Origin of the sequence: Limosilactobacillus sp. (genome assembly GCF_051873075.1) — a bacterium.
Classification (GTDB): domain Bacteria; phylum Bacillota; class Bacilli; order Lactobacillales; family Lactobacillaceae; genus Limosilactobacillus.
This window is the reverse complement of record NZ_JBJEEM010000019.1, coordinates 1-57,671: the sequence shown is the minus strand read 5'-3', so window position 1 is coordinate 57,671 and position 57,671 is coordinate 1. Positions and strand designations below refer to the sequence as shown.

58 protein-coding genes and 1 riboswitch (1 of these 59 running past the window's edge) are annotated in these 57,671 nt (G+C 51.4%); of the genes, 50 read left to right on the top strand and 8 right to left on the bottom strand.

Features of this window, described 5'->3' with window-relative positions:
* A protein-coding gene (locus tag ACI31J_RS02905; RefSeq protein ID WP_439772950.1) for a DsbA family protein crosses the window boundary here: on the bottom strand, positions 1-192 show its start. 441 nt of this gene lie to the left of the window's left edge; only the first 192 of its 633 coding nucleotides appear in the window; the start codon lies at positions 190-192; its stop codon lies off the left edge, out of view.
* 154 nt (positions 193-346) lie between these two features.
* Between ACI31J_RS02905 and ACI31J_RS02900 the strand changes: the two genes are divergently transcribed.
* From ACI31J_RS02900 to ACI31J_RS02890, 3 genes are read left to right on the top strand one after another with little or no spacing between them, the layout of a single operon-like run.
* Positions 347-1,033: a GTP pyrophosphokinase gene (locus tag ACI31J_RS02900; RefSeq protein WP_439772949.1), complete on the top strand. Its 687-nt coding sequence runs from the start codon at positions 347-349 to the stop codon at positions 1,031-1,033.
* The gene (locus ACI31J_RS02895; RefSeq protein ID WP_439772948.1) at positions 1,014-1,829 is read left to right on the top strand and encodes an NAD kinase; all 816 of its coding nucleotides are present in this window, start codon (positions 1,014-1,016) and stop codon (positions 1,827-1,829) included. The genes ACI31J_RS02900 and ACI31J_RS02895 overlap by 20 nt, the downstream gene beginning before the upstream one ends.
* Positions 1,829-2,728: an RluA family pseudouridine synthase gene (locus tag ACI31J_RS02890; protein WP_439772947.1), complete on the top strand. Its 900-nt coding sequence runs from the start codon at positions 1,829-1,831 to the stop codon at positions 2,726-2,728. The genes ACI31J_RS02895 and ACI31J_RS02890 overlap by 1 nt, the downstream gene beginning before the upstream one ends.
* Before the next feature lie 52 nt (positions 2,729-2,780).
* On the opposite strand, the gene ACI31J_RS02885 is transcribed toward ACI31J_RS02890, so the two are convergent.
* Positions 2,781-3,809 (bottom strand): lactonase family protein, encoded by a 1,029-nt coding sequence (locus ACI31J_RS02885; RefSeq protein WP_439772946.1) that lies wholly within the window; start codon positions 3,807-3,809, stop codon positions 2,781-2,783.
* Between the two features lie 98 nt (positions 3,810-3,907).
* Between ACI31J_RS02885 and ACI31J_RS02880 the strand changes: the two genes are divergently transcribed.
* The 3 genes from ACI31J_RS02880 to ACI31J_RS02870 all read left to right on the top strand — a co-directional run bounded on the left by ACI31J_RS02880 (position 3,908) and on the right by ACI31J_RS02870 (position 7,776).
* Positions 3,908-4,762 (top strand): methyltransferase domain-containing protein, encoded by an 855-nt coding sequence (locus ACI31J_RS02880; protein WP_439772945.1) that lies wholly within the window; start codon positions 3,908-3,910, stop codon positions 4,760-4,762.
* Positions 4,763-4,933: 171 nt separating this feature from the next.
* A complete protein-coding gene (trmL, locus tag ACI31J_RS02875) occupies positions 4,934-5,443 on the top strand; it encodes a tRNA (uridine(34)/cytosine(34)/5-carboxymethylaminomethyluridine(34)-2'-O)-methyltransferase TrmL (RefSeq protein ID WP_439772944.1) in 510 nt (169 codons plus the stop codon).
* 14 nt (positions 5,444-5,457) lie between these two features.
* The gene (locus ACI31J_RS02870) at positions 5,458-7,776 is read left to right on the top strand and encodes a DNA translocase FtsK (RefSeq protein WP_439772943.1); all 2,319 of its coding nucleotides are present in this window, start codon (positions 5,458-5,460) and stop codon (positions 7,774-7,776) included.
* A 142-nt stretch (positions 7,777-7,918) separates the two neighbouring features.
* Here ACI31J_RS02870 and ACI31J_RS02865 read toward each other — a convergent pair whose 3' ends face one another.
* Complete coding sequence (locus ACI31J_RS02865) at positions 7,919-8,038, bottom strand: DUF4044 domain-containing protein (RefSeq protein ID WP_083479927.1); 120 nt, start codon at positions 8,036-8,038, stop codon at positions 7,919-7,921.
* 123 nt (positions 8,039-8,161) lie between these two features.
* On the opposite strand from ACI31J_RS02865, the gene ACI31J_RS02860 reads away from it, so the two are divergent.
* The 27 genes from ACI31J_RS02860 to ACI31J_RS02730 all read left to right on the top strand — a co-directional run bounded on the left by ACI31J_RS02860 (position 8,162) and on the right by ACI31J_RS02730 (position 34,806).
* Positions 8,162-8,512 carry a hypothetical protein gene (locus ACI31J_RS02860; protein ID WP_439772942.1) on the top strand — a complete coding sequence of 117 codons (351 nt, stop codon included), beginning with the start codon at positions 8,162-8,164 and terminating at the stop codon, positions 8,510-8,512.
* 141 nt (positions 8,513-8,653) lie between these two features.
* Positions 8,654-9,082: a division/cell wall cluster transcriptional repressor MraZ gene (gene mraZ, locus ACI31J_RS02855; RefSeq protein ID WP_439772941.1), complete on the top strand. Its 429-nt coding sequence runs from the start codon at positions 8,654-8,656 to the stop codon at positions 9,080-9,082.
* 15 nt (positions 9,083-9,097) lie between these two features.
* A complete protein-coding gene (gene rsmH / locus ACI31J_RS02850; RefSeq protein WP_439772940.1) occupies positions 9,098-10,045 on the top strand; it encodes a 16S rRNA (cytosine(1402)-N(4))-methyltransferase RsmH in 948 nt (315 codons plus the stop codon).
* An 8-nt stretch (positions 10,046-10,053) separates the two neighbouring features.
* Complete coding sequence (locus ACI31J_RS02845) at positions 10,054-10,422, top strand: cell division protein FtsL (RefSeq protein ID WP_439772939.1); 369 nt, start codon at positions 10,054-10,056, stop codon at positions 10,420-10,422.
* On the top strand, positions 10,422-12,575 hold the full coding sequence (locus ACI31J_RS02840; RefSeq protein WP_439772938.1) for a penicillin-binding transpeptidase domain-containing protein: 2,154 nt from the start codon (positions 10,422-10,424) through the stop codon (positions 12,573-12,575). The genes ACI31J_RS02845 and ACI31J_RS02840 overlap by 1 nt, the downstream gene beginning before the upstream one ends.
* Before the next feature lie 12 nt (positions 12,576-12,587).
* Positions 12,588-13,559, top strand: coding sequence for a phospho-N-acetylmuramoyl-pentapeptide-transferase (mraY, locus tag ACI31J_RS02835; protein ID WP_439772937.1), 972 nt, complete (start codon positions 12,588-12,590; stop codon positions 13,557-13,559).
* 27 nt (positions 13,560-13,586) lie between these two features.
* Complete coding sequence (murD, locus tag ACI31J_RS02830; RefSeq protein WP_439772936.1) at positions 13,587-14,960, top strand: UDP-N-acetylmuramoyl-L-alanine--D-glutamate ligase; 1,374 nt, start codon at positions 13,587-13,589, stop codon at positions 14,958-14,960.
* Between the two features lies 1 nt (position 14,961).
* Complete coding sequence (murG, locus tag ACI31J_RS02825) at positions 14,962-16,065, top strand: undecaprenyldiphospho-muramoylpentapeptide beta-N-acetylglucosaminyltransferase (RefSeq protein WP_439772935.1); 1,104 nt, start codon at positions 14,962-14,964, stop codon at positions 16,063-16,065.
* 22 nt (positions 16,066-16,087) lie between these two features.
* Entirely contained in the window at positions 16,088-16,933 is an 846-nt protein-coding gene (locus tag ACI31J_RS02820; protein ID WP_439772934.1) for a cell division protein FtsQ/DivIB, read from the top strand.
* A gap of 127 nt (positions 16,934-17,060) precedes the next feature.
* Positions 17,061-18,437, top strand: coding sequence for a cell division protein FtsA (ftsA, locus tag ACI31J_RS02815; protein ID WP_439772933.1), 1,377 nt, complete (start codon positions 17,061-17,063; stop codon positions 18,435-18,437).
* A gap of 21 nt (positions 18,438-18,458) precedes the next feature.
* Positions 18,459-19,727 carry a cell division protein FtsZ gene (ftsZ, locus tag ACI31J_RS02810; protein ID WP_439772932.1) on the top strand — a complete coding sequence of 423 codons (1,269 nt, stop codon included), beginning with the start codon at positions 18,459-18,461 and terminating at the stop codon, positions 19,725-19,727.
* A 65-nt stretch (positions 19,728-19,792) separates the two neighbouring features.
* A complete protein-coding gene (locus tag ACI31J_RS02805; RefSeq protein ID WP_439772931.1) occupies positions 19,793-20,224 on the top strand; it encodes a cell division protein SepF in 432 nt (143 codons plus the stop codon).
* Between the two features lie 12 nt (positions 20,225-20,236).
* The gene (locus tag ACI31J_RS02800) at positions 20,237-20,497 is read left to right on the top strand and encodes a YggT family protein (protein WP_439772930.1); all 261 of its coding nucleotides are present in this window, start codon (positions 20,237-20,239) and stop codon (positions 20,495-20,497) included.
* Positions 20,498-20,512: 15 nt separating this feature from the next.
* Positions 20,513-21,298 (top strand): RNA-binding protein, encoded by a 786-nt coding sequence (locus tag ACI31J_RS02795; protein WP_439772929.1) that lies wholly within the window; start codon positions 20,513-20,515, stop codon positions 21,296-21,298.
* Between the two features lie 22 nt (positions 21,299-21,320).
* On the top strand, positions 21,321-22,055 hold the full coding sequence (locus tag ACI31J_RS02790; RefSeq protein ID WP_439772928.1) for a DivIVA domain-containing protein: 735 nt from the start codon (positions 21,321-21,323) through the stop codon (positions 22,053-22,055).
* A gap of 297 nt (positions 22,056-22,352) precedes the next feature.
* Complete coding sequence (gene ileS, locus ACI31J_RS02785; protein ID WP_439772927.1) at positions 22,353-25,148, top strand: isoleucine--tRNA ligase; 2,796 nt, start codon at positions 22,353-22,355, stop codon at positions 25,146-25,148.
* Positions 25,149-25,267: 119 nt separating this feature from the next.
* Positions 25,268-25,483 carry a cold-shock protein gene (locus tag ACI31J_RS02780; protein ID WP_439772926.1) on the top strand — a complete coding sequence of 72 codons (216 nt, stop codon included), beginning with the start codon at positions 25,268-25,270 and terminating at the stop codon, positions 25,481-25,483.
* 1 nt (position 25,484) lies between these two features.
* Positions 25,485-26,036, top strand: a complete 552-nt coding sequence (locus ACI31J_RS02775; protein ID WP_439772925.1) for an NUDIX hydrolase — start codon at positions 25,485-25,487, stop codon at positions 26,034-26,036.
* Positions 26,029-26,322, top strand: coding sequence for a hypothetical protein (locus ACI31J_RS02770; protein ID WP_439772924.1), 294 nt, complete (start codon positions 26,029-26,031; stop codon positions 26,320-26,322). Before ACI31J_RS02775 ends, ACI31J_RS02770 begins: the two co-directional genes overlap by 8 nt.
* Before the next feature lie 13 nt (positions 26,323-26,335).
* Complete coding sequence (locus ACI31J_RS02765; protein WP_439772923.1) at positions 26,336-27,031, top strand: 5'-methylthioadenosine/adenosylhomocysteine nucleosidase; 696 nt, start codon at positions 26,336-26,338, stop codon at positions 27,029-27,031.
* A 19-nt stretch (positions 27,032-27,050) separates the two neighbouring features.
* Complete coding sequence (locus ACI31J_RS02760) at positions 27,051-28,220, top strand: cysteine desulfurase family protein (RefSeq protein WP_439772922.1); 1,170 nt, start codon at positions 27,051-27,053, stop codon at positions 28,218-28,220.
* A complete protein-coding gene (locus tag ACI31J_RS02755; protein ID WP_439772921.1) occupies positions 28,220-28,561 on the top strand; it encodes a DUF1831 domain-containing protein in 342 nt (113 codons plus the stop codon). The genes ACI31J_RS02760 and ACI31J_RS02755 overlap by 1 nt, the downstream gene beginning before the upstream one ends.
* A gap of 107 nt (positions 28,562-28,668) precedes the next feature.
* Positions 28,669-29,802, top strand: a complete 1,134-nt coding sequence (mnmA, locus tag ACI31J_RS02750) for a tRNA 2-thiouridine(34) synthase MnmA (protein ID WP_439772920.1) — start codon at positions 28,669-28,671, stop codon at positions 29,800-29,802.
* 109 nt (positions 29,803-29,911) lie between these two features.
* A complete protein-coding gene (locus ACI31J_RS02745) occupies positions 29,912-30,568 on the top strand; it encodes a histidine phosphatase family protein (RefSeq protein WP_439772919.1) in 657 nt (218 codons plus the stop codon).
* 9 nt (positions 30,569-30,577) lie between these two features.
* The gene (locus ACI31J_RS02740) at positions 30,578-31,264 is read left to right on the top strand and encodes a tetratricopeptide repeat protein (RefSeq protein WP_439772956.1); all 687 of its coding nucleotides are present in this window, start codon (positions 30,578-30,580) and stop codon (positions 31,262-31,264) included.
* Positions 31,265-31,288: 24 nt separating this feature from the next.
* Complete coding sequence (gene recD2 / locus ACI31J_RS02735) at positions 31,289-33,745, top strand: SF1B family DNA helicase RecD2 (RefSeq protein ID WP_439772918.1); 2,457 nt, start codon at positions 31,289-31,291, stop codon at positions 33,743-33,745.
* 83 nt (positions 33,746-33,828) lie between these two features.
* Complete coding sequence (locus ACI31J_RS02730) at positions 33,829-34,806, top strand: ribose-phosphate diphosphokinase (protein ID WP_439772917.1); 978 nt, start codon at positions 33,829-33,831, stop codon at positions 34,804-34,806.
* 66 nt (positions 34,807-34,872) lie between these two features.
* On the opposite strand, the gene dapF is transcribed toward ACI31J_RS02730, so the two are convergent.
* On the bottom strand, positions 34,873-35,874 hold the full coding sequence (gene dapF / locus ACI31J_RS02725; RefSeq protein WP_439772916.1) for a diaminopimelate epimerase: 1,002 nt from the start codon (positions 35,872-35,874) through the stop codon (positions 34,873-34,875).
* Between the two features lie 12 nt (positions 35,875-35,886).
* On the bottom strand, positions 35,887-37,245 hold the full coding sequence (locus tag ACI31J_RS02720; RefSeq protein ID WP_439772915.1) for an aspartate kinase: 1,359 nt from the start codon (positions 37,243-37,245) through the stop codon (positions 35,887-35,889).
* A gap of 209 nt (positions 37,246-37,454) precedes the next feature.
* Positions 37,455-37,637, top strand: a riboswitch (Lysine riboswitch).
* A 98-nt stretch (positions 37,638-37,735) separates the two neighbouring features.
* Between ACI31J_RS02720 and lysA the strand changes: the two genes are divergently transcribed.
* The 8 genes from lysA (at position 37,736) to ACI31J_RS02680 (ending at position 45,928) form a co-directional block, all read left to right on the top strand.
* Positions 37,736-39,049, top strand: a complete 1,314-nt coding sequence (gene lysA, locus ACI31J_RS02715) for a diaminopimelate decarboxylase (RefSeq protein ID WP_439772914.1) — start codon at positions 37,736-37,738, stop codon at positions 39,047-39,049.
* A 40-nt stretch (positions 39,050-39,089) separates the two neighbouring features.
* Positions 39,090-39,800, top strand: coding sequence for a 2,3,4,5-tetrahydropyridine-2,6-dicarboxylate N-acetyltransferase (gene dapD, locus ACI31J_RS02710; protein ID WP_439772913.1), 711 nt, complete (start codon positions 39,090-39,092; stop codon positions 39,798-39,800).
* 9 nt (positions 39,801-39,809) lie between these two features.
* A complete protein-coding gene (locus tag ACI31J_RS02705; RefSeq protein ID WP_439772912.1) occupies positions 39,810-40,958 on the top strand; it encodes an N-acetyldiaminopimelate deacetylase in 1,149 nt (382 codons plus the stop codon).
* 15 nt (positions 40,959-40,973) lie between these two features.
* Positions 40,974-41,891, top strand: a complete 918-nt coding sequence (gene dapA, locus ACI31J_RS02700) for a 4-hydroxy-tetrahydrodipicolinate synthase (protein ID WP_439772911.1) — start codon at positions 40,974-40,976, stop codon at positions 41,889-41,891.
* 16 nt (positions 41,892-41,907) lie between these two features.
* Positions 41,908-42,687: a 4-hydroxy-tetrahydrodipicolinate reductase gene (dapB, locus tag ACI31J_RS02695; protein ID WP_439772910.1), complete on the top strand. Its 780-nt coding sequence runs from the start codon at positions 41,908-41,910 to the stop codon at positions 42,685-42,687.
* 25 nt (positions 42,688-42,712) lie between these two features.
* Complete coding sequence (locus ACI31J_RS02690) at positions 42,713-43,771, top strand: aspartate-semialdehyde dehydrogenase (RefSeq protein ID WP_439772909.1); 1,059 nt, start codon at positions 42,713-42,715, stop codon at positions 43,769-43,771.
* Between the two features lie 287 nt (positions 43,772-44,058).
* A complete protein-coding gene (locus ACI31J_RS02685) occupies positions 44,059-45,582 on the top strand; it encodes a LysM peptidoglycan-binding domain-containing protein (RefSeq protein WP_439772908.1) in 1,524 nt (507 codons plus the stop codon).
* A 139-nt stretch (positions 45,583-45,721) separates the two neighbouring features.
* A complete protein-coding gene (locus tag ACI31J_RS02680; RefSeq protein WP_439772907.1) occupies positions 45,722-45,928 on the top strand; it encodes a hypothetical protein in 207 nt (68 codons plus the stop codon).
* Positions 45,929-46,012: 84 nt separating this feature from the next.
* Here ACI31J_RS02680 and ACI31J_RS02675 read toward each other — a convergent pair whose 3' ends face one another.
* Both ACI31J_RS02675 and ACI31J_RS02670 read right to left on the bottom strand, forming a co-directional pair.
* Positions 46,013-46,951 (bottom strand): diacylglycerol/lipid kinase family protein, encoded by a 939-nt coding sequence (locus ACI31J_RS02675; protein ID WP_439772906.1) that lies wholly within the window; start codon positions 46,949-46,951, stop codon positions 46,013-46,015.
* An 80-nt stretch (positions 46,952-47,031) separates the two neighbouring features.
* Positions 47,032-47,247 (bottom strand): DNA-directed RNA polymerase subunit epsilon, encoded by a 216-nt coding sequence (locus ACI31J_RS02670; protein ID WP_439772905.1) that lies wholly within the window; start codon positions 47,245-47,247, stop codon positions 47,032-47,034.
* Positions 47,248-47,382: 135 nt separating this feature from the next.
* Here ACI31J_RS02670 and ACI31J_RS02665 point away from each other — a divergent pair, with 135 nt between their 5' ends.
* Positions 47,383-47,853: a hypothetical protein gene (locus ACI31J_RS02665; protein ID WP_439772904.1), complete on the top strand. Its 471-nt coding sequence runs from the start codon at positions 47,383-47,385 to the stop codon at positions 47,851-47,853.
* A 151-nt stretch (positions 47,854-48,004) separates the two neighbouring features.
* Positions 48,005-49,006: a DNA-methyltransferase gene (locus ACI31J_RS02660; RefSeq protein WP_439772903.1), complete on the top strand. Its 1,002-nt coding sequence runs from the start codon at positions 48,005-48,007 to the stop codon at positions 49,004-49,006.
* Positions 49,007-49,110: 104 nt separating this feature from the next.
* Here ACI31J_RS02660 and def read toward each other — a convergent pair whose 3' ends face one another.
* Positions 49,111-49,680, bottom strand: coding sequence for a peptide deformylase (gene def / locus ACI31J_RS02655; protein WP_439772902.1), 570 nt, complete (start codon positions 49,678-49,680; stop codon positions 49,111-49,113).
* 256 nt (positions 49,681-49,936) lie between these two features.
* Here def and pdhA point away from each other — a divergent pair, with 256 nt between their 5' ends.
* The 7 genes from pdhA to typA form a co-directional block, all read left to right on the top strand.
* A complete protein-coding gene (pdhA, locus tag ACI31J_RS02650) occupies positions 49,937-51,037 on the top strand; it encodes a pyruvate dehydrogenase (acetyl-transferring) E1 component subunit alpha (RefSeq protein WP_439772901.1) in 1,101 nt (366 codons plus the stop codon).
* A gap of 2 nt (positions 51,038-51,039) precedes the next feature.
* Positions 51,040-52,017 carry an alpha-ketoacid dehydrogenase subunit beta gene (locus tag ACI31J_RS02645; protein WP_439772900.1) on the top strand — a complete coding sequence of 326 codons (978 nt, stop codon included), beginning with the start codon at positions 51,040-51,042 and terminating at the stop codon, positions 52,015-52,017.
* 45 nt (positions 52,018-52,062) lie between these two features.
* Entirely contained in the window at positions 52,063-53,385 is a 1,323-nt protein-coding gene (locus ACI31J_RS02640; protein ID WP_439772899.1) for a 2-oxo acid dehydrogenase subunit E2, read from the top strand.
* Positions 53,386-53,391: 6 nt separating this feature from the next.
* Positions 53,392-54,834, top strand: a complete 1,443-nt coding sequence (gene lpdA, locus ACI31J_RS02635) for a dihydrolipoyl dehydrogenase (RefSeq protein ID WP_439772898.1) — start codon at positions 53,392-53,394, stop codon at positions 54,832-54,834.
* 134 nt (positions 54,835-54,968) lie between these two features.
* On the top strand, positions 54,969-55,256 hold the full coding sequence (locus tag ACI31J_RS02630) for a UPF0223 family protein (protein WP_439772897.1): 288 nt from the start codon (positions 54,969-54,971) through the stop codon (positions 55,254-55,256).
* Entirely contained in the window at positions 55,256-56,026 is a 771-nt protein-coding gene (locus ACI31J_RS02625) for an inositol monophosphatase family protein (protein ID WP_439772896.1), read from the top strand. The genes ACI31J_RS02630 and ACI31J_RS02625 overlap by 1 nt, the downstream gene beginning before the upstream one ends.
* Positions 56,027-56,132: 106 nt before the next feature.
* Positions 56,133-57,671: translational GTPase TypA (gene typA / locus ACI31J_RS02620; protein WP_439772895.1), on the top strand; the 1,539-nt coding region annotated here is incomplete at its 3' end.

Sequence of the window (57,671 nt, the reverse complement as noted above, 5' to 3'; positions counted from 1 at the left end):
CTGACGAACCTTCAGATCACAGCTGCTGAGCCCATGCAGCCGCAATGTGTCCGTAATGGTCTGCATGTTAAACAGTGGGATAAACTGATAATTAATTTTGGTATTCAATTCCTGATCTACCCGTAAAACGTCATTTTCACAGCGGAAACAACGCATCCCCAAAGGGTTGACAAACAAATGAATCTCAAGCATCCCTGCTCCTCCGATCGCTAATAGCTTTAATTTCTTTTGTAAACATTTTCAATTGTGGCAAAAAAAGTGCTTCTTGTAAAGTAAACTGCATTGGACCCACCAGCTTATTAAAATATGCTAAAATAATACTCAGATTTAACAGGGGGCTTTGAGAATGATTGAAAATTGGCAGCACTTCCTCTTGCCATATCAACAGGCCGTTAATGAATTAAAGGTAAAACTGCGGGGGATGCGCAAGCAGTATCAAGAACGGGGAGAACACTCGCCGATCGAGTTCGTCACCGGACGCGTCAAGCCCGTCGACAGCATCAAAGAAAAGATGGTTCGCCGTCACGTTCAAGAGGACCGGCTTGAACAGGATATGCAAGATATCGCGGGACTGCGGATCATGTGCCAGTTTGTCGAGGACATCTACGTGGTGGTTGACCAGTTGCGGCAGCGCAGTGACATGACCATCCTGGAAGAACGGGATTACGTCACCAACGTTAAGCCCAGCGGTTATCGGTCTTACCACATCGTTATTGAGTACCCCGTGCAACTCGTGACCGGGGAAAAGAAGATCTTGGCCGAGATCCAGGTGCGGACCCTGGCGATGAACTTCTGGGCAACGATCGAACATTCCCTAAACTACAAGTACCAAGGAGCATTTCCAAAGGAACTATCGGCACGGCTTCAGCGGGCGGCTGAGGCGGCTTTCCGACTCGACAACGAGATGTCGGAGATTCGCGAAGAAATCAAAGAGGCCCAGACCCTCTTCTCACAACGGACTGCCCAGCCACTGGAAAAAGATGATGGATCGGATAAGGAGGATGGTACAAACAATGAAAGTAGCGATTTATAACAATGAAACTGCTGAATCCCAGCGGGTTACTAAGCTCCTGCGCGCGGAAATGGAGAAGGCAGGCCTGATTTACGACCAGGATAAGCCCGAGGTGGTCATTACAATCGGCGGGGACGGCACCCTGCTATCGGCCTTCCACCACTACCAGAAGCAGCTTGATCGGGTGCGCTTCGTGGGAATTCATACCGGTCACCTGGGTTTCTACACCGATTGGCGCAACTTTGAAATTGACGACCTGGTTGATAGCCTAGTCAAGGACAGCGGCCAATCGGTTTCCTACCCCTTGCTCGACATGAAGGCCGTCTATTCGGACGGGGTGGTGGACAGCTTTGTGGCCCTAAATGAGTCCACTATCCGCAATATCACTAAGACGATGGTGTGTGATGTCTACATCAATAATCAGCTGTTTGAAAACTTCCGGGGCGATGGCCTGTGCATCTCGACGCCGACCGGGTCCACGGCCTACAACAAGTCCGTAGGGGGCGCAATCATGGATCCGCATAGCGTCGGCTTCCAGCTTGCCGAAATGGCATCCTTGAATAACCGGGTTTTCCGGACCCTGGGTTCACCGATCATTTTCGGCGCCGACACCAAGTTGATGCTGCGCCTGCGGGACGTCAACGGACACGTGATGACTTGCGACCGTGACCAAATCATGCTGAAGAATAAGAAGGGACAGCGCTACCTGATGGAGCTTGACTACCAAGTTTCAGACCAGAAGATCAACTTTGCCCGTTACCGGCACAATAACTTCTGGAACCGGGTCAAGGATTCCTTCATCGGTGGGCTCCGCTAATGGAGTTTACGTGGAAATACCAGCAGCCGGTTCCCCGGCGACTACGCTCGGCCCTCAAAATGATGGGGGTAACCAGTTCGTTGATGAAGGTGGCGATTTACCACGGCGGCAAGATGCTGATCAATGGGGAAGAAAAATGGGCGGTTGACGTGGTCAAACCTGGTGATACTTTCACCCTGGTGTTGCCGGCCGAATCTGGCAACGAGCATGTCCCGGCTTATCCGGCCCCCATTCAGATTATCTATGAGGATCGCGACTTCTTGGTGCTGAACAAACCCGCGGGGGTGGCGACCGTTCCAGCCCATAATGTGGCGGTGCCGGACAGCCTGGTCAACCGGGTTAAGTACTACTACCAGCAGCAGGGCTATGAGAATCAGGTGATTCACGTGGCCACCCGGCTGGACAAGGACACGAGCGGCCTAGTGATCTTTCCCAAGCACCGCTTTGCCCACGCGGTCCTGGACCGGCAATTAAAGCGCCACCTGGTCAAGAAAAACTACCTGGCCCTGGTTACCGGTCAGCTGGCCGCTGGTCACGGCTACATCGACGCCCCAATCTTGCGGGACCCGGAATCGTTTGTTCAGCGTATGGTCGGCCGGGGCGGCAAGCCTTCGGTGACTGAGTATTGGACTAAGGATCGTAACGAGCAGGGATCCCTGGTGAAGATTCGCCTGCATACGGGGCGGACCCACCAGATCAGGGTGCACTTCAGCTACCTGGGCCACCCCCTGTTTGGGGATGCAATGTACGGGCAAAGCTCGGCATTAGTTGCTCGTCAGGCGCTGCACTGCTACTGGCTGCAGTTTTACAGCCCCTTTAAAGAGGACTACATTACAATAACGGCTCCGGTGCCGGCAGATATGAGGGCAGCCATCACTGCGGTCGGATTAAAGGAATAAAAAAGTGGCGTTGAATGAAATTTCATTCAACGCCACTAATGTTTTTAAAAGCTTACTTCCACTTCATAACACAAACCGGTTCTGGGCAGGTAACGTCCTTTTGCAGGAGGGTCAGCTTACCAGTGTTGGCGTCCCGCTTGTAAAGGGTCAGGTTATCGGAGTTTTGGTTGGAGGCCAGCAGGTAGGACTCGTCCTTGCTGAGGTTGAAGTCCCGTGGGAAGTCACCTTCAGTGGAGATCGACTGGATATGCTTGACCGTGTAGTCCGGTTGAACGGCGAAGACCGCGATCGTGTTTTCACCCCGGTTGGAGGTGTAAATGAACTTGCCATCACTAGAGAAGCGAATGGCAGCAGCCCCGTTGTGGGCAGTCCAGTCATCAGGAATGGTCTTGATCGTCTGGACGTGGGTGAAGCTGGCATCGTTAGCATTGTACTTCAGGACTTCCAGTTTGCTGCTCAGTTCGCCGAGGACGTAGGCATACTTGCCATTCGGGTGGAAGGCGATGTGACGGGTACCGAAGCCGTCTTCGCACTTGTAGCGGGAAACGGCGGTCAGCTTGCCGTCTTCTGAGACATCGTAGACCACGATCAGGTCCATTCCCAGGTCACAAACAACCAGGCGCTTGTCAGGTGTCAGGTCGGCGAAGTGAACGTGTGGTGCTTCCTGTTCTGGCTGTGGACCGGTAGCACCTTGGTGGGTGACGGAGTCGGTTTGGGTCAGGGTCCCGTCTTCGTTGATCTTAAAGACGTCGACCTTGGCGGTGTGGTAGTTGGCGCTGTAGAGCAAGTGACGTTCTTCATCTAGGCCGACGTATGCAGGTGGTGCCCCCGCGGCCAGCACCTTGCTGAGCATCTTAGCGTTGTCGTCCTTTAGGGAGTAGGATGCGACCCCGCCCTGATCATCGATCTGCTTGATTGCGTAGACCATGTCGTTGCTGCCGACTTGCAGGTAGGCTGGCTTCTGTGATGGGATAGCCAGCCGGACGTTAGTGAGCTTGCCGGCATCGTCGTCGAGGGTGACGGCATAGATTCCCTTGCTATCCTTCTTAGTATATGTTCCAATTAAAAAATTCTCTTCCACTGTGGGAGCCTCCTTTGAAAATGCTTACTTATATAATAGCAAAATTATGACTATGGTAAACTATTAATGTTAAGAAAAAATAAAAAGGACGGATCAATGTGAAAAAGATAGAAAAGCAGCAACGGTTCGTGAGTCAGCACCTGGAGCTTTTCCGGTGTCCGGTTTGTCATGAACCCTTTACCGCCTTGCAGGGGAATAGCATCATCTGCAGTCGGGGCCACCAGATTGACTTCAATAAGCATGGCTACCTTCATTTCCTAAATGGGGCGGCTGATACAGAATATGGCCGGGAAATGTTCTTAGCCCGACGTCAGCTCCTGAGTGCCGGTTTGTTTTTGCCAATCGTTCAAGCAATTGCTAAAATCTTGCCTAAACGGCCCTTGAAGGTCTTGGATGTGGGCACGGGGGAGGGAACCCCACTTTACCAATTGGCCAAAATACGCTCAGATCAAAACGACTGCTTGATGGGCTTTGACATCTCTAAGGCGGGGGTTACACTGGCAACTCAGCTGGCGATGGACGCTTTCTTCTGTGTGGCTGACCTGCGGCAACTGCCGTTTAACGACCACTCGTTTGACGCCGTCATCGAGCTGTTCTCACCATCGGATTACGCGGAGTTCAACCGGGTGTTGACGCCTAGCGGAATACTGGTCAAGGTGATCCCAAATGCTGACTACTTGGGAGAATTGCGTCAATTGTTGTATGACCAGGACGACCAGCACGCAAGCTACGATAATTCCCGGGTCAAGGAGCTGTTTGCTAAGCATTATCCAAATTGTCAGATACAACGGGTCCGCTACCGTTTTGATATTCCGACCGGCCTGCAAGCTGCCCTGGTCGAGATGACCCCCTTACATTGGGGACGGGGCGCTAAGCAGCTGTCGCCAGCGGAGCTTGATAAACTTCAGGCGGTGACGGTTGACGTTAGCCTCTTGATTGCTAATAAATTTTAATAAAATGTTTGCATAAACGACAAAATGATGCTAAAGTAGCATAGAGAAATCGTTTAGCAGTTGACATCGAACAGATTCGTTGGTAACTGCTAAGGAGTACTTCATTAAAGCAGCGTTTCGCCGTGCCCACACCGAGACCCTGCTTTTTTTATTTTCTGAGGAGTTTTTAATATGACTAATCATATTGTATTGTTTGAACCGCTATTTCCTGCCAATACGGGTAACATTGCCCGGACCTGTGCTGGCACCAACACACAGCTGCACCTGATCAAACCGCTGGGCTTTTCCACCGACGACAAGCATATGAAGCGGGCGGGGCTCGACTACTGGGACAAGGTCAAGATCACTTACCATGATGACCTTCAGCAGTTTGTTGAGAGCGTCCCGGACATCAGCAAGCTGTACCTGGTTTCTAAGTTCGCTAGCCGGGACTACACCGACGTGGACTACACCAGTGAGGGGGACCACTACTTCTTGTTTGGCAAAGAAACGACTGGCCTGCCGGAGCAATTCATGCGGCGTTACCCGGAGAACGCCATTCGGATTCCGCAAAACGACGACAATATCCGGGCACTTAACCTCTCTAACAGCGCAGCTATCGTCATCTATGAGGCCCTGCGGCAGCAAAGCTTTCCGGGGTTGGCGCGGGTCCACACTTATCACTTTGACAAGCTGAAGTAGTTTAAGGAGGGTGTATGGCACAGCGAAAGAAAACCACAAAGCGACGCCGTTCACGGCGCAGTTCCGCGGCCAAACAGCATCGGCTCATCGATAACTTAGCGGGGCTTATCGTGGTCCTATTAATGCTGGTGGGGTTATTCAACCTCGGTGCCTTGGGGGCCGTCATTCAGGGAGCCTTTAAGCTCTTGGTCGGGGCGAGCTATCCAGTGCTGATGCTGGTTGTTCTCATCTACGGATTGGGCTTTACCCTCTATGCACGCTGGTTGCGCTTCAGCACTCGCCGAATCATCGGCGGTGTGGTCTTCTACCTGGGCTTGCTGATCTGGCTGCATGTTTTGATGATGAACCAGTTGAATGTTCATGCCAGGATCCCAGCGGTTACCTGGAGCAACCTGAGCAAGGCGCTGCTTAATGGTGACACGACGCTGCCGATCGGCGGGGGAATGTTGGGAGCCTACCTTTATGCGGCCTTTGACGTATTGGTTGACCGGGTTGGGACCGCCATCTTCTCCTGGTTGCTAATGATCGGCGGGGTAGTAATCTTCTTTGCCCTGCCGTGGCGTGACTTCCTGCGGCTCTGTGGCCGATTGGTGCAGCAATTGACGGCGGCGCTCCATGCTGGGGGTCAGCAGTTGTCGGCTAAGGTCAAGCAGCCGGGGGTGACAGCACCAGTCCCATCGACAAGACCGTCAATTGGCAAACGGGTTCAGGATTTTTTCAAGGATGATGAGAAAGAGACCGAACCAGTCGAAGCGGCACCGGTTGAGCAACCAACTCCTCAACGAACGTCACCAGTGAGCGAACCCAAGATCACGGTGGCTAGCGACCGTAAAGATCCTGATGAGGCCAATGACCCGGTTGACGAGCAACCGGAACTTTCCTTGGCCGGAGCGTCAGCACAGGCGGACAAGGATTACCAACTGCCACCACTGACCCTGTTGAGCAAGGTTAAGCCAACGGATCAGCAGGCCGACTTGAAAAACATTAAGAAGAATACTCAGATCCTACAGAAGACTCTGAAGTCTTTTAACGTTGATGCAACAGTTGAAAACGTTAGCCTGGGACCGTCTGTCACCAAGTACGAGCTGCGCCCGGCGGTGGGAGTTAAGGTCAGCCGAATCACCCATTTGACCGATGATTTGGCCCTGGCCCTGGCAGCGAAGGACATCCGGATTGAGGCACCGATCCCCGGCAAGTCCCTGATTGGGATCGAAGTGCCGAACCAGCAGGTCGCCACTGTTGGCTTCCGGGACATGTTTGAGGCGGCCCCGCAGGATGATAACCCGATGGACGTGCCCCTTGGCCGGACCGTTACCGGGGATGTTGAAATGGCCGATTTGACAAAAATGCCCCACCTCCTGATTGCCGGGGCGACCGGGAGCGGGAAGTCAGTAGCGATCAACGTCATCTTGACCAGTATCCTGCTCAAGGCCAAGCCGCACCAGGTTAAGATGTTGCTGATTGACCCGAAGAAGGTGGAACTGAGTGTTTACAACGATATTCCTCACCTCCTTAGTCCAGTAGTATCGGAGCCGAAGAAGGCAGCCCGGGCCTTGGGAAAGGTTGTAGCGGAGATGGAACGGCGCTATGAACTGTTCGCCAAGTTTGGGGTGCGGAACCTCAAGGGATATAACCACCTGGTTCAACAGCAAAATAGTGCCCACCCCGCTGACCAACAGCCCTCGTTGCCGCTGATTTTGGTCGTTGTTGACGAATTGGCCGACCTGATGATGACGGTTTCCAATGATGTTGAAGACGCCATTGTCCGGATTGCTCAGATGGGGCGGGCTGCCGGGATTCACATGATCCTGGCCACCCAGCGGCCATCCGTGGACGTCATTACCGGCCTAATCAAGGCCAACGTTCCCTCCCGAATTGCCTTTGCAGTCTCAAGCGGGGTTGACTCCCGAACGATTCTCGATTCCAACGGGGCGGAAAAGTTGCTTGGTCGGGGAGACATGCTCTTTGAACCGATCGATCAGAATAAGCCGGTCCGGGTCCAGGGGGCGTTTATTTCCGATCAAGACGTGGAGGCCGTGATTGGTTTCATCAAGCAGGAGCGGCCAGCTGAATACGACCAGCAAATGGTGGTCAGTGACCAGGAAATGGCCGAAGAAGCTGAGCAGGAAGATGAGGATCCGCTTTTCAAGGAAGCCCTTGACTTTGTAGTCCAGGAGCAGCGGGCCTCAACCTCACTGATTCAACGCCGCTTCCGGATTGGTTACAATCGGGCGGCCAGGATCATTGACGACATGGCCCAGCGCGGTTACATTAGTCCGGCTAACGGTTCCAAACCGCGGGAAGTTTATAAGAAACCTGACCAGCCACAATAAGCTGGAAAAGCACCGAACGCTCCGGATAGCTAAGATAAGACGAGCGCGGGGACGGTAGTTTTTCGCGATTACTTTGTAAAAGTTAAGAACTTTAAAACGACTGAGGGCCTGAGGAAAAAATTTCCACAGGCCCTCACTTTTATTAAATCAGGTTCAATGCGGCGACCGCACTGAAGATTAGTGATCCCAACATCGCAATCAACATTAACCAAATGGCGACCATGGTGATCTTTTGAAAACGTGTTTTCTTTTTCCGTTGCATAACCTGTAACCGCCTTTCACGATATTAACTCTTAGTAGTGTACCGCATTTTACCACTCGCTTTCAAACAGAATACTAAAATGTTAGACTTAAGACAACTAATTTTAAGGTGGTTAGAAATGTGTTGGTCGACTATCGACATATCTTAATGCAGCTGGTGGTTATCTTGCTGCTGTGGGCACTGACCCGGCTTGTTCGGCGGATTAACCCGAGTGCACGGGTGCGGCGGCTCTGCCGTTACATTTGGGTGCTGGTTCTCTGGATAATGAGTTTTATCAATCTGGGAATGTATTGGCTGGCTTACCCGATGGCTTTGTGGATGATACTAGCCCTGGGGTTGATTTTCATTCAACTGATTCACAATCATGAATTTATCTATCGACGGTATTGGCCGGTGTTTTGGAATTGGTCGTTGCTGTACGCGGGAATTGTGTTTATTGGCTCGCTGTTTAGCAACAGCTTACCATTAGTTTGATAAATTAATGCATAAATAAAGCGACGGAAATTGAACATATTCCGTCGCTCTTTTATTACCATAAAATTTAGAAATATCGTGGTGAGAAGTGGGGGATTGTGGTAGACTTAACCTGTAATGTAGTTAAAGGGGATGACTGGCTTGTTGATGGGTGAGTATCAGCACGCGCTGGACGCTAAACAACGGCTAATCATCCCCGCCAAGTTTCGCGACCAGTTGGGCAGTCAGTTCGTAGTGACCAGGGGCTTGGACGGGTGTCTTTTTGGCTATCCAATGAGTGAGTGGCAGCTTTTAGAACAGAAGCTGAAATCCTTGCCGTTGACCAAGCGGGATGCCCGGGCCTTTGTGCGCTTTCTCTACTCTGCCGCAACTGTCTGCGTGCTTGATAAGCAGGGTCGGATTAACCTTCCGGCCCCGCTTTGCAAGTATGCAGACCTCCACAAGCAGTGTATGGTGGTAGGGGTATCCAACCGCCTAGAGATCTGGGACCGTGATCGTTGGGACGCCTATAATGCCGATACTGCGGATAACTTTGATGAGATTGCTGAGGACCTGAATATTGATTTTTAAAAGGAGTGCAAGTTGATGGCAGAATTTAAGCACGTAACGGTTTTACTACACGAGGCCGTAGCAGGATTAAATTTGCAGCCAGCTGGTACTTATGTTGATGCAACCCTTGGTGGTGGTGGTCATTCCGGTGAAATCATCAAACAACTGACCGCTGGCCACCTTTATTCGTTTGACCAGGACAAAACGGCCATCGATTATAACCGGCAACACCTGGCCCCGGCATTAGCAGCGGGCAAGCTGACACTGGTAGAGGATAATTTCCGCCACCTTAAGGCAGCCTTAAATGAGCGCGGGGTGGCTGGCATCGACGGGATCGTGTATGATCTGGGGGTTTCATCCCCCCAGTTTGATGATGGGGCCCGCGGTTTTAGCTACCAGCACGATGCTCCCCTGGATATGCGGATGAATCAAGAACAGTCGCTATCGGCGATGGAAGTAGTCAACGAATGGCCATACGAGCGCTTGGTCAAGATCCTTTATCGTTATGGTGAGGAACGTTTTGCCAAGCAGATTGCCCGCAAGATTGAGCAGCGTCGGCAGAGTCAGCCGATCCGCACCACCTTTGAGTTGGTGGATGTCATCAAAGAGGCGATTCCGGCGGCGGCCCGTCGGCATGGCGGTCATCCGGCTAAAAAGAGTTTTCAGGCGATCCGAATCGCCGTCAATGATGAACTGGGGGCCCTGGAAGAGTCGCTCGAGCAGGCTTTTGACCTTTTGAACGTTCATGGCCGGATCAGCGTGATTACCTTCCAGTCGCTTGAAGACAGATTGGTAAAGACGATGTTTCGTGAGAAGACCTCGTTGAGTGCTGACCTGCCGCAAGGCCTCCCAGTGATTCCTGCCGGCATGGAACCGCATTTTAAGTTAGTAAACAAGAAGCCAATTCTTCCTAGTGCTCACGAATTAGCCAATAATCACCGAGCACACAGCGCAAAATTGCGAATTATTGAAAAAATTAAATAAAGGAAAGAGTGATTAAAGTGGTTTCAAATACTGCACGAGAATTATCAAATGAGCAAGAAGCGCCGCAACCGGCTAAACAAGCACGGCCGGTTAATGCGTCAAAGGTAGCATGGTCGCCTTTTGAGCGCTCATTAATGGTTTTCGGCAGTATTGTGACCCTTTTTTTGGTTATTACCCTATTATCAACCAAGGTGACGATGAATAGTCGCCAGCACCGCCTGCAGGATCTGCAGAGCCAGATCACGCGGGTGAAAAATTCTAATACAAGTACTCACCAGGAAATCGCCGAACTGACAAGTCAGTCTAACCTCAAGGCAGCGGCCCGTAAGTACGGCTTGTCTGATAAAATTTCGAATGTAAGGAACGTTAATAAATAATGGATAAGATGCCACGACGAACGAAAAACAAGTCGAACAATGAAAACCGCGGAACATTTGGCAAATGGCTGTTTATAATCACGGTTGCATTATTTGCTTTGTTTATCGTTCGTTTTGCGTATATTGCAATTAATAAGGATATCCAACACGTCAACCTGCAATCAAAGGCCGAGCAGATCTATACTCAGCGGCAGGTAATCCAGGCGCGGCGGGGAACCATCTATGATGCAGAGCATAACCCATTGGCCAGTGATACCAGCAAGTATACCCTTTACGCGGTCGTGGATCGCAATCAGCGGTCAAATAGCGGGAAGCCGCTCTATGTAACCAACAAGGAGAAGACTGCAAGGGTATTGTCACAATATATTGACTTATCGCCAGCCAAAATCAAGAAGATTCTGACTGCGAAGCGCCAGACCTACCAGGTTGAGTTTGGAACTGCCGGTAGCGGGCTGTCTGTTGCGACAATGCAGAAAATTAAGAGTCACCACCTGCCAGGGATTAACTTCATCGCGACGCCGGCACGCCAATATCCGGAGGGAGAATTTGCCTCCCAGCTGATCGGGGTAGCTAATCCGAAAACTGATCCCAAGGCCCCCGGTGGCACAACCTTGGTCGGCCAGTTAGGCCTTGAAAGCTACTTCAATAAGCAACTGACGGGTGTCAATGGGATTCGTCAGGATAAGCAGGATGTTTATGGCTACCAGCTGGCTAATTCCAAGACGGTAACTAAGAAGGCGGTTAATGGGGATGACATTCAGACCACCCTTGATTCTCAGACGCAACACCTTCTGGAAAGCAAAGTCAGCAAAGTCTATGAACACTCCCGGGCTAACTCGATGACGGCCGTTGTGATGGAAGCTAAGACTGGGAAGATCATCGCGGCAACGCAAAGAGCGACCCTACGTTCCAAGGATAATCCGGTTTGGCGCAACATGTTGGTTCAGGATGCCTATGAACCCGGTTCGACGATGAAAGTGCTGGCCCTAAGTGCTGCCATTGACTCCGGCCATTTCGACCCGAACGCGACCTTTAATTCTGGCACCTGGTCGATGGGCGGCGGCAAGATTAGTGACTGGTCAACCAGTGGCTGGGGGGTTATCACCTATCGGGATGCGTTTGACCTGTCGAGTAACGTTGGTTTTGCCCACTTGGAACAGAATATGGGAGCCGATACCTGGTATAAGTACATTAAGCGTTTCGGTCTCTTGAAACGGGTCAACGTTCCCGGAATGAGCAATGAAGTGACTGGCTTCACGCAGTTCAAGGGGATTCTTGAACAGGCTAATACGGCCTTTGGACAAGGAATTACTGTGAATGTGATGCAGATGATGCAGGCTTTTACGGCGGTTGCCAACAATGGTAAGATGATGCATCCTTACTTTGTTTCCAAGATTACCGACAGCAATGGCAAGGTAGTTAAACAGTATCGGCCGCATGTCGCAGGTCACCCAATCGAGGCGCAAACCGCTCATAAGGTGCTGAAATTGATGCAGGGTGTGGTCTACGACGAGAAGGGACTCGGTAAGGTTTATCAAATCAAGGGGCACCGGATCGCTGCCAAGACGGGGACTGCGCAAATCGGCGGAGCCAACGGGTACAGCAGCGGTGATACCAATTACCTGTATTCCATGGTGGGAATGGCACCGGCAAAGAACCCTAAATACATCATCTACATTACTTTGCGGCAGCCGCAGAATGTTAATCCACAGCCGGCTAACCAAATTTCAGAAGTCTTTAATCCGACGATGAAGATGCTGCTCAACCGCCAGAATACAACGAAAAAATCTGCTCACAGCATGGTTAAAGTTCCTAACTTGGTAGGCCAGGATAGTCAAGCCGCCGGCAACGAACTAGGGAGCCGCCACCTGCAGGCAGTAACGGTTGGTAGCGGTAAAAAGGTTAAGCAGCAATCTGTTCCGGCTGGGCAACAGGTATTGGCTAACCAGCGGGTTATCATGTACACTGGTGGCCGTGTTCAGATGCCGGACTTAACTGGCTGGAGCTCTGCTGATGTCAACGAACTGGCCCAGCTATTGGGTCTGCAGCTCAGTGAGCAGGGAAATGGTTATGTCAGCTCGCAAAACATTAAGGCCAATACTACAATCACCAAGAATCAAACACTGGTTGTTAAATATAAATCTAAAAACTAATTGGAGGACACTATGAACTTTTTGACAGCTATTCTAACGGTAATCAGTGCTTTCCTGATTACCTTCCTACTGATGCCATCGTTAATTCGATACTTCCGTTCTAAAAAGGAAGGACAACAGATTCGGAAAGAGGGGCCAACCTGGCACGCCAAGAAGGCTGGTACGCCAACGATGGGGGGCCTGCTGTTCATTATTTCGGCGGTGCTCACCATCCTTTGGGTAGCCGTTTGGCGGGGATTAATCTCTAACACCTTATGGGCCTTGCTCTTTATCCTGGTTGTCTACGGCTTGATCGGGATGTGGGACGACAGTATTAAGATCTTCCACCACCAAAACGAGGGCTTCAAGGCCTGGCAAAAGGCCCTCTGCCAGGTCATCGCGGCGATGATCTTCACGGTCATTTACCAGCACGAAGGTTTTCAGATGGGCTTCGGTACTACCTCAATTGGCTGGTGGTACGGCCTGTTTATCATCTTCTGGATTGTCGGTTTTTCCAACGCGGTTAACCTGACCGATGGACTCGATGGCCTGGTAAGCGGTCTGTCAATTATTTCGTTTATCGCTTACCTGATCATTGCCCTGGTTAACCTCAACCAACCGGGGTATCCAGAGATTGCCCTGTTCTGCCTGGCGATGATCGGGACGATGATCGGGTTCTTCCCGTACAACCATAAGCCCGCCAAGATATTCATGGGGGACATGGGTTCGCTGGCTATTGGGGCTTCGCTGGCGGCGGTTTCGCTGCTGCTCCACCACGAGTGGTCACTGCTGGTCATCGGGATCGTATACGTCTGTGAAACGGCCAGCGTCATGATGCAGGTTGCTTCGTTTAAGCTGACCGGGAAGCGAATCTTCAAGATGACTCCAATTCACCACCATTTTGAATTGAGCGGCTGGAGTGAATGGAAGATCGATATTGTCTTCTGGATTGTCGGCCTGATTGGGGCCATCATCGCGGTTAGTTGGATTTTGATTGCAGGTTAATTTCAGATTGAGAGAGGGAAATATCCTATGAAGAAGATTAGTAAGTATCAAGGCAAAAAGGTCCTGGTAATCGGTTTTGGCATCAGTGGACTCAACGCCGCCCACCTGCTGGTTAAGCTGGGTGCTACGGTGACAGCCAATGACATGAAGACACCGAAGGACCCGCAGGTGGTCAGTGATCTGGAAAACGACGGGATCAAAGTGATCACCGGATCCAACCCGCTGAGCCTGGCGGACGAGGACTTCGATGTGGTTGTCAAGAACCCGGGAATTCCTTACGATAACCCGCTGGTTGCCAAGTTTGTGGCTAAGCAGACCCCGATCATCACCGAAGCCGAACTCGGTTGGGAGATTTTTGACGGCCATTTGGTCAGTGTCACCGGGAGCAACGGTAAGACCACCACAACGACTCTGACGCAGCTGATGCTCGCCAAGAGTTCCACCCACAACGTTAAGTATGCAGGGAACATCGGTGTCTCCTTCAGCAAGGTAGCTGAAGAGTTGGGACCCGATGATACCCTGGTCACTGAATTGTCTAGTTTCCAGCTGCTTGGCTGCCCAACGATTCATCCCCACATCGCCATCATTACTAACATCTTCTCTAACCACCTGGATTATCACAAAACTCGGGAAAACTATATCAATGCTAAGCTCAATATCACCCGCAACCAGACTAAGGATGACTTCTTGATTATGAACTGGGATCGCGATGAGTGGCAAGAAATTGCCCGTCGCTCCCAGGCCACCATTGTTCCTTTCTCCCGGCTTAACAAGAGCCACGAGGGTACTTATGTGGAAGACGGCATGATCTGCTGGCGGGGTGAAAAGATCATGAAGGCCAGTGATATTCGCCTGATCGGCCCGCAAAACGTTGAAAATGCCCTGGCCGCCATTGCCGCCGCTAAATTGAGCGGGGTCGCCAACGAAGACATCATCAGTGTCTTAACGACCTTTGGCGGGGTGCGCCACCGTCTCCAATACGTCATGGACTATGAGGGCCGGCGTTTCTACAACGACTCCAAGTCAACCGACATCGAGGCCACTGAGGTTGCCCTGCAAGGCTTTGATCGGCCAGTGGTTCTCCTTGCTGGGGGATTGGACCGGGGCTACACGTTTGAGCGGCTCGTCCCGTACTTCAAGAAGCACGTCAAGGCGATCATCGTCTTCGGGCAATGCAAGGACAAGATGAAAGATGCCGCAGAGCAAGCGGGGATTCCAACCATCCTCGAGAGTGAAAATGCGGTTACGGCCGTACCTGAAGCCTGGAAGGTCAGCGAGCCCGGTGACGTAATTCTCTTGTCGCCAGCGAACGCCAGCTGGGACCAATTCCCAAGCTTTGAGGTGCGTGGGGATCGGTTTATCGAAGCAGTTGAGAAATTGACAAATCAAAAGGAGAAGTAAAATGCGGTTACTTGTATCTGGTGGTGGCACCGGTGGTCATATCTACCCGGCGCTTGCCCTGATTGAACGTTTGAAGCAGGTGGAGCCTGACACGGAAGTCCTGTACGTGGGAACTACCCGGGGACTAGAAAATAAGATTGTTCCGGATGCGGGCATTAAGCTTGAAACCATGCATATGCAGGGCTTTAAGCGGTCCCTTTCCCTCGATAATCTCAAGACCATTTACTTATTCTTGCATTCCGTTCACCATGCTAAGAAAATCATTAAGGACTTCAAGCCGGACGTGGTCTTGGGAACGGGCGGCTACGTCAGTGGTGCAGTTTTGTACGCTGCTGCTAAGCACCATGTGCCAACGGTGATCCACGAACAAAACAGTGTGGTAGGGGTTACTAACAAGTTCCTCAGCCGCTATGTCGATCAGATTGCGATCGCCTTTGAGGCGGCCCGGGACCAGTTCCCGGCCGACAAGGTCACGATGGTAGGAAATCCGCGGGCTCAGCAGGTCGCCGCCCAGGCAGATAGTGATTTCTCCTGGACTAGTTACCAGCTGAAGGACGATGTGCCTACCCTGATGATCTTTGGGGGGAGCCAGGGGGCACCGAAGATCAACCAGGCCGTTGTTGATGCAATTCCTGAATTTAACAAGCGCTCCTACCAGGTTATCTTTGCGACTGGGCAGAAACGCTACGATCACGTCAAGGAGCTGTTGGCAAATACTGAGATCGGCGACAACGTCAAGGTGGTTCCATATATTAAGGACATGCCCGCCAAGATGCCACGGGTAGCGGCCTTGGTCTCCCGGGCAGGGGCCACGACGATTGCCGAAGTGACCGCACTGGGGGTTCCAACGATTTTGATCCCAAGTCCGTACGTTACCGCTAACCACCAGGTGAAAAATGCCCAGGCACTGGTTAAGAACAACGCCGCAGCCATGATTACCGAGGATAAGCTGGATGCTAAGTCGCTGCTGCTGCAGGCCGACCGGATCATGGAAAATGATGAACTGCGTGCGAAGATGTCAGCCGCATCCAAGAAGATGGGGCGGCCGGATGCTGCCGATCGGCTGATTAAGGTGCTGCATACCGCAATTGATGAACACCACTAGGAAGTAAGGAGGACGGCTGAAGATGACGAGGGATCACTATGTCTCTGAACACCAGCGTTATGCCGAACGATTGGCGAAGCTGGAAGAACGAAGCCGTCAAGCCCACCAAAAAGCCCAGCAAAAGCAGGCAAAACGACCGATTGGCAAAAAACTCCCTCGCTTGCGGCATCACCACTACCGCAAGAATGGGGAACGAGTCTTCAAACTGGTCCTATTGTTTGGGGTCGTCTTGTTCCTGATGTTGTATATCATTTCGCCACTGAGCAAGCTTCGATCTGTAAAGGTTACCGGAGCTAAAGAATTAACTGCGGCAAAGATTGAGAAGGCAACTAAGGTTTACCCCGGTCGTTTTATCTGGGGAGTCTACTTTAACCGGCAGCGGCTTTGCCAACAGGCCCGGGTTACACAACCACGAATTGCTAGTGCGAAGATCAAACTTACCGGTCCGCAGAGCGTCATGATTACTGTAAAAGAAAATCCGCTGGTCGGGACGGCCAAGCTGGGCACACACCAGTATGCCGTTCTGGCTAATGGTCACCTGCAGGAAACGACTGTGGAGAGTACCGGGATCGATTACCAACAGTTTAGTGGGCACCGCACCGACCTAAAACTGGTGGCGCGGCAAATCGGGAGCCTGAAGCCGGCGATTCGCAACGGAATTTCGGCTGTTGTTTATCAGCCTACTAAACAAATGCCCGACCGGATAATCCTGTACATGCGGGATGGCAATACCGTCTTAGCTAACAAGGAAACGGTGGGGGAAAAAATGGCCTACTATCCTGGAATTGCTGCCAACATGAAGAAAAATGGTGTAATCGATTTACAAGTTGGGGCCTTCTCATATGATTACGGTTCGAAAGATAAGTAACAAATTTCGAAAAGCTGGTAATAACCCGTTTGAGCACGGGTTTAACTGTGGTAAAATCAATATTAAGTCAACATTAAGTTACGAAAAAAATAATTTTGGATAATAGTTTTAGGAGGGTTCCGACCAAATGAATAATTCAGAGGTTTATGTTGGATTAGATATTGGAACCACCTCGATCAAGGCAATGGTCTGTGAAAATGTAAAGGGGCAATTGAAGGTTATCGGCGTTGGTGTTGTACCTTCTGCAGGTCTAAATCGTGGCGTGATTGTCGATATTGATAAGACCGCTCGTGCAGTTTCTCAAGCTATTAAGCAGGCCGAGGCAAAGTCCAATATCGATATTAAAAATGTTATCGTGGGACTGCCGGCAAATTACCTGCAAATGCATCGGGTGCACGGTTCGATTACGATTGCGTCACAAGGGCAATCACGTGAGATTACCGATCGAGATGTAATTGATGTCGCCAAGGAGACATTGACCCAGAGCATCTCACCGGAAATGGCGGTTCTCGACCTGATCCCAACAGAATTCACAGTGGATGGCTTTGATGGCATCAAGGATCCTCGTGGAATGGTTGGTGTGCGTCTTGAGATGAAGGGGACGTTATACACCGGCCCTAAAACTATTATTCACAATACAAAGAAGGCCGTTCAGCAGGCTGGCTACGGTATTCGTGATTTTGTGATTGCACCGATCGCCACCGGTTTTACGTTGCTCAATGATGGTGAGCAGGACTTTGGGACGGTGATGATTGATCTGGGCGGCGGTCAGACGACGACCAGTATCATCCACGACCACCAGCTCAAGTACACCTTCGTCGATCCCGAGGGTGGTCAGTATGTCACCAAGGATATTTCAACGGTCCTTAATACTTCATTACGGAATGCCGAACAACTGAAGCTTGACCATGGGTATGCCATGGCATCGCTTACCAAGGCTGATGCCCAAGTCGATGTTCCAGTCGTTGGGGAAAACACTCCACAACAATTCACTGAAGAGTATCTTGCCGAAATTATTGAAGCCCGGGTCCGGCAGATCTTCCAGCGGAGCCGCCAGCGCCTACAGGCAATTCATGCGCCGCGGCTCCCAGGCGGGGTTGTCTTAGTTGGTGGCGGTGCTTCGTTGCCGGGAATCGTTCAGCTTGCTCAGCAGTACTTTAAAGAGAGCGTCAGTGTTTACCAGTCTGATCAGATGGGGGTTCGTTACCCTCGTTATTCTTCAGTGCTGGCATTGACGATGTATGAGAGTCAGCTGAGTGATGTTGACCGGTTGATCAAGCAGACGTTGCAGCAAACGGATTTGATTAATCGGCCTGCTAGTGAGACTAAGACTCCGGCTCATCAGGGACAAACTAGTCGTCAAAAACAATGGACGACCACCGCTGCACGGGCAGAAGACAACGATCAACAACCAGTTGAAAAGAAGCCAGTGCGCGCCAAAAAGGATAAGAGCCACTCGCTTGGCAATCGCTTTAAGAGTATGTTTAACAACTTATTCGATTAATTTTCACGGAGGAACAGCTGTATGGACAACGAAACAAACACAATGGAAAACGAATTTGCTGGTGCAAAGATTAAGGTAATTGGTGTCGGTGGTGGTGGCGGTAACGCCGTCAACCGGATGATTAACGAAAAGGTGCAGGGGGTTGACTTCATTGTTGCCAATACTGATTTGCAGGCCCTGAATGCTTCTAAAGCACCAACCAAAATTCAATTGGGTCCTAAGCTGACCAAGGGGCTTGGTGCTGGATCCAATCCTGAAGTCGGTGATAAGGCCGCTCAGGAAAGCGAAGAACAAATTCAAAAGGCACTTGAAGGGGCTGACATGGTCTTCATCACTGCCGGTATGGGTGGTGGTACCGGGACTGGTGCTGCACCGGTAATCGCCAAGATTGCCAAGGATAGCGGTGCGTTGACCGTGGGGGTTGTTACCCGGCCATTCTCCTTTGAAGGTCCCCGGCGGGCAAAATTTGCCACGGAAGGCCTTGAGGAACTTAAGTCAAACGTTGATACGCTGATCATCGTTGCCAACAACCGGCTGTTGGAAATGATCGACAAGAAGACGCCGATGATGGAAGCCTTCAAAGAGGCCGACAACGTGCTACGTCAAGGTGTTCAGGGGATCTCAGACCTGATCGTCACCCCAGGATACATCAACCTGGACTTCGCTGACATCAAGACCCTGATGTCCAACCAGGGGGCGGCCCTGATGGGGGTTGGTAACTCTACTGGCGAGAACCGGGCAACCGAAGCCACCAAGAAGGCCATCTCCTCACCACTGCTGGAAGTTTCCATCAATGGTGCTCAGCACGTGCTGATGGACATTACCGGTGGCAAGGATCTGTCCATGTTCGAAGCCCAAGAAGCTTCTGACGTAATCCGTCAGGCTGCGGGGACCGATGTTGATATTGCCTTTGGGATGTCCCTTAATGAGAAGATGGGCGATGAAGTTCGGGTAACCGTTATTGCAACGGGAATTGACAAGAAAAAGGCTGCCAATGCCAGCCAACCGCAAGTCCAGCCACGGGTAGAAACGGTGCAGAACAGTACGCCACAGAGCCCAGCCCAGCCGCAGCCAACGGAACCGGCCAAGGCTAAGGATCCGTTTGACAACTGGAGTGATCCAACGGCGGGAAACACGGCGGCACAACCGGAATCTTCTGCGGCTGACAATGATTTTGCCCATGTTTCTAAGCCGGAATTCAACGTTTTCAATGATGATACTGCTAGTTCTGATGACGGTGACGACGATAACTTGTCGACCCCACCTTTCTTTAAGAACCGGCGTAAATAAGCTTAACGGGGGCGAGTTAATTGCACCCGTTTTAGTGTATTCTGTGGCATAAGGGAGGAAGGAAAATGCCATCAAACATTTTTAAGAGTCTGTTTGGCGACGATGACGTGGCCCAAGATGAATACTATGATGATGAGGCCCCTGCTCAACAGCCTGCCCGGCGCAACAATGTCGTCTCCATGCGCCAGGCCAAGCGGCAGCCAAGACAGGAGGAGCAGCCTAGTCAGATTGCCCTGTATGAGCCCCGGATGTATACTGATGTTCGTCAAATCACGGACCAATTGCTCAAGGGACAGGCGGTGATCGTTAACTTCACCCAGATGGATGATAAGAATGCTAAACGGGTTGTTGACTTTTTGAACGGGGCAACCTATGCAATTAATGGTGGGATCAGGCGGATTGGCAAGGAGATCTTCCTGTGTACACCGAAAAACTACGAGGTTTCCGGCGACCTATCTGATGGCGTGAAATTAGATAACGGAAACCTGCCGAATTAAGGAGCGAACGAGATGCTTTCGTATTTAATCTGGTGTCTGAACTGGCTGATCAACGCCTATATTATGGTAATCGTGGTTTGGTGCCTGTTATCATGGTTTCCAAATGCGCGGGAGACGCGGCTAGGCGAGATAATCAATCGCTTGGTTGAGCCCTATATGCGCTGGTTTGACTTCATTCCACCCCTGGGCGGAATCAGCTTTTCACCAGTAGTTGCAATCATTGTCTTGTACCTAGTGCAAGACGGACTCGTCTTTTTAGGACATTTGATTTAGCAGGTAATTGTAATCGTGGATAGTGAAAATATTAAGCAACATTTTCGCCCGGAGGAATCGCCGCTGATTGACCAGGTCAATGATTGGGTGGCCACTGCCGCGGGCCAGTACCGTCCCGTATTGACTTCATTTCTGAACCCCCGGCAGCGCTATATCGCGCAGACCATTGCCAACCGCAACGATGGGATTAAGGTTGCCAGTGCGGGGGGCTGGCCATCCGCAGAAATGCAACGGCTGCTTTTTTACCCCACTTACTACCAGCCCAGTGCGGCTGACTTTGATCTGGAACTGCTGACTGTCGATTATCCGACCAAGTTTGCCGAGCTTCACCACCGGCAGATCATGGGTACCCTGATCGGTGAGGGGATCAGTCGGGAGTCGTTTGGTGACATCATTACCGATGGCCAGCGTTGGCAAGTGGTGGTGACCAAGGAGATGGCCCAATTCTTACGGCGTGAGGTCCAGCATGTCGGTCGGGTCAAGGTTAAGTGGCTGCCGACAGAGATGACGGAGGTTCTTACGCCGGTTGAGGAGTGGGAGACAATAACCACGACCGTCGCCTCGTGCCGCCTTGATAACATTGTCGCCGCTGGTTTTAATTATTCTCGTAATCGGGCTAAACAACTGATTGAGCGCGGGCTTGTCCGCCTCAATTGGGAAGTGGTAGACCGGCCGGATTATCCGATCGTAGCCCACGACCTCTTATCGGTACGTCATGCGGGCCGTTTACGAATTGATGATATTGGCGGCAAGACAAGGAAGCAAAAGGACAGGATAAGCATGTCCGTTGTCCGGGCATAATTTGAATTTGGAGGAAATAAAAATGGGGTTAACAATTGATCAAATCAACAATCAGGATTTTTCGACCAAGATGCGGGGATACAGCCAGGATGAGGTCAAGGCCTTCATCCAGGAGGTTTCCCAAACGGTACAGGAATTAACTGAGAAGAACAATGCCCTTCAAGAAACCGTCAAGGCAGATGAGGAAAAGCTGAAGTACTTCACCGAATTGAAGGATTCTTTAAACAAGTCAATTCTGGTTGCTCAGGAGGCCGCTGACAAGGTCAAGACCAATGCTAAGCGTGAGGCCGACATCATGATTCGCGAGGCTCAGAAGCAGGCTACCGACATTGTTTCCGAAGCCAATGAGAAGTCTAACCAGGTCATCGAAACCAGTGCGGAAGATACCCGCAAGCTGACAACGGAGACCAACGATCTGAAGAAGCAAACCCGGATCTTCCGGCAACGCCTTCAGGTAATGCTGGAATCCCAGCTTGAGGTTGTTAAGAGCGATGAGTGGGATAAGCTACTCGCTACCGACAGCACGGATAAGTATGACGAAATTCAAAAGATCTTGGGAGCATCGCTTGACAAGCATTCTGCTGACAGTGTAGAATCATCAACAATTAGTTCAAATGCCGAAGAAGTTGCCAGCGAATCACCGGCTGACCAGCCTGCTGTTGACACTGATGCAGCACCAGTAGCCGACGACAGCACCGCTAATTCTGGCCAGACCGTCGTTGTCTTCCCGGATGATGATAGTTCAGCTGACGAGTAAGACGGCGTTTGAAGTTAAGGCACTTAATAAAAAACGTTGAGGAGAATTGCGACCGTAACGTTAGATTCAGCGAGCCAATGGGTGGTGAAAGATTGGCATCTAACTGCGGGAGCTGATCGTCTCCGAGTAGCGGGGTGAAAGCAGTAGCCTCGTTCGGTTCATTACCGTTACCCAATGACTTGAGGAGGCCAGCTTTGGCCTTGAATCTGGGTGGTACCACGTTTAGCTTCGTCCCAATCGGGATGGGGCTTTTTTTATTAAGACGGTCAATTTGCATAACAGAAAGGGGTAATTGCGATGCGGGTGAAAGACACACTGAACATCGGCCGGACCAAGTTCCCAATGCGCGGGAAGCTGCCGGTTACTGAAGCCCAACGTGAACAGCTTTGGGAAGAAAATAAGGTTTATCAATTACGGCAAAAGTTAAATGAGGGCAAGCCGTCGTTTGTTCTCCACGATGGCCCTCCATACGCCAACGGGAACATTCACATTGGCCATGCCATGAACAAGATTTCCAAGGACTTTATCATTCGTTACAAGTCCATGACCGGTTACCGGGCACCATACGTTCCTGGCTGGGATACCCACGGTCTGCCAATTGAACACCAACTGACCAAGTCCGGCTATGACCGCAAGAAGATGTCAACCTCTGAATTCCGGGACCTCTGCCGGAAGTACGCCTTAGAGCAAGTTGACAAGCAGCGGACGGACTTTAAGCGTCTCGGCGTCAGCGGCGAATGGGACCACCCTTACCTGACGCTGGACAAGGAATTTGAGGCGGCTCAGATCCGCGTCTTTGGCGAATTTGCCAAGAAGGGGCTCCTCTACCAGGCCAAGAAGCCGGTTTACTGGTCATGGTCATCAGAATCTGCCCTGGCAGAAGCCGAAGTTGAATACCATGATGTAGTTGCCAAGACCGCTTTCTTCGTTGAACAGGTCAAGGACGGCAAGGACCGCTTAGACAATGATACCTACCTGGTTGTCTGGACGACGACGCCATGGACGGTTCCAGCTTCTGAAGCCGTGGCGGTTAACCCGAAGTTCGACTACTCCGTTGTTAAGCCAGCTGGCGACGACCGCAAGTACGTGGTTGGCACCGAATTGCTGGCCGGTCTGGCAGAAAAGCTGGGCTGGGACGACTATGAAGTGGTTGACCACCTGTCTGGGGCCGACATGGAAGGAATGACCACCAAGCACCCATACATTGACCGCGAATTGCTGGTTGGCAACGCCGACTACGTTACGGCCGATACCGGTACTGGCTTGGTTCACACCGCTCCTGGTTATGGTGATGATGACTACAACTTTGGGAAGAAGTATGACCTGCCGATCTTTGCCCCAATCAACGACCAAGGGGTATTGACTAAGGACAACGGGGACGACTTTGACGGGGTCTTCTACCAGAAGGCTGACGACATCTCCCTGCAAAAGCTGGAAGATAACCATGCCCTGCTCTTAGAGGAACCGCTCAAGCACTCCTACCCATTCGATTGGCGGACCAAGAAGCCGATCATCTTCCGGGCTACTGATCAGTGGTTCGTTTCCATCGAGAAGATGCGGCAGGATATCCTCGACGCCTTAGAGAATGTCGAATACCACCCGGCATGGGGGAAGGTTCGGTTGCGCAACATGATCAAAGACCGTGGCGACTGGGTTATCTCCCGGCAACGGGTCTGGGGAGTTCCACTGCCAATCTTCTACGCTGAAGACGGCACCCCAATCATGGAAGAAGAGACGATCAACCATGTTGCGGACCTCTTTGCCAAGTACGGCTCCAACGTCTGGTTTGATCGTGATGCCAAGGATCTTTTGCCTGAGGGCTACACGAACGAGCACTCACCACACGGGAAGTTCACCAAGGAAACCGATATCATGGACGTTTGGTTTGACTCCGGTTCATCTCACCAGGGTGTCTTAGCTGAGCGGGACTACCTGACCTACCCGGCAGACATGTACCTGGAAGGTTCTGACCAGTACCGTGGTTGGTTCAACTCCAGTCTGATCACCAGTGTGGTCTGCTCCGGTCACGCCCCATACAAGAGCATCATCTCTCAAGGATTTACCCTAGACAAGAAGGGTAAGAAGATGAGCAAGTCGATGGGGAACGTCATCGACCCAGAGAAGGTCATCAAGCAGATGGGGGCCGAAATCATCCGGCTTTGGGTAATGAGTGCTGATACCTCTGCCGATGTCCGGGTATCGATGGGGACCTTCCAACAGATCTCCGAAGCCTACCGGAAGCTGCGGAACACCTTCCGCTTCCTGCTGGCTAACACCGCGGACTTCAAGCCGGCCGAAAACACGGTTTCCTACGAGAAGTTGGAGGCCGTTGACCAGTACATGCTGGTTAAGTTAAACCGCTTCTTGAAGAAGATGCGCGACGACTTCGACCAATATGACTTCCTGGATGCTTACAAGCTGTTGATCAACTTTGTCAACAACGACTTGTCCGCCTTCTACATGAACGTAGCCAAGGACGTCCTCTACATTGAACCAGCCGACTCCCATGTTCGCCGGTCCATGCAGACGGTCTTCTACCAGATCCTGGTAACCCTGGTTAAGCTGTTGACCCCAATCCTGCCGCACACCACGGAAGAAGTTTGGGAATACATGGACGAACCGGAAGAATTCGTTCAGCTGACCGAAATTCCGGATGTTCAGAGCTTTGAAGGTGAGGATGACCTCCTGGCTAAGTGGAGCGACTTCATGGAAGTTCGTTCACACGTCCTGAAGGGCCTTGAAGAAGCCCGGAACGCTAAGCTGATCGGTAAGTCCCTGGAGGCCCAGGTTGACCTTTACGTCAACGATCACCAGCAAGCCCTGCTGGATAGTTTGAACGCTAATGTGGCGCTCCTGTTCGGTGTTTCTGCCCTGCACGTTCACCCATTGGATGAAGCTCCTGAAGATGCTGATAAGTTCAACGATGGGGTGGCAGTCAAGGTCAGCCCAGCTGCTGGTGAGACTTGTGAACGTTGCCGGATGGTCAAGGAAGATGTCGGCAGTGACAGTGCATACCCAACTCTTTGTGCACGGTGTGCCAAGATCGTCCGGGATAACTTCCCTGAGACCGTTGACGAAGGCTTGGAAAAGTAAAAAAACGTAAAAAAAACAGCCGCCAATTGCCGATTCATGACAATTATTTATGAGCGGTGTAAAATACCAAGTGACTGTGTCGCTTGGTATTTTTAGTTTGATAATTAGTAGGTGAAAAAATGCTTGAAGGCAAAGTAAAGAGTTTCGATGAGCAAAAGGGCTGGGGATTTATTACGGTTCCCCACGAGGGTGAGATCTTCGTTCATTACAGCGGCATTGAAGGTGCCCACCGGCGGATTCTGCGCCCGGGACAACGAGTTTCCCTAGTTATTGTTCAGGGTAAGAAGGGACCCCAGGCAGCCCATGTCCGGGTCCTGCACAAGGAGGGATATTAAATTGGATTTTGAAGAAAAGCCGATTGAAAGCAAGACCGTCTTCCACGGTCACCTGATCGACGTGGAGGTTCAACAGGTTAAGACGCCGCAGGGTAACATCGCTCAGCGGGAGATTGTCCACCATGCACCGGCCATCGCCATCCTGGCACTGACGCCGGACAATAAGATGATCCTGGAGAAGCAGTGGCGCGCGCCAATTGCCAAGACCACCCTGGAGATTCCCGCCGGCAAGCTTGACCAGCGAGACGCCGATGATGCCGTTCATGCTGCCAAGCGGGAATTAAACGAGGAAACCCGCTACCAGGCTACTGACCTGGAGAAGATTTCCTCCTTCTACACCTCAGTCGGCTGCATGGATGAATACATGACCCTTTACCTGGCCCGCGGCCTGCAACGGGTTGCTCATGAACTGCCCCAGGATCAGGATGAACAACTGGCCTTGCGGACGGTCAGCCTGGAGGAAGCACTGGCAATGATCAAGCGTGGCGAGATTGAGGACGCCAAGACGATCATGGCAATTTACTACTGGCGAGGAATGAAGGATCATGAATAACCAGCCGACTGCACCGCAAGATAGTGGGGCGCCAGATGAGCCCTTTGTGTCCCGGCAACAGTACCGAGAGCAGCAGGCCAAGCAGCGCCGGCGCCCGACGGCCGGTCAGCCGAACCCTGATCAGGATGCGGCTTCTTCGCTGCGCCACCGGAGCTTTGCGGATGAACGGGCTAGCCAGGACGAAGAAGAGCAGGTCAGCCGGCTGAAGCGCCGGTTGAACATCGCGATCGTCGCCCTGGTCATCGCAATCATCATCGTGTATTTGATCCTCTTTTACGTTGGATAAGGAGAATGGAAAAATGAAATTTGGAATTATTTGTGCAATGCCGGAAGAAATTAAAGAACTGACCGCCCGGCTGTCAGACAAGCAGGTAGAAACGATCGGTGGCAAGGACTACCTTCAAGGAAAGATCAGTAACCAGGAAGTTGTCCTGGTCGAATCCGGAATTGGTAAGGTTGAAGCCGGGATCACCACGGAACACCTGATCACTGACTTCAACGTCGACGTGGTCATTAACTCCGGTTCTGCCGGGGGAATCGGCCAGGGTCTGCACGTTGGGGACGTCGTGATCTCCAGTGAGACGGCCTATCACGACGTCGATGCCCGGGCTTTTGACTACGTTTACGGCCAATTGCCAGGCAAGCAGCCCCGTTTTAAGGCCTCTGAAAAGTGGGGGAAGGCCTTAGAACAGGCCGGTGAACAAACCGGCTTGAACATCCGCCGGGGCCTGATTGTTTCGGGTGACCAGTTCATCGCCAGCAAGGATGCGATTGACAAGATTCTGCATTACTTCCCTGAGGCCCTCTCCAGTGAAATGGAAGGGGCCGCGGTAGGGCAGGTTGCCACCGATCATGACGTCCCATACGTAGTTGTGCGGGCAATGTCGGATACTGGTGATGAGAATGCCGGCGTCAGCTTTGACGAATTTATTATTGATGCCGGAAAACGGTCGGCAAAGATGTTGCTGCAGCTGTTTACCGACCTGAATAAGTAATCGAAAGGATGAATTATTAATGAGTGAAATCTATCTGGACAATGCCGCAACCACCCCGATGGCTCCAGAAGTTATTGACACAATGACCAAGGAGATGAAGGAGTCCTGGGGGAACGCTTCCACCGGTTATTCCTATGGACGCCATTCCAAACTAGTGATGGAAAACAGCCGGCACCTGATTGCCCAGAGTATCAATGCCGATGACAACGAGATCATCTTCACTAGTGGGGGAACTGAAAGTGATAACACAGCCATTATGCAAACAGCCCTCACGCGGCAAAACCTCGGCAAGCACATCATCACGACAGCAATTGAACACGAGGCAGTCTTAAAGCCCCTGCACTTCTTGGAAGAACACGGCTTTGAGGTGACCTACCTACCCGTAAATGAATACGGCGAGATTTCTTTGGACGACTTCAAGAAGGCACTGCGGGACGACACGATTCTGGTCACGATTATGATGGGGAACAACGAGGTCGGCAGCCGGATGCCAATCCATGAAATCGGGGAGATCTTAAAGGATCACCAGGCCTGGTTCCATACCGATGCGGTTCAGACTTATGGCCTTTTGCCGATTGACGTCAAGCGTGATCACATTGATATGCTGTCGACATCTGCCCATAAGCTTAACGGACCAAAGATGACTGGTTTCCTTTATCGCCGCGACGGAATCAGCTTCCCAAGCTTCATCAAGGGCGGTGACCAGGAGACCAAGCGGCGGGCCGGGACGGAGAACGTTCCCGCCATCGCAGCCTTTGCCAAGGCGGTGGAGATTGACACCCCAGAGGAAAAGAAGCGGCGGCAGGAACGCTACTACCACTTCAAGCAGAAGATCGTAAATTCCCTGCGTGACCACGGGGTTGACTTTGAAGTCAACGGCAAGGTCGAACCAGACGGCTTGAATCACGTTCTGAATCTCTGGTTCAAGGGGATTTCGACCTACGTCATGCAGACCGACTTGGACCTGGCGGGGATTGCCGTCTCCGGCGGGTCAGCCTGCACGGCGGGGAGCATTGAACCTTCCCACGTGCTGACGGCGATGTTTGGTGCGGATAGCCCGCGGATCAGCGAATCCATCCGGATCAGCTTCGGGGCCACCAACACCGAGGAGGACATCGACAAGCTGATTGCCACCATCATTCAGACCGTCGACAAGCTCAAGCAGATTAACCATGAGGGGGAAGAGTAATGGAATTTACGAAACGGGTCCAGATCCCTGGCGATTCCGATACCTATACCATCAGTGATGACATCAAGAAATATGCCTTACTGGATCTTGGCTTCGAGCAGACTAAGCGGGGGAACTTTGAGTACAAGGGGAGTCTGGATACGGATAACCCCTTTAACCCAGTCGCCCGACTACGGATCCTGATTGACGCCGACCTTGATGGCTTCAAGATGGAAACCCTCTCCGGCAACGGGATGCGCAAGGTCAACATCTTTAACCACCAGCGATCAGCTGAGTTTGTCGAGCAGTATCACTACATCTTAAACGAGATGCTCGATCGTCACGTTCTAGTGAAAAATTAAATCTGTGCAGGGGCGGGAATCATTTGGTACAATGGTTCATACTGGATGCATGCGACCTTCAATCGTAGATTATTCCAGAATCTATTTGAAATGATGGTGATGTAAAGATGACTGATCACAGTCACACACGTGTTGTTGTTGGAATGAGCGGCGGGGTGGACTCCTCCGTGACCGCCCTGCTTTTAAAGCGGCAGGGGTATGATGTCGTTGGGGTCTTCATGAAGAACTGGGACGACACCGATGAAAACGGGGTTTGTACCGCCACCGAGGACTACAAGGATGTCGCTAAGGTAGCCGCCAAGATCGGGATTCCCTACTACTCGGTCAACTTCGAGAAGGAATACTGGGACCGGGTCTTCAAGTACTTCATCGCAGAGTACAAGAAAGGCCGGACGCCCAACCCGGACGTCATCTGCAACAAGGAAATTAAGTTCAAAGCCTTCATCGAGTACGCTAACCAGCTCGGGGCGGACTACGTAGCTACCGGTCACTATGCTGACCTTAAGCGGGATGAAGCCGGCCGGATGCACCTGATGCGGGCCGCCGACCAGCACAAGGACCAGACCTACTTCTTAAGCCAGCTGGACTACCACCAACTGGATAAGGTCCTTTTCCCGCTGGCTAACTACACTAAGCCGCAGATCCGGGAAATTGCCAAGGAAGCCGGCCTGGCAACGGCGGACAAGAAGGACTCCGTCGGGATCTGCTTCATCGGTGAGGACGGTCACTTCCGGGAGTTTCTCAGCCAGTATATTCCGGCCCAGCCCGGTAACATGGAGACGATCGACGGCAAGGTTGTCGGTCAGCACATGGGGCTGATGTACTACACGATCGGTCAACGGCGTGGCCTAGGCCTTGGCGGCAACAAGGAGAGCAACGAGCCATGGTTCGTGATCGGCAAGGACATCGACAAGAATGTTCTTTATGTCGGCCAGGGATACCATAACCCGCACCTCTATGCGACCCACCTCGAGGCCAGTGATATCCACTGGGTTGACGACGTGGTCAGCCGTTATGGCCATGACTTCCACTGCACGGCCAAGTTCCGCTACCGCCAGAAGGATGTTGGCGTGACTGCTCATATTTCTGAAGACGGTCGGCAGGTCACGGTGGAATTTGATGATCCGGCCCGCGCCATTACGCCCGGCCAGGCAGTGGTCTTCTACGATGGTGAGGAGTGCCTCGGCAGTGCGATCATTGACCGGGCTTACAACCACGAGCATCAATTGCAATATGTTTAATCAGGTAAATGGAGTCAGTTTCGGCTGACTTCATTTATTTTTTTAAGTCACAATAAACAAGCCAGTGATTTTTTGGTAAAATAGTAAGCAAAAAGGTCTGCGATAAGTAATGACAAAAGTTTATTTAATCCGTCATGGAAAAACTGAATGGAATCTAGAATCCCGCTATCAAGGGGCACACGGCGATTCACCACTGTTGGATAGCAGCTATCACGAGATCGAAATGCTTGCCAAGTCCCTGGCAGACGTCCCGATTGCGCGTGTCTATGCCAGCCCATTGAAGCGGGCACGGGTAACGGCCCAAAAACTGATCGACCATCTTAACCGGCCCATTCCCTTGACGATTGACAGCCGTCTTCGGGAATTTAACTTGGGGAAGATGGAGGGGATGCACTTCGCTGATGTTGAGGCTAAGTGGCCAGAAGCCCTGCATAACTTCCGTCACCATCCTGACAAGTACGATGCTAAGCTGATCGAGAGCGAGAGCTTCCAGGAGGTCATTGACCGGGTCGGTTCCGCCATCAAGGAATTTTGTCGACTTAATCCGGGCAAGAACATTGTGGTTGTCTCACATGGGGCAGCCCTGAATGCCACCATCAATGCGCTGGTGGGAACCCCACTGGCGCATTTGAAGGATCGGGGCGGGTTGAGCAATACCTCAACTACCATCCTGCAAACCGATGATGCCGAGCATTTCAAGCTCGAACAGTGGAATGACACTTCGTACCTGCACAAGACTAAGGTTGATCCAACCGATACAATTTAAGGGGTGAACATAATGGCAGAAAAAGATTTTCGGGAAGAAAAGAAGAAGGAAACAGAAAAGCTGGTTCACAAACTGATCCAGGCGATCGATGAACATCCGGACAAGGTTAATAACTACTATGACCTGGGTTCTTTGTTGACCCGGCTGAATGACTACACTCAGGCTGAAGAACTGTTCATGAAGGCTCTGGGAATCTTCGAAGCTAAGGGTGACCAGGCTGCCCAGGACCTGTTGAACTATGGGCTGGGGAACCTCTACTATGAGGTTGGCAAGGTTGACCGCGCCATTGAGCTCTACAACAAGATCAAGGATGACAAGCGCAAGGCTGATTCATACCTGATGCTGGCCCAGAGCTACATGAAGAAGGGGCAGCACAAGCAGGCGGTAGCATACGGTCTGACTGCCCACGAACTGCGCAAGGAAGATCCGGCCATCAACCAGGTGATCGGTGACTCCCTGTTGGCCCTCGGCGAATTTGACAAGGCTAAGGAATACTATGACGCAATCTTAAAGCGGCACCCCGGCCGGGCCGATACCCAGTTTAACCGGGGGATCGTAGCCATGGTTTTAGGCGAACCCTACAAGGACTACCTTGCCCAGGCCAAGCAGCTGGACCTCAACTACTACCAGAAGAGTGAGCAACGGCTGTCTGACATCGAAAAGACCTTGCAGGAAACCCAGGGGAAAAATAATTAATACCGTTTGGAAAGGATGACTTCAATGGCTGCTGAAATGGATTTATTTAAGACGCCCACGGAGCCGTCTTTTTTTATTGGTCAGGTTCAATCAGAAATCTTTACGAGTCCGGACTCCTTCTACAAGGTATTAATCGTTTCGGTTGAAGAGGCCAACTTTGATTGGGATACGCCAGAGATTACCGTTACCGGGAGCTTTGGCGACCTCAGTGATGATCAGACCTATCGTTTCGAGGGGCAGCTGGTTGATCATCCCCGCTATGGCCGTCAATTCCAGGCTCAGTCGTACCACGTTAACCAGCCATCCAGCCGGGAAGGCGTAATTGACTTCCTGTCTGGCAAGCAATTCAGCGGGGTCGGCAAGAAGACGGCGGAGAAGATTGTTGACACGCTGGGGACCGACGCGATTGCCAAGATCAACCGCGACCCGCACGTATTGGATGCTATTACCCTGCGTCACGGGGTCAAACAGTCAATTATCGAAAATCTCCAAGCCAGCCAGGGGATGGACCAGATCATCATTGGCTTAAACGACCTGGGATTTGGTAGCAACCTCAGCAGCGCGATCTTTGATAAGTATGGCGATGAGACCCTTCACGTGATCCGGGAGAACCCGTATAAGCTGGTCCAGGACATCGACGGGATCAGCTTTAAACGGGCTGACCAGGTTGCCGACCACCTGGGAGTTGCCCCAGATGATCCCCGGCGGATTACGGCTGCCATCTTTCAGAGTCTTGATGACCTAACGATGGCGACTGGTGATACCTACACTACGACCGGCCCTCTCCTGCAACAGACCGCCCAGCTTTTAAACGATGGCGGTCAGCGGCAGATTGCCGTTTCGGCCATCTCGGATCAGATCGTGTCGCTGGAGAAGAAGGATGCCATCAACTATGAGGAAAAACGGATCTATCCAGCGGCTCTCTATAAAGCGGAATGGCAGATCGCTGACCACCTGTACCGGCTGATGCATGCCCCCGAAGAGCAATTGGACCAGGATGAAGTAGATCGGACTGTCAAAAAGATCAGTGTTCAGACGGGGATCAAGTATGATCCGGTTCAGGAAAATGCTATCAAGCTGGCCCTGGATAATAAGGTCATGCTGCTGACCGGGGGACCGGGGACGGGCAAGACCACGATCATCAAGGGGATCGTGGCCGCCTACGCACGCCTCCACCAGATTTCTCTCGACCTGGACGAGTACAAGGATAATGCCTTCCCGGTTCTGTTAGCGGCCCCGACCGGTCGAGCGGCCAAGCGGATGAGCGAGGCCACTGATTTGCCCGCCAGCACCATTCACCGGATGCTTGGGCTGAACGGGCGTGAACTGCCGACTGACATGAACGCCCGGGACATCAAGGGATCGTTATTAATTATCGATGAGATGTCGATGGTGGATACCCTGCTATTCAAAACCCTGGTTCAGGCGATTCCCACTTCAATGCACGTCGTCCTGGTCGGCGATAAGGACCAGTTACCCTCGGTCAGTCCGGGTCAGGTCTTCCATGACCTGCTCAGCTTTTCGGCAATTCCCCGGGTGGAGTTAACTAATATTCATCGGCAGTCGGCTGATTCAACCATCATTCCATTGGCCCACGCTATCAAGGAGGGTCACCTGCCGGCCGACCTGACCAACCGCCTGCCGGACCGCTCCTTCATCAAGTGCCATGCAGCTCAGGTTCCCAATATCATTCGCCAGATCATCGACCTATCAGCTAAGCGGGGCTACACCGTTGCCGACGTTCAGATCCTGGCGCCGATGTATCGCGGCCAGGCCGGCGTGGACAATCTCAATCAGTTGGCCCAGGAGGCTTACAACCCGCCGACAAAGGACAAGCAGGAGATTGAATTTCGCGGTCAGGTTTTCCGCGTTGGCGATAAGGTCCTTCAGCTGGTCAACAGTCCCGAGAACAACGTCTTTAATGGCGATATCGGCCGGATCACGGCCGTGGAGACCGGAACGAAGAAGGGCGGCAAGCGTACTGATACCATCACCATTGACTTTGATGGCAACGAGGTAAATTACGGGCGGCAGGAATGGACGCAGATCCGCCTGGCCTACTGTATTTCAATCCATAAGTCACAGGGGAGCCAATTTAAGATGGTCTTGTTGCCACTGGTTCGCCAGTTCAGCCGAATGTTGCAACGTAACCTGGTATACACGGCGGTTACCCGGGCGGCTTCAAAGCTGGTCCTGATTGGGGAACCGGCCGCGCTGGTGATGGCCACCCAGCACACGGGGGAGAACCGGCAGACCTCCTTGTTTCAGCGCCTGACCACGGTTTGGCAACGGCATGATCAACTGAAGTCGCCCCTGGATCGTCCGGGCGAGTCCCAAACATCCCCGGAGAAAAAAACGGCGCCGGCGGTTGACGAGTCCGTTGTAACCGATTCGCCAGCAGTACTGACGGCGGCGATGATTGACCGGCATGAAGTCGACCCGCTGATTGGGATGGCGGGGATCACGCCGTACGACTGCTAGTAACAAATTTAACTTGATTGCCCATTCATTTGTTGCGATAATAAAAGTGGATTTTGTAGTGATTTTACAAAGGAGCATGAAACATGACGCAGATTAAAAACGCTGAGAACGTCCGCCTGTTTTCCTTAAACTCAAACCGGCCGTTAGCTGAGAGCATCGCTGAACGGATCGGATTGCCGCTGAGCCAGGCTTCCATCAGCCATTTCGCTGATGGGGAGATCAAGATCACGATTGACGAGAGTGTCCGTGGTTGTGAGGTTTACGTAATCCAATCCGTTTCCGATCCGGTTAACACCAACCTGATGGAATTGCTGATCATGGTTGACGCCCTCCGCCGGGCCAGTGCGACAAAGATCAACGTGGTGATGCCATACTATGGCTATGCCCGTCAGGATCGTAAGGCCCGGAGTCGGGAGCCAATCACCGCTAAATTGATCGCCAACCTTTTGGAAATGGACCAGATCGACCGGCTGGTCACCATCGACCTGCACGCCGCCCAAGTTCAGGGCTTCTTTGACATTCCGGTTGACCACCTGCAGGCTACTAGTTTATTTGCCAAGTACTGTGAGCAGCATGGTCTGACTGGGGATGACGTGGTCGTCGTTTCACCCGACCACGCGGGGGTTAGCTTAGCCCGGAAGTTTGCCGAACACATCAAGGCCCCAATTGCCATCGTTGATAATCGGGCAGATGAGGTTCGGGAACGGACCAACCAGTCGGTTCCCGAATACGTCATTGGGGATGTCCAGGACCGGATTGCGATCGTGGTTGACGATATTGTCGATACCGGTATCCGGATGAAGCTGTCGGCAGCCGCCCTGGAGAAGTTTGGTGCCAAGAAGATCTACGGGATTGCCACCCATGCCGTTCTTTCCGGTGATGCCGTCAATACGCTGGAGAATTCTGGCCTGGAGAAGATGATCGTTACGGATACGATCCAGTTGCCAGAGGAGAAGTGTTTCGATAAGCTGGTCCGGTTATCAGTTGCCGACCTACTGGCTGAGGCAATGGTCCGGATCCATAATCACCAGTCCATCGATACCCTGTTCAACCGTAAATAGTAATAGAAATACATAAAGACGCCTATCGCATTTTGCGATGGGCGTCTTTTTGCGTGTATGCGACATTTAATCAACAAGGTTTAACTGGGGAAGCTGGTTAACGAATGTTTGATAGGCATCCTGCTCGCCAGTCGCGGTGATTTGGCAATTAGCGGCTTGAACGCTAGCCTGGTGGAGGGCGGCTTCGTCTACCGCAATCCGGTGGGTAAAGGTGGCATTGCCGATCAGCTCAATCCAATACTCCTGGTCCTGATAGTGGACGATCGTCCGGACCTTGCCACCGGGGTTGAAGACCTCAATCGGCTGGTCGAAGCTGGCCTGATCGGGGTGCAGGAGGACAAACGCCAAGCTGGTGGCGGACATTCCGGTTCCGCAGGCGTTGGTAAAGCCCACTCCCCGTTCATAGGTCCGCACGAAGAGCTGATTTTGCCCGAGAATGTGGGCAAAGTTGACGTTGACCCCATCACTGAAGTAGGGATTTTCACCATTCAGGCGCCGACCGATCACCCCGAGGACATTATCCTGGAGCGCGGGGCGGTCGACAAAGCTGATCAGGTGCGGGTTCGGTACAGCGATGGCACTAAAGCGCAATTGTGGCCAAATCTCCGGCGCGGGGGTATCGAGCAGGCGGTCATGTCCCAGGTTAGCGAAGGGGAGGGCAGTCTTGTTAAAACGAACGGGTGAGATTTCAACGGCAAAGGCGGGCACGCCGTCAGCCAAATCGTCTTGTTTTCTGACTCGGAGACTAGCGTCGACAGTATCGACCTTGAACTGGTCGAGATGGTCTCGGTCGGCAACGTAACGGGCCACCGTCCGGAGACCGTTGCCACACATGGCGGCTTCGCTACCGTCGGCGTTGATCACCCGCATTTGGGCCTGTGAGCCAGCCCGAAACGGCTTATCGACCACGAGCACCCCGTCAGCGCCCCCCAACAGACCTTTCTTGGGATCCGTCAGCTGCTTGGTAAGCTGGCGAAGCTCGGGATCCGTCAGCGGTTGCTTGAGGCTGGTCTGATCCAAGATGAAGAACTGGTTCATAGAGCCATGGACTTTGAGTAGGGTTGGCATATTGATTCCTCCTTAGTTAGCAAAGAAACGGTGGTAGATGGCACGGACCGCGTTATCGGCGTCATCGTCATAGGTCCCAATCATAATAGAAATTCGAGAGGCCCCCTGGTTGATCATCGGTACGGCGATATGGTGTTGGGCTAGCGGGGCGAGGATGTCGTTGATGACGCCGATCCGGTTGCGCATCCCCTCGCCGACGACCATGGTGACAGCGTAGTTATTGATCCATTCGAGCCGGTCCGGGTTGACCGCCTCCTGGATCTCGTTGGAAATGGTGTCGATCAGCTGGTCGTTAACCAGGTTCCGGTCGAGGATGATGGTGATATCATCGATCCCGGATGGCATGTGTTCGTAAGGGATGTTGTGTTCGGCAAGAATCTGCAGGATCCGCAGGGTGAAGCCGACCTGCCTGTTCAGCAGGTACTTGTGGAGGTAGAGGGCCGCAAAATGTTTGCCGCTGACGATCCCGGTGACGATGTCGCTCGGCTGAAAGTCCTTATCGGGGACGATCAGGGTACCAGGCTTCTCTGGGTGCTGGGTATTCTTGACGTTGATGGGGATGTTGCCTTCGATTGCTGGAATTAGGGCTTCGTCATGGAAAACGGAAAAGCCAGCGTAGGAGAGCTCCCGCATCTCCCGATAGGTCATCCGGCTGATCGGCTGGGGGTTGTCAACTACGCTGGGGTTTGCCGCGTAGATCGCATCGACGTCGGTAAAGTTTTCGTACAGGTCGGCATGCAACCCGCGGGCCAGGATCGCCCCGGTGATGTCGGAACCGCCGCGAGAGAAGGTCGCAATATGACCAGCTAGGGTAATACCGTAGAATCCAGGGAAGATCAAAAGCTCACTCTGCTTGGCCGTGAACTGGTCTAGCAGACTGTAGGTTTCCGGGATCACGCTGGCGTTGTTAGGCTTCCCAGTGACTCGAATTCCGGCCATCGTTGGGGTGACGAAGCGAGCCTCATAGCCCAGGTGTTTGAGGATCAGGGCCATCAACTGGGCGTTAGACCGTTCGCCGTGCGCCTTGAAGGCCGCCATGAGGTAATCGTTGTTGGGATATTGTTCACTGGCCAGGTTGCGCAGGCGGTCAACGATTGGGGCCAGCTGGTCGTCTGGTAACTTGAAGTGGTTGGCAATTGCTTGGTAACGGGCAACGATCTGGTGAAGAACATCATCAAACGGCTTTTGATCAATTACCCGTTGAGCGTATTCGATCAAAAGGTCGGTCACCTTAACATCATCAGGAGTCCGTTTGCCCGGTGCGGAGGTTACCACCACCCGGCGCTCGGGATCCGCCGTGATAATCTTGATTGCTTGGGCAAATCCTTCCCCATCCGCTAAGGAACTGCCACCGAATTTAACTACTTTCATCTTCTAAAACTCCTTTGCGCAATAATTAAGAATTCACATTATTGCAAACGCATTTTAATCGAATTCTAACATGGAACTTAAAATAAGCAAGTGTTATTATCGGGGAACCGTCGAATATTAACGTTTTACTACATCTAATGAATTAAATAAAATTCATAAAAGTTAATTTAGTCTATTGACTTTCTCATAATTTGTTATAAGCTATAAACATAAATCGAAGAGGCGCAGCCAACACTAGTAACTAACCGGAGTGATGCCAAGCGATGATCGTTAGTGAACAGGGCGGTTGCCGAAGCGCCCAGGTCAGGCGGGACCGGGTTTGCTGGGGCGTGGCTGAATAAGTCACGGACTGTCGCAGGACAATAAGAGCCTGCGTTGCGCTATCGACAGATTAAATGGATAATCAATGTGATCCACTGTTTGTTCGCGCAAACAGTGGATTTTTTAATAGGTCGACTCCCCGCCGCAAAAGCATTGGAGGAAAAGACAGATGAATGAGCAATTAACCGATAATCAGATTAACGCTGCCGGGCACCTGACAATTGGTGGCTGTGACGCCATCGAGCTGGCCCATAAGTATGGGACCCCGCTGGTGGTTTACGACGTCAGCAAGATCCGTGACCAGATCCGGCGCTTCGAGAAGGTCTTTAACACCAACCATGTCGACCACGCGGTCAGTTACGCCAGCAAGGCCTTTGCCGCGGTTGCTATGTATCAGGTGGCTGCCGTCGAGGGGGCCCACATCGACGTGGTTTCCGGCGGGGAACTCTATACGGCGCTCAAGGCCGACTTTCCGATGGACCGGGTCAGCTTCCATGGCAACAACAAGTCGCGTGAAGAACTGCAGATGGCCATTCGCCACCATGTTGGGGTGATCATCCTGGATAACTTCCATGAGATCGACCTGCTGACCGACCTGCTGGAAGAAAACGACGCCCGGATCAAGGTCATGCTCCGAATCACCCCAGGGATCTCGGCTCACACCAATAAGTACATCCAGACGGGACAGGTTGACAGTAAGTTTGGTTTTGATCTGCAGTCTGGTCAAGCAGACGTCGCCCTGGAAAAGGTACTGGCCAACCCGCGGATGGAAATGCTTGGTCTGCATGCCCACATCGGTTCACAGATCTTTGAGCTGGCCGGCTTTGAAGGAGTTGCCGACAAGCTGGTTGCCGTGGCGGCCCACTGGCAGGACAAGTACGGTTATCAGGCACGGGTCATCAACATCGGCGGGGGCTTCGGCATTCGCTACGTCAGCACTGACCACCCCTTGATGCCGGAGGACTTCGTGGACGCCATCATCAAGGCGATTAAGCAGACGGTTGCCAAGACCAAACTGGCAATGCCGGCCATCTGGATTGAGCCGGGACGGTCAATCGTCGGGCCCGCGGGTTACAATCTCTACACGGTTGGCTCCCGTAAGGATGTTCCTGGCCTGAAGCCTTACGTGACCGTCGACGGGGGGATGGGGGACAACATCCGTCCCGCCCTCTACCAGGCCCAATACGAGACCGTCCTGGCCAATGATCCTAAGGCGCCGATTAAGGAACACGTTCGCCTGGCCGGCAAGTATTGTGAATCCGGCGATATTCTGAGTCAAGATCAAGGTCTACCGAAGACTAAACCCGGCGACGTCTTAGCAATGCTGGACACCGGGGCGTATGGTTACTCGATGGCCTCCAATTATAACCGCAACCCGCGGCCGGCGGTGGTCTTCGTCGAGAACGGCCACGACCAGCTGGTAATTGAGCGTGAGAGTTATGCTGACCTGGTTCACCTGGACCGGCCATACCAACAGCAGTAATTATTTATTCCTTATTAATATGTAGAAAGAGGTTATCGACATGGCAAAATTAGATGCACAGACGATTATTAACTACATTGGTAATGCTCCTAAAAAAACACCCGTGAAGGTCTACCTGCGTGGGGATCTGGCAAACCTGGCGTTCCCGGACGGCATCCAGCACTTTACCGAGGATCATAGTGGGGTGATCTTTGGGGACTGGTCAGTTGTCAAGCCCTTCCTCGACCAGGCTGGGAGCCGGATCGCTGACTACCACGTCGAAAACGACGCCCGCAATTCCGCCGTCCCGTTGCTGGATCTGAAGGGGATCAACGCCCGGATCGAACCGGGGGCCATCATCCGTGACAAGGTTTTGATTGGTGATAATGCCGTTATCATGATGGGAGCCACGATCAACATCGGGGCAGAGATCGGGGAAGGTTCCATGATCGACATGGGGGCCATCCTCGGTGGCCGGGCTATCGTCGGTAAGCATTGTCACATTGGGGCTGGAACCGTGTTGGCCGGCGTGGTCGAACCAGCTTCCGCCCAACCAGTCCGTATCGACGATAATGTCTTGATTGGGGCCAACGCCGTGGTGATCGAAGGGGTCCACGTCGGTGAAGGGGCCGTGGTAGCTGCGGGGGCCATCGTCACCCACGATGTTGCTCCGCACACCATGGTGGCTGGTGTCCCAGCTAAGTTCATCAAGAACGTCGACCAGCAGACCGAAAGCAAGACGGCCCTAGAAGACGACCTCAGAAAGCTGTAGGGTGAGCAGATGTTAACGGAAGAACAACTGATTAAGGTGCGGCGCCACCTTCACGAGATTCCGGAACTGGCGTTGCACGAAACCGAAACTCATGACTACCTATTAGAAGTAATTAAGCAATTCAACCAGGACCACCTGGAGATTCGGGTGCCAGCAGAACTGCCGACCGCGATCCTGGTCCTGGTCCACGGGACTGCTCCTCAGCGGACGATCGGCTACCGGACCGATATTGATGCCCTGCCGGTGACTGAGCAGACGGGATTGCCATTTGCCTCCCACCATCCGGGGGTCATGCACGCTTGCGGACATGATATCCACATGACCGTGGCACTGGGGGTGTTGAGCTACTTCAGTGACCACCAGCCCAAGGATAACCTGCTTTTCTTCTTCCAACCGGCGGAGGAAAGCGACTACGGCGGCAAGCGGGCCTATGAGGCTGGTGTCTTTTCCGGCAAGTGGCGCCCTGACGAATTCTACGGTCTGCACGATAACCCCGACCTGCCCGCCGGGGCGATTGGTTGCCGGATGGGGACCCTGTTTGCCGGAACCACCGAGGTCAACATTGACATCAACGGGAAGGGCGGTCATGCGGCTTATCCGCAAGATGCCAATGATACGGTGGTCGCCGCGGCCAGCCTAATCATGCAAGTGCAGACGATCATCTCCCGCAACATCGATCCGATTGCCAGCGGGGTGATTACCCTGGGGAAGGTTCGTGGGGGCACGATCCGCAACGTCATTGCGGGTCACACCCGCATTGAGGGGACGATTCGCGGCCTGACTCAAAAGATGATCGAACACATTGACCACCGCCTGCAGGCCGTCTGTGATGGAGTGGCCGCCAGCTTTGGCTTGGAGGTTAAGCTGGAACTCAATCAGGGGGGATATTGGCCGGTTGAAAACAATGATGAGTTGACCCGCCGTTTTATCGACTACATGCAGCAGGCCCCGGAAGTTAACTTTATAGAGACTGCACCAGCCATGACTGGGGAGGACTTCGGCTATCTCCTGGCTAAGTTCCCCGGGACGATGTTCTGGTTGGGGGTAGAAGACGATTCGCAACTCCACTCGGCAACCCTGACGCCCAACGAGGACGCCATTGAAAAGGGTGTCGACGCGATTACCGGTTTTCTGAATTACCGGATGCAAGAAAATTAATTGGAGGATAAAATTATGACGACTTTACAAGACGCAGATTTACTGACCGCAATTGTGACACCATTCGACGGTGACAACCACATTAACTTTGCTAGTCTCAAGACACTGACCAACCACCTGCTGGACGCCGGCAGCAATGGCTTTGTTATCGGGGGGACCACTGGTGAAACACCAACTCTGTCCCATGATGAGAAGATTCAGCTCTACCAGGAATTTGGCAAGATCATTGCCGGTCGTGTTCCGGTAATCGCCGGGACTGGGTCGAACAACACCCAAGAGACTATTGACTTCACCAATGAGGTGGCTGAAATTGACGGGATCGATTATGCTCTGGTGGTGGTGCCACCGTATAACAAGCCTAACCAGCGGGGGATGATTGCCCACTTTACCGCAGTGGCTGACCAAGTTAAGATTCCAATTATTATCTACAACATTCCGGGACGGACCGGGGTCAAGATGGCTGCCCAGACGGTCGTTGAACTCTCCCAACACCCGAATATTGCGGGGGTTAAGCAGTGTGCATCTTTGGAAGAAATGCAATACATCATCGAACACGCCGCTGATGACTTTGCCGTGTTCACCGGTGAGGATGCTCAAGCATTGACGGCCCGGGTTCTCGGCGCCAACGGGGTCATCTCCGTGGCATCTCACTGCTACGCCAATGAGATGCGCCAAATGTATGACCAACTGTACGCTGGCAACTACCAGAAGGCCGGTCAGTTGCAACGCCTGCTGACACCAAAGATGGCGGCCCTCTTCATGTACCCATCACCATCACCGGTCAAGGCCGTCTTAAACGCCCAGGGCCTCAACGCCGGCGGCTGCCGGTTGCCAATCCTCTCCTTAAACGATGAGGAGAAGCGGGCCTTAGAAAATGCCCTGGCCCTGCCGGCTAACTCCCTGAGTGCCCAAGACTTGCCACTGGACTTGTAAAAGGGCGGTGTTAAGCATGAAGAAGGTTTTAGTTGCCGGTGCCGCCGGTGCGATGGGGCAGAAGGCGGTTGAGCTGGTTAACTCCTTACCAGATGTCCAACTGACTGCTGTCCTGGCCCCTCATCTGGCGGCGGACCAGGCTGCCCAGTACCACCTGGCAGCAACGGTGAAGATTTACCATCAATTAGCCGATGTTGAGGACGGCATTGCAGATGTTTGGATTGATTTTACCTTGCCGGATGTGGTTTACGAAAACGTCAAGTTCGCCATCCAACACGGGATGCGGCCGATTGTCGGCACGACCGGATTGACCGATGACCAGGAAGAAGAGCTGATCCAGCTCAGTGCCCAGAATGGGCTTGGCGGCCTGATTGCGCCGAACTTTGGGATGTCCGCAGTTCTACTGATGAAGTTTGCCAAGGAAGCGGCGGCCTACTTTCCGGATGTTGAGATTATTGAGATGCACCATGCCGACAAGAAGGATGCCCCATCCGGGACGGCCCTGAGCACGGCCAAGCTCATTGATCAGGTGCGGACGGAACACGAGACTAACCCGGATGAACAGGAAAGCTTGCCGGGTTCGCGCGGGGGCGACTATCACGGTATCAAGATTCACGCCGTCCGCCTGCCGGGCTACATCGCCCATGAGCAAGTCCTCTTCGGGGGTGCCGGTGAGGCTTTGACCATTCGGCAGGACTCCTTTGACCGTCAGTCGTTTATGAGCGGGGTCAAGGTTGCCATAGAGAAGATTGACCAATTGGACCACCTGGTGATTGGCCTGGAGAATATCCTTTAGCACAGAGAGAAAGAAGAATCGTCATATGAGTAAGGAATATAATGTCGCAATTTTAGGGGCCACCGGTGCGGTGGGTACCCGTATGATTCAACAGTTGGAACAGTCAACCATCCCGGTCAAGAGCCTGAAGCTGTTGGCTTCCAGCCGGTCTGCCGGTAAAACGCTTCAGTTTAAGGGGCAACCGATCACGGTTGAAGAAGCAACTCCTGATTCATTTGAAGGGGTTGACCTGGTTCTTTCCTCGGCCGGTGGGAGCGTCTCGAAGCGCCTCCTGCCAGAAGCAGTCAAGCGTGGGGCCGTCTGTGTTGACAACACCAGTGCCTTCCGGATGGAACCGGACGTGCCGCTGGTCGTGCCCGAAGTCAACGAAGCGGCATTGAAGAACCATCATGGGATCGTGGCTAATCCGAACTGCTCAACCATTCAGATGGTCGTGGCCCTGGAACCGCTCCGCAAGGCGTTCGGTCTCAAGCAGGTCATCGTTTCAACCTACCAGGCCGCTTCCGGTGCTGGTCAGTCGGCCCTAAACGAACTGAAGCAGGAAGCTCAGGATTACCTGGATGGTAAGGAAATTCAAGAAGACGCCAAGATCCTGCCGACTAAGGGGGATAAGAAGCACTATCCGCTGGCCTTCAACCTCCTGCCGCAGATCGACGTCTTTGAGGACAACGGCTACACCCATGAGGAATGGAAGATGATCCACGAAACTAAGAAGATCATGCTCAATGATATGAATGCTAAGGATATCAAGGTCACTGCCACCTGTGTCCGGGTGCCGGTTCCGATTGCCCACGGGGAATCCGTCTACTTCACTGTTGATGACCCCAATGTGACCGTGGACCAGCTACGGGAAGCGCTGAAGGGGGCACCGGGCGTGATTCTTGAAGATGACCCTGCCCACCAGGTTTACCCGCAACCGCTGAACGCCGTTGGCAAGCGTGATACCTTCGTCGGTCGCCTGCGGGCCGATGAAGAAAATCCTGGTTCGTTCAACATGTGGGTCGTGGCCGATAACCTCCTGAAGGGGGCTGCCTGGAACACGGTTGAAAATGCTGAATGTTTAGTTAAGGATGGTCTCCTTTAGATTATGATCGAATTTTCATAATTGAATTTTTATTTAAAATAATAGGAATAGCATGAATCGCCTAAAGCAGCCGTTAACCTAACTTCACAACCATTAAAAAATCCCGACCAACAGGCATTTGCTTGCGAAAAGCTGGTCGGGATTTTGTTTTTGGCGATCGTTGAATATCGATAGCAGATCGGATGTTCGCTATACTATTAACTTAAATAATGCTAAAGTTAACATTGTATGCTTAACTAGATTATTAAATTTTGTATAAGACTATTCTTAGGAAGGAAGTTTTGCTTATGGTAAAACGAGCACATCATCGTTCGGCGGTCCGCCACGTGTTGGCTGGCACAATTGGTACTTTAGGGGCACTTGCGGTATCTACCCAAGTTGCCAGTGCCAACCATGTTATTGTTAAGGCAGGGGATACTGTTTGGAACATCGCCCAAAAACACCACTCCACAGTTTCAGCCCTGGAAAATGCTAATGCCAACACCATTAAGAAGGTCAGTGACAGTGTCGACCTGATCTATGCTGGCCAACAACTGACGCTTCCTGGCAGCGACACGACGATGCAGGCGGATGAGAATGGTTGCTATACCGTTAAGCCCGGCGATACCTTAAGCGAAATTGCTGAGAACTTCCACGTTTCTGTTGCGACCTTGATGGCTTGGAACGGCCTGACCAGTAACCAGCTTTACATCGGTCAGCAGTTAATCGTTGATGGCCAAAGCGCCGTGGTTGTACCAGCTGCTAACACTACCCCTGCTGCTCCAGTTGCCAGTGCGGCACCGGCGACTAGCCAGGAAAATACGGTAGTTGCTACGGCCCCTCAGGCACCGGTTCAATCGGCTGGTGCCAGTCAAGTGATTGTCAGCGCTACCCAACAAGATTCGACTAGTGCCGTCCAGCAGGGTACGCCAGCTTCGACCAGTACCGCTGTTTCCGACGGCGCGGGGGTTGTAGCCGCTAATACCAGTGCTAGCACCAGCACGGTGGCTTCGGCAACTGCTCAGTTGGCGGAAGCAACTACGATCAACAGTGCCAGCTCGAGTGCAGCCAGTCAGGTAACTGTGGCTTCCGGTGCTGTGACGACCTCGTCAGCAACATCTGAGGTGGAGGCTGAATCAACCGCCACAACGATGGCCACTGCATCCACAACGGCTGAATCAGCGGTAACCACCACGTCGGCTGCTTCGGCATCACCAGTTTCCACGACGCCTACCTCTGGTGCATCGGAATCAACGGTAGCGTCAACCGCAACGACGCTGGCATCTACCACGCCAGGATCATCAGCAACCGCTTCGGTATCGGCGACACCGCAACCAGTTGCCTCCCAAGCGATCACTAGTCAGGCACCGGCTTCACAGGAGGCTAGCCAGGCTCCAGCCCAAGCTAGTCAAGCCGCTACTTCTACCGCACCTGCTCAGCCGCAGAGCAGTGCTAGTCAGGATCTTCACTCCGGTTCCGTTGTCAGCTTGGCGGTGAAGGTTGCTAATACCAACAGCGTTCCTTATGTCTGGGGCGGGTCCTCGCTGAGCGGAATGGACTGCTCTGGCCTGGTTGACTATGTTTATGCTAACGCTGAAGGCAAGCAGTTGCCGCACAATACGGTGGCTTTGGAGAGCTGCGTCAACCAGCACTCCGTCAGTGAGGCCCAACCTGGCGACATCCTCTTCTGGGGTCAGCATGGGGCAACTTACCACTGTGCAATTTACACTGGCAACAACCAATTCGTTGCTGCGGCCAAGCCGGGAACCAACGTTGCTTCCTACGCGATCAGCCCATACTTTGAACCAAGCTTTGCCGGAACGGTTAAGTAATATTAGAAAATTATCACCAGAAAGTAACAAAAGTGTAACTCTGTAAGGGTTAACTTTTTCGGTTGAGCGTGCTATCTTACTTATATTGCAATTTGTTAATTGCTTTAAATATTTACTAATTTGTTTGGGAGTGTTTAAAGTGAGTAATAAGCATGAGATCGAAGAAGAGTTAAACCAGGCTCAGGAACGATTAGATGCGCTCTGCCGGAACGAAGCAATAAATGATGACTGCGGTGGGCAGACGGTGACCGTCCAGCCAACCTGTGGCGATGAAATGCAATCCTTGCGTGAGGAATGCAGCAACCTGCAGATTATTCTTGAAGCAATGGAAGCTTCTGAAGACTAACATGATAGGAGTCCTTTACGACTTCGTTTTCATTCAAAATAGCCCCAAGTATTCGGCCAAACCGGGTACTTGGGGCTATTTGTGTTATTTCAGTGGTTCCTGATAAAACGGGTAGCTAGCAGTTGAAATCAGCAGGTCCATGAATTGATTGCCAATCTCCTTGCTATCGACTTGGCCAAACTCCAGGGAGGTTGTGGTACAGTGGAAGGCTTTTCCGCGGAAATGCTTAGCAAAGCGTGAGTCAGCCAGCTTGCCATGAACGAATCGCCAGACCTGCCAGAAGGTGATCAGCCAGTTCTTGCGCTCGGCCACGATTAGGTCTAGTGAAGACTCATTAAGGCTGGCATCGGGGGCAATCTTGAATTGACCGCCCATGTATGGCTGGTTAGCGATGATTACGATATAGGCCTTTTTGAAGAAATCGCGACTGCCTTGCTGCTGGACCATCAGGGTGAATGGTTGCTGGTTATATAGAACGCTGATGGCATGGCGAAGGTAGGCGAAACGACTGAGGGAGTGGCGTTTGCCCCTCTTACGGTTGACCTGGCTGGTGATTGCCGCATCAAAGCCAATGCCGAGACTGTTGAAGAAGTAGTGGTCCTGCTCCTTGATCGTGTCATGGTAGTGACCGATGTTAATACGGTATTCTTGCTTGGCACCTAGGATCTGTTGCAACGCTTTTGTTGGCTCCAGCGAAATGCCGTAACCCTTGGCGAAATCGTTGTTGACGCCGACGGGGATATAGGCGAGCGGAATTTGAGCCGGATAGGTGGAACCGGATTTTATCAGACCGTTTAATACATCATGCAGGGTTCCATCGCCACCGACGACAATAACGGTTAACGGCTCCGCAGTCTTTTCTTGACCGATTTTGGTGGCCAGGTATTCGGCATCACCGGCTTCTTTAATTAGCTGGTAGCGGTATTGAACATTTTCCTGGTCAAGCTGTTCCTTGATTTGTTGCCAAGCATTTTTGGCCCTGCCATTACCGGCGAAGGGATTGATGATAATTGAATAATGCATTGTCGTTCTTCCTTTGCTGAAATTAAGCATTTAAACAAAGAAGGTTGCGACAAAAATTGCCGCAACCCCCATCGACGTCATTAATCAAATGTCGTAATCTTAAAATTAGGATTCTGCTTTTCGTAAGCGAGGGCCTTATCATCAAGTTGTTCAACGTACTCGATGCTATAGTCGGTGTTATGCTCAACCATCAGCAGCGCCTCAGCTTCTGAATCAGCTTCGAGGTACAGAGATTGAGTGTTTTCACGGACCGGCCGCTTCGTCTTATCCGGTTGGTAGTATACCTTAAAAGTCATACTTTAAAAACTCCTTAGTTAGATATTGATTACTGTAATTACTCTATCCATTTTAGCACAACTAATCAATGCTGTCCTAGAATTTAGCGACATGGTATTATTAAGTCAACGAAGAAATAGGAGTGGGGCGATAATATGCGAATATTTTGGATATGCCTGATTGCCGTTATCATTGTAATCGGCCTGTACGTGGCAATTCACCGGGTCTTGATTAATCGGGCAACAATCATGCTACGCAACCGTGCACAAGAGGTGACGGATCAAGCCGTCAATAGCAGCTTGAGACAATTGCTGGATTGGGATCGGACGCTGACCTCGCAGCTGGTAGCTGACGTTTGGGGCAAAGGGGTTTTGGCCTTTGAGTATCACTTCGACAGCAAGGATGCCGGACAAGGACTTAACCAGCAACGGCTCAGTCAATCCCTGGCGACGTATGCTGAGCAGCAAAAACTGACGGCCATTCGTCCAGGCAAGCCGGTTTTTGTAGTGACCGACTGGTGGCAATATGAAGGAGTCCTGCACATTGATGTGGCCTACCTGCTGAACGAATCAACTGTTGAATACGTCAGTGACCTCAAGCGATTGGACCACCACGCCAAGAAGTAAGAGCTGATTATTAATAAAAATGCCCGCTTAAGTATATGGATGAAAAACATCTTGTACGTGGCGGGTATTCTCTATGTTTAGTTTTGTGAAATAATGATTCGGTTGTTATAATAAAGGCTTAGTAGCACGCAATTAGTGAAAGGGATGGAGTATGGGCAAATCTAAGCGAAACAAAACGATCGATTTCTCACTTGCCGATGTTCCGGCAGGAGTACTAGAAAGCATTAAAGATGAGCACACCGATTTCTCTAAGCTCAGTAACATCATTAACCAAACTATTAATGGGGACTCCTTTAAGATTATGAAGAAGATGCCCAATAACTTTGTTGATCTTGCCCTAATCGACCCACCTTATAATATCAATAAAAAGTATGATGGAATGAACTTTAAGAAAATGGCGGAAGCTGACTATCAAAAATATACCCGGGGCTGGGTCGATTTAATAAAGCCGAAATTAAAGTCCAATGCAAGCCTATATGTCTTTTCTGACTGGAATACCAGCATTGCCATTGCCCCAATCCTTGCGGAAAGCTTCACCATTAAAAATAGAATAACCTGGCAAAGAGAAAAGGGCCGCGGCTCCTTATCAAACTGGAAAAACGGGATGGAAGATATTTGGTTCTTGGTAAATAATAAGAACGATTACACCTTTAACATCGACCAGGTTAAGCTAAGAAGAAAGGTAATCGCGCCTTACCGGAAAAATGGCAAGGCAAAGGGGTGGAACGAGACCGCTAGTGGTAACTTCCGGGATACAATGCCTTCTAATTTCTGGGATGATATTTCAATTCCTTACTGGTCGATGCCCGAAAACACGGGGCACCCAACCCAAAAGCCGGAAAAGTTACTTGCTAAAATTATTCTGGCAAGCTCTAATGAAAACGATATTATATTTGATCCGTTTGCGGGCGCAGGTTCAAGCCTCGTGACGGCCAAGAAGCTTAATCGCCGTTACGTCGGAATAGAGCAGAGCAAGCTGTACACCGCCTGGGGGGCCTACCGGTTAATTAAGGCTGAACATGAAAAAAATATCCAAGGCTATACCGATGGAGTATTTTGGGAACGAAATACGCTAGCTGCACAACGGGTGCTGGCCAAGAAGGGTAAAAAAGGTAGCGCTATCCCCCAAGATACTAATAAAAATACCCGCTGATCATCCAGATGAGAATTCATCTGATGTTCAGCGGGTATTTTTTTGTAGTCGCAAAACGGTGTGAGCGTGGGGCTTACCGTACTCACCACCGTTGCCTTGATGATCTAGCTGATCATGATAGTGCCTTCTGGAGCCTCGAATGGGTGATCCTTATTGATGTGGTCGTAGAACAGGACGCCATGCAGGTGGTCGATTTCGTGTTGGCAGACAATTGCCGGATAGTTCTTTAAGCGGACCTGGTGCTTTTCACCGTTGACATCCTGGTAGCGCAGGGTGATCCGGTCGTGCCGGGGAACGTAACCGGGAACGTCTTTGTCGACGGAGAGGCAACCCTCGCCTTCCGTTAAGGCCCCATATTGGACGGATTCGCTGACGATCACTGGGTTGATGATCACGTCCTTGAACAGGGGTTTAGCGTCCGGGTCGTCATCATCGATTGGCGGAACTAAAACGGCGGCCATTTGCTTGGAAACCCCTACTTGTGGTGCAGCCAGGCCAACGCCGGCACGAAGCTTGTACTTTTCGCACAGCTCGGGATCCTGACTAACCTCAAGGTATTCCATCATCTTTTTTGCTAATTCTTGATCTTCTTTTGAGAGTGGGAACTCAACTTTTGCTGCTCGCTTTCTCAAGACGGGGTTGCCGTCGCGAGTAATATCTTTCATAAGGTACAAGAATATTCGCCTCCAAAATTTACTCTAACTCATTAATTTTATCATATTTAGCAGAAATAGCTAAGTTAAATAAACTATATTCATAAAAAAATACGCTAATATTTAAAATAACATTTTCACAAGTACTTTTTAGTCATTTCTTTATAAAAAAGTACATGAAAGCGCTTGTTTTATGGCAAAAAAAGCATATACTAGAAAATGTAAGTAGGCAATCGCTTACATGATGTTAATTGGATTTGGAAAGGGATGTTTTATAATGGCCAAAGCTGTTGACTTTGCAAAGATTAAAGCCGATGAAGGCGCTGCATACGCAAAGCCTGTTCAAATTCTTGATAATGATGGGAACGTTGTTAACAAGGACTTAATGGCTAATTTCACTGATGACCAATTAGTAGACTTAATGAAGAAAATGGTTTGGGAACGTGCACTGCACGAACAAACTATGAGCTTCTCACAACAAGGTCGTTTAGGTTTCTACGCTCCAACCTGGGGTGAGGAAGCCTCCGAAATGGGTACGGCATCAGCATTCAAGAAGCAAGACTTCCTTTGTCCTGCATACCGTGACTTACCACAACTGATTCAACACGGTGCTACTGTTGCTCAAATGTACCTGTGGTCCAAGGGTCACCTCAAGGGTAATATGTTCGAGGCTCGTGCCCTTCGTCCACAAATTATTATTGGTGCTCAAATGGTTGAAATGGCCGGTGCTGCACTTGGTATCAAGAAGAACGGCGAAAAGGATGCCGTTGCTTATGCCTACACTGGTGAAGGTGGTTCTTCACAGGGTGACACCTACGAAGGGATGAACTTCGCCGGTGCCTTCCAAGCACCTGCTGTGTTCATCATCCAGAACAACGGTTGGGCAATTTCTTACCCACGTAAGCTTCAAACTGCAGCACAAACCATTGCACAAAAGGGTGTTGCTGCTGGTATCCCAGGCGTTCAAGTTGACGGGATGGATGTACTGGCATGTTACGAAGTTGCTAAGGAAGCACGTGAATACGCTGCTGCCGGCAACGGCCCAGTTCTGATTGAAACCTTAACTTACCGGTTCGGTGCCCACAGTTCTGCTGGTGACGACCCTAGTCGGTACCGTACCAAGGAAGAAGAAAAGCCTTGGTTCGACAAGGACCCTCTGATTCGGCTTCGTAAGTACTTAACTAAGAAGGGCCTCTGGTCTGAAGACGAAGAAAAGAAGTACGCCGATGAATGCAAGGACGACTTCAAGAAGGCTATCAAGGAAGCTGACTCTGTTGAACCAGAAAAGGTTTCTGACATGCTGAAGCGGACCTTCGAAGTACCAACCCCAGATATTAAGGAACAAATCAAAGAGTACGAAGCAAAGGAGTCGAAGTAATCATGGCTAAAAAGACATATATCAAAGCTATTACTGAAGGTATTGACATTGCTTTGGCTGAAGATCCAAAGACATTGGTCTTCGGTGAAGATGTTGGTAAAAACGGTGGTGTCTTCCGTGCTACTAATGGCTTACAAGAAAAGTACGGTAAGGACCGGGTATTCAGTACCCCACTTGCTGAATCAGGTATTTTAGGGATGTCAATTGGTCTGGCTGCTACTGGCTGGCGTCCAGTTCCAGAAATTCAGTTCATGGGCTTCACTTTTGAAGCAATGGACTCCATTGCCGGACAAATGTCACGTGTTCGTTTCCAATACGACGGCACTAAGAACATGCCAATCACCATCCGGACTCCTTACGGTGGTGGTACCCACACTGCTGAACTCCACGGGGACGACCTCGAAAACTTCTTCGTTGGTATCCCAGGACTCCGGGTTGTTACCCCAAGTTCTGCTTACGATGCTAAGGGTCTGGTAATTTCTGCTATTGAAAACAACGACCCAGTTCTCTTCCTCGAAAACCTTCGCCTCTACCGTTCTGTTAAGGGCGAAGTTCCTGACGACAAGTACACTGTTCCGTTGGACAAGGCTAACGTTGTTCAAGAAGGGAACGACGTTACGATCGTTACCTATGGTGGGATGGTTCCAGAAGCTGTTAAGGCTGCTAAGAAGCTGGCCAAGGATAACATTTCTGCTGAAGTTATCGACCTTCGTTCACTTTACCCACTTGATACTGACACGATCTTCGAATCCGTCAAGAAGACTCACCACGTGGTAATCGTTCAAGAGTCACAAAAGATGGCCGGTGTTGGTGCCCAAGTTGCATCTGCAATTTCTGAAGGTGCCATCATGTACCTGGATGCCCCAATTACCCGGGTTGCTGCACCTAACTCAGTCTACCCATTCCCAATGGCCGAAGACGTATGGCTTCCACGTGCCAAGGAAGTTGAAGACGCAGCTCGTCAAGTAGTTAACTATTAATCACAGCCAATTCGCTACGATTAATTAGAAAGGAAGTTAAATAATATGGCTTACAAGTTCAGACTACCTGAAATGGGTGAAGGCCTTACTGAAGGTGACATCGCTTCATTCCTGGTTAAGGAAGGCGACCAAATCAAGGCCGATGATCCATTAGTAGAAATTCAAACTGACAAATCAACCACACAATTAGTATCACCAGTTGATGGGACCGTTACTAAGCTGGACGCTAAGGAAGACGATCACGTTGAAAAGGGTGACGACCTGGTTGAAATCGACGACGGCAAGGATGGCGTAAGCACCAACGTTGAAGCTGACGATGACGATTCAGACGATGCTGATGAAGCACCGGCTGAAGAAGAATCCGCTGCTCCTGCTGAAAGTGCTGCTCCAGCAAAGCCAGCTGCACCTGCCAAGGGTGGCGTTGCACCATTAGCAGAACCAAACAAGCTGGTTATGGCAATGCCATCAGTTCGTCAATACGCTCGTGACAAGGGTGTTGACATCTCCTTAGTACAGCCAAGTGGTAACCACGGCCAAGTTCTGAAGGAAGATATTGACAACTTTAACGGTGCTGCTGCTAGTGCTCCAGCTGCTTCTGCGGAAGCTGCTGCCGCTGCACCAAAGGCTGGTAACACGATCAAGCCTTACACCGGTGCTGGTGAAGATGCTGAAACCCGTGAACCATTGTCCAACATGCGGAAGATCATTGCTAAGAACATGCGTGACTCCGTTGACATCAGTCCAATGGTTACTGTCTTTGCAAATGCCGAAGTTTCTAAGCTGATGGCTAACCGGAAGAAGTACAAGCCAGTTGCTGCTGACCAGGGCATTCACTTGACCTTCTTGCCTTACGTTGTTAAGGCTCTCATCGCCATGATGAAGAAGTACCCAGAATTCAACAGTTCAATTGATGACAGTACTCACGAATTAGTTCAAAAGCACTACTACAACATTGGTATTGCGACGAGCACTGATCATGGTCTGTACAACCCTAACATTAAGAACGCCGACTCCAAGAGCATGTTCGAAATTGCTAAGGAAATCTCTGATAACGCACAAGCTGCCGAAGACAACAAGCTTAGTCCAGACAGCATGGCCCATGGTTGCATGACCATCTCCAACATTGGTTCTATGCGTGGTGGCTGGTTCACTCCAATCATCAACCAACCAGAAGTTGCTATTCTTGGGATGGGAACCATTGCTACTGAACCAATTGTTAATGACGAAGGCGAAATTGTCGTTGGTCACAACATGAAGTTATCATTGACTGTTGACCACCGTCTGATCGATGGTGCCCTTGCTACTGAAGCTTTGAACTACTTGAAGAAGCTTCTTGAAGATCCAGAATTGTTATTGATGGAGGGCTAATTAAATATGGCTGATGTTGAAAAGAAAGATACGGTTATTATCGGAGGGGGTCCTGGTGGCTACGTTGCTGCCATTCGGGCTTCCGAACTAGGACAAAAGGTTACCCTGATTGAAAAGGATGACGGTAAAGACGGTCACGCCGGCTTGGGTGGTGTCTGCTTGAACATTGGTTGTGTTCCTTCCAAGGCCTTGATTGCGGCTGGTCACCGGCTTCGTGAAGCCCGTGATGCCTCAACCTACGGTATTTCTAAGACCGACGCAACGATTGACTTTGCAAAGACCCAGGACTGGAAGCAACACAAGGTTGTTGACCGGATGACCCGTGGTGTTAAGATGCTTTTGAAGAAGCACAAGGTTGAGATCATCAATGGTGTTGCCATGATGGACAACGACCACCAGCTTCGGGTTATGAAGTCTGGTCCTAAACAGTTCATGGACTTTGACGGCGGTACCAAGATCACTTGGAACAATTTGATCTTGGCAACTGGTTCTCGTCCAGTGGAAATCCCTAACTTCAAGTTTGAAGGTCGGGTCATCGACTCTACCGGTGGCTTGAACCTGCCAGAGATTCCAAAGGAACTGGTTGTCATCGGTGGTGGTTACATTGGGACTGAATTGGCTGGTGCTTATGCCGACCTTGGTTCTCACGTAACAATCATTGAAGGGACCGATAGCATCCTTGGCGGCTTTGACAAGGACATGGTTAGCGTAGTTGTCAAGAACCTGAAGAAGAAGGGCATTGACATCATCACGAAAGCCATGGCTAAGAACTCTACTCAGGATGATTCCTCTGTCACGGTTACCTACGAAGTTGATGGCAAGGAAAACAGCATTAAGGCTGACTACTGCATGGTTTCCGTTGGTCGGAAGCCAAACACCGATAACTTTGCCCTTGATATGACGAGTGTTAAGCTCAACGATCACCATCAAGTGATTGTTGATAAGCAGGGACGGACCAACGTACCAGGCATCTGGGCAGTTGGTGACATTGTCCCAGGTCCTGCCTTGGCTCACAAAGCCTTCTTTGAAGGTAAGACCGCTGCTGGAGCGATTGCCGGTAAGAACACCGCCAATGACTGGGTAGGTGTACCCGCTGTCTGCTTCTCCGATCCTGAATTGGCTCAAGTCGGAATGACTGCTGCCGAAGCTAAGGAGAAGGGAATCGAAGTTGCTACCGCTAAGTTCCCATTTGCCGGGAATGCGCGTGCGGTATCACTTGACCAACCAGATGGTTTTGTCCGCTTCACCTACACTAAGGACAAGAAGAACGTTGTTGGTGCCGAAGTTGTTGGACCAGAAGCAAGTACGCTGGCTGGTGAATTATCATTAATCGTTAACTGCGGTATGAATGTTGAGGATGTTGCCTTGACCATTCACCCACACCCAACCCTTAATGAACCAATTCAAGAAGCCGCTGATATTGCAATGGGCTTCCCAACCCACATTTAATTAAGTTACTAACATCTTAATCAAATCCAGAATGCGTTGTCGTAATCGACAACGCATTTTTGGTTTTAAATGGATAACGTTTGACGGGGAAGAATTGTATAATAGAAATAAAGTTATTTGAGGGGGATCAATCAATGCAAAGCCAAAATTATTCTTATCCGTTAAATCCGAGCTGGTCAACGGCTGAAATGGAAACGGTGATTGTACTGTTGCGAGCGGTTGAAGACGCCTATGAGGTGGGAATTAACCGGCAAGAGTTCCTAAAGCGTTACCGGGCCTTTAAGCAGATCGTTAATTCCAAGGCCGAGGAAAAGCAAATCGGCCGGGACTTTGAGCACGAGTCTGGCTATGTCCTTTACCGGGTGGTTAAACAGGCACAGGGGAGCGATGCCCGGACAATTAAGATGGTTGGCGATAGATAATGCTAGAAGAAATTGATTCACAAGTACAAGCACTGTTGCGGACGGTTAATCGGCGGGCCCTGCACCACTTGGATGGTTCGTCCTATCAGGTCGACACCAAAAGCAGCTACAGCGACCTGGTGACTACGATTGACCGGCAAAATGAGCAGGAAATTGATCGTGAGCTTCGGCTAATTGACCCGGGATGTCGAATCCTAAGCGAGGAGGGCTTTGGTGACCAGCAGCTCGGTGACTTGGCCGGCCACGTTTGGATTGTTGACCCCCTGGATGGGACACTTAACTTTGTCAAACAGCATGACCGTTTCGGAATCATGCTGGCCTTGTATGTCGATGGTCAACCGACCCTGGGCTACATCATGGATGCAGTCAATGCTGACCTTTATCACGGGGGCAATGGCTGGGGTGTCTTCAAAAATGATCACCGCCTGCCGACGCCGGTTAATACCAGCCTTCATGATAGTCTGATCGCCATCAGCAGCTCCCTGATCTTGGACAACGTTGCCAACCTCCCGCAAGTGGCACGGCAGGCGAGTGGATTGCGGATGTACGGCAGTGCGGCGATGGAAATGATCGGGGTGCTGACCGGGGAATTGGGTGCCTACATTTCACATTTGCGGCCGTGGGACCTTGCCCCGGGCCGGGTATTGGCGGAAGAATTAGGATTGACCGTTAAATCAATTGACGATGATGGAATAAGTGTGCTATCATCTAATCTTGTATTAGTAGCGACAAAGCGAGCGAGCCAGGATATCCTGCGTCTCACTGACTAGTTGTCGAAGCTGTGACCTCTAATTGTCACAGTTTTTTTATGAAATCAGTCTCGAACCAGTGTATACTAGTTAAGATGAACATTGAAACGAAAGGAAGAATTACGCTTTGAAAACTCGTGAGGACATTCGTAACATTGCGATTATTGCCCACGTTGACCACGGTAAGACTACCCTGGTTAACGAAATGTTGAAGCAATCAGATACTTTACCAGAACACTTCAGCATCCAGGACCGGGCCATGGATACTAACGCCATTGAACGGGAACGTGGGATCACGATCCTGTCCAAGAACACGGCCGTTAAGTACGGTAAGTACCAAATTAACATCCTGGATACGCCAGGTCACGCTGACTTCGGTGGTGAAGTTGAACGTGTTATGAAGATGGTTGATGGGGTACTCTTGGTTGTCGACGCCTTTGAAGGAACCATGCCACAGACGCGGTTCGTTTTGAAGAAGGCCTTGGAACAACACCTGACGCCAATCGTTGTTATCAACAAGGTTGACCGGAAGGGTGCTCGTCCAGAAGAAGTTGTTGACGAAGTGCTGGACCTCTTCATTGAACTGGGTGCGGACGAAGACCAGCTGGACTTCCCAGTTGTTTACACTTCTGCCATGAACGGGACTTCTAGTTACGATTCCGATATTTCTACTCAGGAACACACGATGAAGCCGCTGTTTGATACGATCGTTAAGACGATTCCAGCTCCAGTTGACAACTCCGATGAACCGTTGCAGTTCCAAGTTGCCATCCTGGATTACAACGACTTCGTTGGCCGGATCGGGATCGGTCGGGTCTTCCGTGGTAAGATCAAGGTTGGAGACAATGTTACCCTGATGAAGCTTGACGGGACCAAGAAGAACTTCCGGGTTACGAAGCTGTTCGGTTTCTTCGGTCTGAAGCGGTTGGAAATCAAGGAAGCCAAGGCTGGTGACCTGATTGCCGTTTCCGGGATGGAAGACATCAACGTCGGTGAAACGGTTGCTGATGCAGAACACCCAGAAGCATTGACTCCGTTGCGGATTGATCCACCGACACTGCAAATGACTTTCCGGACCAATGACTCACCATTTGCTGGTCGGGAAGGTAAGTTTGTAACTGCTCGTCAATTGGAAGACCGTCTGAAGCGTGAAATGCAGACCGATGTTTCCCTTAAGGTTGATGACACGGATGACCCAGGTGCCTGGACCGTTTCTGGTCGTGGTGAATTGCACCTGTCCATCCTGATCGAAACCCTGCGGCGGGAAGGTTACGAATTGTCCGTTTCCCGTCCACAAGTTATCTACCGTGAAATTGACGGTGTGATGTGTGAACCATTCGAAGAGGTTCAAATCGATACGCCAGATGAATACACTGGTGCCGTTATCGATAGCCTTTCTAAGCGGAAGGGTGAAATGAAGAACATGGAACCTGGCGAAAATGGCCAGACCCGTCTGATCTTCCTGGCACCATCACGTGGTTTGATCGGTTACTCCACTGAATTTATGACTCAAACCCGTGGTTACGGGATCATGAGCCACACCTTTGAAAAGTACGCTCCAGTAATCAAGAACTGGAACCCAGGCCGTCAAAAGGGTACCCTGGTTTCCATGAATGCTGGTAAGGCTACTACCTACGCTATGATGGGGATCGAAAGTCGTGGTCAA

Excerpts from the sequence above, each read along its gene's own strand:
- ACI31J_RS02900 (WP_439772949.1), top strand. The coding sequence starts at position 347 with ATGATTGAAAATTGGCAGCACTTCCTCTTGCCATATCAACAGGCCGTT.
- ACI31J_RS02895 (WP_439772948.1), top strand. The coding sequence starts at position 1,014 with ATGAAAGTAGCGATTTATAACAATGAAACTGCTGAATCCCAGCGGGTT.
- ACI31J_RS02890 (WP_439772947.1), top strand. The coding sequence starts at position 1,829 with ATGGAGTTTACGTGGAAATACCAGCAGCCGGTTCCCCGGCGACTACGC.
- trmL (WP_439772944.1), top strand. The coding sequence starts at position 4,934 with ATGACTAATCATATTGTATTGTTTGAACCGCTATTTCCTGCCAATACG.
- ACI31J_RS02870 (WP_439772943.1), top strand. The coding sequence starts at position 5,458 with ATGGCACAGCGAAAGAAAACCACAAAGCGACGCCGTTCACGGCGCAGT.
- ACI31J_RS02865 (WP_083479927.1), bottom strand. The coding sequence starts at position 8,038 with ATGCAACGGAAAAAGAAAACACGTTTTCAAAAGATCACCATGGTCGCC.
- rsmH (WP_439772940.1), top strand. The coding sequence starts at position 9,098 with ATGGCAGAATTTAAGCACGTAACGGTTTTACTACACGAGGCCGTAGCA.
- ACI31J_RS02840 (WP_439772938.1), top strand. The coding sequence starts at position 10,422 with ATGGATAAGATGCCACGACGAACGAAAAACAAGTCGAACAATGAAAAC.
- mraY (WP_439772937.1), top strand. The coding sequence starts at position 12,588 with ATGAACTTTTTGACAGCTATTCTAACGGTAATCAGTGCTTTCCTGATT.
- murD (WP_439772936.1), top strand. The coding sequence starts at position 13,587 with ATGAAGAAGATTAGTAAGTATCAAGGCAAAAAGGTCCTGGTAATCGGT.
- murG (WP_439772935.1), top strand. The coding sequence starts at position 14,962 with ATGCGGTTACTTGTATCTGGTGGTGGCACCGGTGGTCATATCTACCCG.
- ACI31J_RS02820 (WP_439772934.1), top strand. The coding sequence starts at position 16,088 with ATGACGAGGGATCACTATGTCTCTGAACACCAGCGTTATGCCGAACGA.
- ftsA (WP_439772933.1), top strand. The coding sequence starts at position 17,061 with ATGAATAATTCAGAGGTTTATGTTGGATTAGATATTGGAACCACCTCG.
- ftsZ (WP_439772932.1), top strand. The coding sequence starts at position 18,459 with ATGGACAACGAAACAAACACAATGGAAAACGAATTTGCTGGTGCAAAG.
- ACI31J_RS02805 (WP_439772931.1), top strand. The coding sequence starts at position 19,793 with ATGCCATCAAACATTTTTAAGAGTCTGTTTGGCGACGATGACGTGGCC.
- ACI31J_RS02800 (WP_439772930.1), top strand. The coding sequence starts at position 20,237 with ATGCTTTCGTATTTAATCTGGTGTCTGAACTGGCTGATCAACGCCTAT.
- ACI31J_RS02790 (WP_439772928.1), top strand. The coding sequence starts at position 21,321 with ATGGGGTTAACAATTGATCAAATCAACAATCAGGATTTTTCGACCAAG.
- ileS (WP_439772927.1), top strand. The coding sequence starts at position 22,353 with ATGCGGGTGAAAGACACACTGAACATCGGCCGGACCAAGTTCCCAATG.
- ACI31J_RS02780 (WP_439772926.1), top strand. The coding sequence starts at position 25,268 with ATGCTTGAAGGCAAAGTAAAGAGTTTCGATGAGCAAAAGGGCTGGGGA.
- ACI31J_RS02770 (WP_439772924.1), top strand. The coding sequence starts at position 26,029 with ATGAATAACCAGCCGACTGCACCGCAAGATAGTGGGGCGCCAGATGAG.
- ACI31J_RS02765 (WP_439772923.1), top strand. The coding sequence starts at position 26,336 with ATGAAATTTGGAATTATTTGTGCAATGCCGGAAGAAATTAAAGAACTG.
- ACI31J_RS02760 (WP_439772922.1), top strand. The coding sequence starts at position 27,051 with ATGAGTGAAATCTATCTGGACAATGCCGCAACCACCCCGATGGCTCCA.
- ACI31J_RS02755 (WP_439772921.1), top strand. The coding sequence starts at position 28,220 with ATGGAATTTACGAAACGGGTCCAGATCCCTGGCGATTCCGATACCTAT.
- mnmA (WP_439772920.1), top strand. The coding sequence starts at position 28,669 with ATGACTGATCACAGTCACACACGTGTTGTTGTTGGAATGAGCGGCGGG.
- ACI31J_RS02745 (WP_439772919.1), top strand. The coding sequence starts at position 29,912 with ATGACAAAAGTTTATTTAATCCGTCATGGAAAAACTGAATGGAATCTA.
- recD2 (WP_439772918.1), top strand. The coding sequence starts at position 31,289 with ATGGCTGCTGAAATGGATTTATTTAAGACGCCCACGGAGCCGTCTTTT.
- ACI31J_RS02730 (WP_439772917.1), top strand. The coding sequence starts at position 33,829 with ATGACGCAGATTAAAAACGCTGAGAACGTCCGCCTGTTTTCCTTAAAC.
- dapF (WP_439772916.1), bottom strand. The coding sequence starts at position 35,874 with ATGCCAACCCTACTCAAAGTCCATGGCTCTATGAACCAGTTCTTCATC.
- ACI31J_RS02720 (WP_439772915.1), bottom strand. The coding sequence starts at position 37,245 with ATGAAAGTAGTTAAATTCGGTGGCAGTTCCTTAGCGGATGGGGAAGGA.
- lysA (WP_439772914.1), top strand. The coding sequence starts at position 37,736 with ATGAATGAGCAATTAACCGATAATCAGATTAACGCTGCCGGGCACCTG.
- dapD (WP_439772913.1), top strand. The coding sequence starts at position 39,090 with ATGGCAAAATTAGATGCACAGACGATTATTAACTACATTGGTAATGCT.
- ACI31J_RS02705 (WP_439772912.1), top strand. The coding sequence starts at position 39,810 with ATGTTAACGGAAGAACAACTGATTAAGGTGCGGCGCCACCTTCACGAG.
- dapA (WP_439772911.1), top strand. The coding sequence starts at position 40,974 with ATGACGACTTTACAAGACGCAGATTTACTGACCGCAATTGTGACACCA.
- dapB (WP_439772910.1), top strand. The coding sequence starts at position 41,908 with ATGAAGAAGGTTTTAGTTGCCGGTGCCGCCGGTGCGATGGGGCAGAAG.
- ACI31J_RS02690 (WP_439772909.1), top strand. The coding sequence starts at position 42,713 with ATGAGTAAGGAATATAATGTCGCAATTTTAGGGGCCACCGGTGCGGTG.
- ACI31J_RS02685 (WP_439772908.1), top strand. The coding sequence starts at position 44,059 with ATGGTAAAACGAGCACATCATCGTTCGGCGGTCCGCCACGTGTTGGCT.
- ACI31J_RS02675 (WP_439772906.1), bottom strand. The coding sequence starts at position 46,951 with ATGCATTATTCAATTATCATCAATCCCTTCGCCGGTAATGGCAGGGCC.
- ACI31J_RS02670 (WP_439772905.1), bottom strand. The coding sequence starts at position 47,247 with ATGACTTTTAAGGTATACTACCAACCGGATAAGACGAAGCGGCCGGTC.
- ACI31J_RS02665 (WP_439772904.1), top strand. The coding sequence starts at position 47,383 with ATGCGAATATTTTGGATATGCCTGATTGCCGTTATCATTGTAATCGGC.
- ACI31J_RS02660 (WP_439772903.1), top strand. The coding sequence starts at position 48,005 with ATGGGCAAATCTAAGCGAAACAAAACGATCGATTTCTCACTTGCCGAT.
- pdhA (WP_439772901.1), top strand. The coding sequence starts at position 49,937 with ATGGCCAAAGCTGTTGACTTTGCAAAGATTAAAGCCGATGAAGGCGCT.
- ACI31J_RS02645 (WP_439772900.1), top strand. The coding sequence starts at position 51,040 with ATGGCTAAAAAGACATATATCAAAGCTATTACTGAAGGTATTGACATT.
- ACI31J_RS02640 (WP_439772899.1), top strand. The coding sequence starts at position 52,063 with ATGGCTTACAAGTTCAGACTACCTGAAATGGGTGAAGGCCTTACTGAA.
- lpdA (WP_439772898.1), top strand. The coding sequence starts at position 53,392 with ATGGCTGATGTTGAAAAGAAAGATACGGTTATTATCGGAGGGGGTCCT.
- ACI31J_RS02630 (WP_439772897.1), top strand. The coding sequence starts at position 54,969 with ATGCAAAGCCAAAATTATTCTTATCCGTTAAATCCGAGCTGGTCAACG.
- ACI31J_RS02625 (WP_439772896.1), top strand. The coding sequence starts at position 55,256 with ATGCTAGAAGAAATTGATTCACAAGTACAAGCACTGTTGCGGACGGTT.